A 56799-nucleotide genomic window follows, 5' to 3' on the forward strand; every position below is an offset into this window, starting at 1 on the left:
CTTCGGTGGTACTGTTTCTTACTATTATTATACGCTATTTCTCGTCAAAAATCAACCATTTGTTGTGACAGAGCCTTACAAAAAAAACCGCATAAAGACGGCAAGGCGCCCGCCGTATCCGGCAAACGCGCCTTGTGATATGCGTTCTGAAAACAGATAAGGGGACGACCAGGTCTGTAAGCCGGGTTCTGTCTTGAACAGCCATCTATCTTGGCCGCAGGTCGCCCTGCGGCTCCAGCCACCATGGGGGCATCCGCCGGGCCGGCGTTGGCATCCCCGCAGCGGTGTTGCTCCGGATAGGGTTTACATGGCCGCGCAGTCCCCTGCGCGCCGGTGAGCTCTTACCTCGCCTTTCCACCCTTACCGCGCAAAAAGCGCGGCGGTATCTCTCTGTTGCACTTTCCCTAAGGTCGCCCTCGGCGGTCGTTAGCCGCTATCCCGCCCTGTGAAGCCCGGACTTTCCTCAGGATACAGGCTTTCGCCCCGCGTATCCCGCGGCTGCTCGGCCTGCTCGTCCCTTATCAGGAGTCTGATTATACCACATTCTTTGCACCATGACAAACCATTTGCGCAAAGGCCAGCCTGTTTTCTTTGTGTTTCGTCCTTCAACTATCCGGGGTTTTCCGCAAGGGCCCTACAATTCCACTGTGACGATAAACCCGTCCACATTATTGCCCGAAAGGGTGTAGGCCCGGCCGGTGGGAACGGGCACCCGGGTGTCGCCGTCTTCTGCCTTTACATAGTAGATTTCATACCGCTTGCCGTCAAAATCCTCGATTTGCAGGTGCTGCCGGCCGAAAGGGAACTGCTTGAGATAGTCAATGTATTCTTCCATGCAGATGCCCTGCTGGGTCATAATGTAAGCGTGGGGCTTTCCTACGAAGCGGAAATGCCACGGCTCGTAGGAAACGCCGGTCAGGTCGCTTTTTGCCTCGTCGTAACGCACGATAAAGCCGTACTTGTAGCAGCTTTGATTGATCCAGGAGTAGACCCCTTCGCCGGTGTAGTCTTCGAGCCGCCCGAACTGGTTAAAGACTCCCAAATCCATGGCATAGCCGGTGTGGTGTTCGCTGCCGCCGGGAGGCGCCACCCATTTGGATGCTTCTACTGCCCCTACCTCGCTGACCTTGTTGGCGAGAAGGGTCTTCTGGTAGTCGTAGGTGCGAAAGCCGCTTAGGGCCAGCACGTTCCCGTTGCCGGTGGCTTCATGGAAATCATGGAGCATGGCGTCCAGAGGGCCCATCATGTCCTCGTCCACCTGGACATTGCGGTCCTTGACCTTGTAGCCGTCGGACTTATGGTCGTATACGCCGATGAGGCGGTTGGTCTCGGGAAACCGGTAGGGCACCTGGGCGTTGACCAGGATGAGATGCCCTTCATAAATCGCGTCGTGGGAAAGGATCTTTTCGGTATAGCCGCTGGGGTCCACCGCAGAGGCGATGGAAGGCTGGTTGGAAAGCGCTTCGCTGGGCATGGAGGGTTCCTTTCCCGCGTCGTCGGCCCAGTAAAAGGCGCAGCCCGCTACCACCGCCACGCACAGAAGAAGCACGGCCGAAATCAGCAGACCGTAGGAAATGTGATTATGTTTTTGTTTTGAAGTTGACACGATGGATTCCTCCTTGTTTGCCGCTTTGTGTTTAGTATACCCTTTGCAGGCGGCGTCTGTCTTTCGCGGGGCTTATGGCTTTCTTACGGATTTCTTAATATTGGGGCCCGGCAGGCCCTTGGAGCGGTTGCTTTTAAAAGGAAAAAACGATATAATGATTCTAATTTGAACCATTTTACGTCCTTATAGACGCATGGAGGGAAAAAACCATGGCATTGCTGACAAAAGCGCCCCGGGGCACCCAGGATCTCCTGCCCAAGGACAGCGGGAAGCTGCAGTTTGTGGAGGGAAGCCTCTTGGACACGGCCAAGCGGTATGGATTTCAGGAAATCCGCACCCCGGTGTTTGAGCATACCGAGCTGTTTTTGCGGTCGGTGGGGGAAACCACCGACGTGGTGCAAAAGGAAATGTACACCTTTCAGGACAAGGGCAACCGCTCCATCACCCTGCGCCCGGAGGGGACCGCGGGAGCGGCCCGGGCGGTGCTGGAGCACTCGCTGCACAACGACGCGCTGCCGGTGAAGGTGTCCTACCTGACCGGGTGCTACCGGTACGAAAAGCCCCAGGCCGGGCGGCTGAGGGAATTTCACCAGTTCGGCATTGAAATCTTCGGCGCCGAAAAGCCGGCGGCGGACGCGGAGATCATCTGCGTGGCAAACGAGGCGCTGGCCCACTTAGGGGTCAAGAACCTGCAATTGCAGTTAAATTCCATCGGCTGTCCCGCCTGCCGGGCGGAGTACCACAAGGCGCTGCGGGCCTACTTTGAGGCGAGACGGGAGGACCTGTGCGACACCTGCAAGGGCCGCCTGGAGCGAAACCCCATGCGCATCCTCGACTGCAAAAGTCCCGTCTGCCAGGACATTGCCAAGGACGCGCCCAACATGCTCGACTATCTGTGCGACGACTGCAAGGAGCACTTTGAAGGGGTCAAGGGCTTTCTGGACGCGGCGGGCCTCTCCTATGTGATCAATCCCCGCATCGTCAGAGGGCTGGACTATTATACGCGCACGGTCTTTGAGTTCGTATCGCAGGACATCGGTTCCCAGGGGACCGTCTGCGGCGGCGGCCGGTACGACGGCCTGATGGAAGAGCTGGGCGGGCCGCGCCTGCCCTCTCTGGGCTTCGGCATGGGGATCGAGCGGCTGATGCTGGTACTCAAAAACCAAGGCGCCGAGCTGCCCGAGGACCCGCCCTGCAACGTTTACATCGCCTCCATGGGGGATGCGGCGGCCAAGGAGGCCTTCCGCATCGCCGAGCTTCTCAGGGAAGAGGGCTTCTCCGCCCAGTGCGACCTGGTGGGCCGCAGCCTGAAGGCTCAGATGAAATACGCCGACAAGATCGGCGCCCAGCACACCATGGTGCTGGGGGACAATGAGCTTGCCGCGGGCAAGGCGAATTTAAAGGACATGGCCACCGGCGAGCAGGTGGAGGTGGACCTGGGCGAGGGGCTCATTGACGTGATCTACCGCACCCAGCTGGAAAAAGAGCTTGCGAACATTTCCCAGGCGGGCGGCGAGGCGGACATTGCCGCGCTGCTGTCCGGGATTCAGAATAGGGAAGAATAATCGAGTGGAAATGGAGCCGATTGCTATGAACGATACCCTTCAGGGAATCAAACGCACCGACTACTGCGGCACGCTGCGGGAGACGGACATTGGAAGAGAAGTGACGGTTTGCGGCTGGGTGCAGCGGCAGAGAGACTTGGGAGGCCTCATTTTTGTGGACCTGCGGGACCGCACGGGCCTTTTGCAGCTGGCCTTTGACGACAATACCGACCGGGCTGTCTTTGAGAAGGCGGGGGAGCTGCGCTCGGAGTTTGTGGCGGCGGCCCGGGGCGTCATCCGCCGCCGGGCGGCGGTCAACAAGGACATTCCCACCGGTCTTGTGGAGGTGGAAGTCCAGGAGCTTCGCATTCTGTCCCGCGCCCAGACCCCGCCCTTTGAAATTTCCGACGACTGCAACGCCAGGGAAGAGCTGCGGCTCAAGTACCGCTATCTGGACCTGCGCCGCCCGCAGCTGCAGCGAAACCTGATGCTGCGCCACCGGGTGGTCAAGGCCACCAGGGACTATTTTGATTCCAAGGGGTTTTTGGAAATCGAAACCCCGGTGCTCATCAAGTCCACCCCGGAGGGGGCCAGAGACTATTTAGTTCCCAGCCGGCTGCACCATGGGGAGTTTTACGCCCTGCCCCAGTCTCCCCAGATCTATAAGCAACTGCTGATGGTGTCCGGGTACGACCGGTACATGCAGATCGCCCGGTGCTTTCGGGACGAGGATTTACGGGCCGACCGGCAGCCGGAGTTTACCCAGATTGACTGCGAGCTGTCCTTTGTGGACATGGAGGACATTTTAGAAATCGGGGAAGGCTTCGTCCAGTATCTCTTCAAGGAAACCCTGGGCGTGGACGTGCCCCTGTCTCTCCCCCGCATCACCTATGCGGACGCCATGAGCCGGTTCGGCTCGGATAAGCCGGACACCCGCTTTGGCATGGAAATCTGCGACGTGTCCGAACTTGTGAAGGATTCCGCCTTCTCGGTGTTCTCCTCTCCCGTCAAGGAGGGGGGCAGCGTGCGGGGAATCGTCGCCAAGGACGCGGCCAAAGCCCTCACCCGCAAGGAGATCGACAAGCTGACCGAATACGTCCGGGGCATCGGCGCGAAGGGCCTTGCCTGGGTGCGCTGGGTGGAGGAAAAGCCGGCCTGCTCCTTCGGCAAGTTCATGGCCGAGGGCGAACTGGAGGCGATCCTTTCCCATATGGGCGCCAAACAGGGGGACGTAGTACTGCTGGTGGCGGACAAGGACAAGGTGGTCCTCCCCACCCTGGGCGCCCTGCGCCTGGAGGTGGCCCGGAAGCTGGATATCATCCCCGACCAGTTCAATTTTCTCTGGGTCACGGAGTTTCCCTTCTTCGAATGGGACGAGGACGCCAACACTTGGGTGGCCATGCACCATCCCTTCACCGCCCCCATGGACGAATGCATCCAGTATCTGGATGCGGATAAGGGCAAGGTCCGGGCCAAGGCCTACGACCTGGTGCTAAACGGCGTGGAACTCTCGTCCGGTTCTATCCGGATCACCGACCCGAGCTTGCAGGCGCGGATGTTTGCGGCTCTGGGCCTGTCCGACGAGGAAGCGGCGCGCAAGTTCGGCTTCCTGACGGGCGCCTTCCAGTACGGCGCGCCGCCCCACGGGGGCTTCGGCATCGGGCTCGACCGGCTGGTGATGCTCATGGCCGGGGCGGACTCCATCCGGGAGGTCATCGCCTTCCCGAAGGTGCAAAATGCCAGCGAGCTCATGAGCGAGTGCCCCTCCCCGGTGGACGAGGCGCAGCTCAAGGAGCTGGGGATTCAAACCATCGCGGAAGAATAAAGATCCCTTTATTCTCACAGAAAAGCCCTCTGGCAGCGCCGGAGGGCTTTTTTAGTCATCCTATCTTTTGGCCTCGGCATCCTCGCCGATGGAAAACAGGTCGTTCGGAGTACATGACAGAATCAGACAAAGCACCTCGATGTTTTCCTTGCTGATGGACTTCGTTTCGTTGTCGAGCATTCTGCGAAAGCTCTGGTAGCTCATATTGAGCTGTTGAAAAAGCCAGTACCTGGATTTCCCCTTCTGGGTTAGGATTTCTTGCACGCGAAGCATCATGTCATCATCATCTCCCGGATTTGAGTCGATTGATTATACCGCTTTTTATCTGCTTTGTGTGGGAGGCGGGCTCATAATATAGCCAAAGTATATCCATTTTACCGGAGGAATACGCAGGGCCCGCCGCCCCTTTCGGGAACCGGCGGGCCCTGCGCTTTATGAGAAATGGATAGAGGAATTGGCTTATCTGCGTTCGCGGATCATGGTCTTGCAGCCGAAGTAGGTGGCCAGGAAATAGCCGCCGTAAATGAGGATGATGATGCCGGCGGTGAAGATGGTGTTGGCCACCATATCCAGGTTCCCGAATTGCCGGACAATCTGGTTGGCCACCGTCAGCCCCACCACCGAATGAACGATGGCCAAGGCCAGAGGCATCATGAAGTAGATGAAAATCTGGGTGAAGAGGGCGCGGTTGACCATCTTTTCCTCTGCGCCCAGCTTTTTGAGCAGGCGGTAGCGCTGGACGTTGTCAGCCGATTCGGAAAGCTGCTGCAAGGCCAGCACCGCGGCGGAGGTGATCAGGAAGACAATGCCGATATAGATCGCCAGATAGGAAATAATGGTTTTGAGGCCGGCGCCCGCGTCGAGCACTTCCTGACGGGAGTAATACATACTGTAGGGCCGGGCGATGGACTCGTCGGTCCCTACCTTATAGGCTTCGTCCACCGCTTCAAAGAAGGCGGCTTCCGCGTCGGGTGCATTGAAGTTCACATTGGTGATGGTGCGCCGGGGCAGAAAGCCTTCCGTCTCAAAGACCGCGTCGGGCAGGACCAGCGTGCCGGTGTCCATAAACATCTGGGTGGTTTCCACAATGTTTTCATACGCCTCTTTGGAAGCCGCCATGTAGGTGACGCCGCCGATGTGGATGGTCCCGTCCTTCTGGAGAAAATCCTCCACAATGGGGATCATGTTGGCATAATTGCAGTTGAGGATAAACTGGTTTTCAGACAACTCCACCGGCTCCTTGCCCTGCATGACCATCGCCGCATTATAGTCGGACAGGGGGATGGCTTCGATAAACGTCCCCTCCATAGATTCGAGGGTGTAGCCGTTGGGGACCATGTTCTCCCGGGAGGTAAGGATGGCTTTGTAGGTGATGGGAGAGTTGTAAATCTCCACCTCCTGCTCCTCTTTGGTATAATCGGACAGGTTGACCCCGTTCTTAAGAAGCTCCTCTTTGAACGGGGGTAGCTCATACTCCGGGTCGTTGGGATAATGGTACTGGGTGAAGGAGGCGTCGTAGGGGGTGGTCTTCTGCAGGTCCTTGGTGAGCACATCGGCAAGGCCAAGGCCGCTGGAAAGGGTGCCGATGGTGATGAGCAGCATGATGCAGATCAGGGTCATGGAGACGAAGGTGGTGTTGATCTTGGAGTTGATCTGCCGCAGCACGAACATGTTGAGGTTCTTCAGGTACAGGCGCTTATTGGACTTGACCACCCGCAGCAGAAAACCGGACAGGGATAGGAAGAAGAGAAGGGTGCCCAGCGCGCCGAAGACCAGGGCCGCGGTAAACTCCCAGTCCAGCGTCATCATGCCGTTGTCGAGAATGCAGTAGTAGGCAAAGGCCAGGCAGCCCACCGCGATGATAAACAGCACCACCGAAACCCAAAGCTTGCGGATTTTCAGGCTCTCGTTTTTCTTACCGGCGGTGAGCAGGTCGATGAGCTTATACTTAGAGATGGAGATGGTGTTGAAGATCATCACCAGTAGGAAAATAAAGCCGAAGTAAAGGACGGAGCGAATGAGCGCGTCCATGGAGAAGGTAAACTCGAACTGCTTGAGATTGACGGCGAACATTTTGGCTGTCAGCACCGCCAGGCCCTGGGAAGCGAAGATACCCACAATCAGGCCCACCACCAGGGAAAGGATGCCGATGAAGAAGGTTTCCAGGATAACGAGCCGGGAAATCTTCCCCTTGGGCATACCCAGGATCATGTAAAGGCCCAGTTCCTTTTTGCGCCGCTTGATAAGGAAGCGGTTGGCATAAATGATGAGGAAGGCCAGAATCACCGAAATGAACACAGAGACGTATCCCATCATCCGGGTGAGCAATACGAGCATATCCTCCTGGCGGGCGGACACGTCGAGCATAGCCTGCTGGGAGTCAATCGAATTAAAGACGTAGAAAAGGCAGACACCGAAGGTCAACGTCAGAAAATAGATGGTATAATCCTTCATGCTTTTCTTGACGTTTTGAAACGCAAGCTTAGAGAACATTGCTGTTGTCACCTCCAAGCAGGGTTACGACTTCGATGATTTTGTTGAAGAACTGCTTGCGGGTATCGCTTCCCCTCATGAGCTCGTTGAAAATCTTGCCGTCCTTGATGAAGAGGATGCGGTGGCAGTAGCTGGCGGTGAAGGCGTCGTGGGTGACCATGAGGATGGTGGCGCGCAGGTCCCGGTTGAGGGTCTCAAAGCTCTCTAAGAGCATCCGGGCCGACTTGGAATCCAGGTTGCCGGTGGGTTCGTCCGCCAGGATCAGGGAGGGGTTGGTAATGATGGCCCGCGCGCAGGCCACCCGCTGCTTCTGACCGCCGGACATCTGGTAGGGATACTTATTGAGCACGCCCCCAATCTCCAGCTTGGAGGCCACATTCTTGACCCGCTCAATGATTTCGGAGGAGGGGGTTTTGATGATGGTCAGGGCCAGGGCGATGTTCTCAAAGGCGGTCAGGGTATCCAGAAGGTTAAAGTCCTGGAAAATAAAGCCCAGCTGCTCCCGGCGAAAGCGGGAAAGGCTTTTGGAATTGAGGGCGGTGATGTCGCTTCCGCCGATATAGATGTGGCCGGATGTGACCGTATCAATGGTGGAAATGCAGTTTAAGAGGGTGGTCTTGCCGGAGCCCGAGGCGCCCATGATGCCCACGTACTCCCCTTCGCTCACGTCGAAGCTGATCTGGTCCACCGCCTTGGTGACGTTCCCTTTATTTCCGTAATATTTCTCGATGTTCTGAACCGATAAAATCGCACTCATCGTTTTTCCTCCTGTTTCTCGTGATGGCTTTATCTTACCACCCGCACGGGCCGGCAACCATCGTTTTTCCTTACGTTTGACTTACAGTTTTGTCAGTTTCCCCGGGCAAACTCCATGGATGCGCTTGTTTTGGGAAACGCTGTCCGGTCATTCAGACGCAGAAACCGCCCCATTCCCTGCACCTGATGTTTGTTTTTTGTTACCATAAAAGAGGAAGCCCCCGCGCGAATGAACGCGCGGGGGCAAAGAAACCAAGCTTTCTGCATTTGCCGGTCCTATTTTCGAGGCAAGGCCTGGGGGTAAACCAATGCGTTGCGGCAAAAGGGCCGCTTTGCGCCGAAGTATCGGAGAGGTTCTTCTCTCTGCAGCGGGCGGGGACGGCTCTCACAAAAAGGAGCCGCGGCTCAGAGCAGATGCATGGTCCCCTTGGGAAAGACGATCCGCACCGTCGTCCCGCTGCCCGGACAGGAGGTCAGGGTGATGGAAAGGCCCAGCTTATCACAGAGCTTTCTGCACAAATAGAGCCCCATGCCGGTGGACTTGGCGTAGCGCCGGCCGTTCTCCCCGGTAAATCCCTTTTCGAAGGCGCGGGCCGCGTCCGCTTCGCTCATGCCGATGCCGTTGTCCGCGATGTATAAAGCGATGCGGTTGTCCCACTCCTGGGCGTAGATACGAATGCGGGCCGGGTCCTGCTTATACTTAATGGAGTTGACAAACAGCTGGCCCAGAATAAAGTCCACCCATTTGACATCAGTGTACACGGTTAAATCCACATCTTCCACCGATACTGTGACCTTATTTTCAATCAATGCGGAGGCATGGCGGCGCACCGCCCCGTACACCATCTCCTTGAGAGAGGATTTTTTCACCAGATAGTCCTTTTCCACGCTGTTGGAGCGGGAATAGTAGAGCGCCTGCTCCACAAACCCGTCGATTTTCCCGATTTCCTCTCCGATGGAGCGGGTCACCTCATCCGGATGGTTTTCAATCAAAAGGAGGCTGGAGGCAATGGGGGTCTTCACCTCATGTACCCAGGTCTCGATAAACTCCCGGTACCCGGTGGACTGGCGCTTATAAAAAGCGATCTCATCGTTCATGGCCTTGCCGGTCTGGCGCAGGGTGTCGAAAAGGATCTCCCCTTCCGCAAAAGAGGGGCGCTCCAAAAGCTCCATAAGTAAAAACTTCTTGTCCAACGCCTCCAGATGCTTCTCCACCTGCCGGTAATAGGCCCGCTTGTACAGGTATTCCGCCAGAAGCCCCATCACCATGGCCAAAAGCAGCACCCCGGCAATAAACCCGATGGAATAACCGGGCACCCGCAGTACCGAAAGAAAGATCAGCACAAACACGAGCGCCAGGAAGCATGCCGTCAGCAGCACCGCCTTGTCCCGCAGAAAGGAACGAAATTTCATACCATATACCCCTGTCCCCGTTTGGTGATCAGATATTCGTGCACACCGATGGTTTCCAGCCGCTTGCGCAGACGGGTAATGTTCACCGTCAGCGTATTGTCGTCCACAAACTCGTTGGACTGCCACAGGTCGTTCATGATGGCGTCCCGGGAAAGAATGGTGGAGTGGTGTTTCATCAGAAGATGGAGGATGCGCACCTCGTTTTTGGAGAGCTCCACCTCCCGGCCTTCATGGCTGGCCACACTCCTGGAAAGGTCCAGGGTGACGCCTCCATGAGAGATGGTCTTCGATCCGCCGCCCTGGTAGGTCCTCTTGAGCACAGAAGAAATGCGCGCCAAAAGGATCTGGGTATTATAGGGCTTGGTAATAAAATCATCGGCGCCCAGGTTCATGCTCATCAGCTCGTCCACATCGCTGTCCCGGCTGGTGACCATAATGATAGGCATATCCGAGCGCTGACGGATTTCCCGGCAGATGTGGTAGCCATCGAGGACGGGCAGGTTGATGTCCAGCAAAAGAAGCTGCGCCTCATCGTCCAAAACCGCGTCCACGACCCCCTCAAAGCTGTCCGATGCCCGGCACTCATAGCCGTATTTGGCCAGCAGCAGGGAAAGCTCGGTGCGAATCTTGGGATCGTCCTCGATGATATAGATTTTCGCCATGTCCTTCATCCTTTCACGTTTTCGTATACAATCGTGGTTCCAGAAAAAGCAAGGGAAAAACCCTGCAGAAATATTCTGGTTATTCACAGATGCTACAAACCGGGAAAAAATTGTATAAAAATTGGGAAACCTCTTTACTTTTCTATAATAGTAAATTACAATTACATTGTCAATACAACTCTTTCACTGGTGTAGGATTATAGCTCGATATATTCGCTTTTCCGACGAAATCTAGAGCACTTTCTTCCATTTTTGTTCAATATTATTTACCAACTGAACCCCGGTTCCGTCAAAGAGACGTATCCGGCGGCAAAATCCCTGCACACATGGCTTTGAAAGGAGGGCTTTCGTATGAAGTGGTTGAAATCGGTTTCCCTGTGGGTGGCGGGGATCGTCTTGGCGGTTTCCCTGTCCGCCTGCGCAGCGGGGCTACCGGCTGACCCTCTCGACCGCACGGAGCTGGCCATCCAAAACCAGCAGGCGCTGGACGCGTATGCGTTCGCGGGGAACCTATCGGTTCATCCCTACAAGGAGGATGGGCAGGAGGGCAAAAGCGATTCTGTTCACATCAAGGGCAAGTGCAAACGGGAAGAGGGCGGCGAAGTCCAGTTGCTGGACGTATCCAGGTACGATATGGACACCGGGCGAACCCTGCACACCATTATGCGCCGGCAGGTTCCGGAAGAATCGTTTCCGAAGGAAGTGGACGTACTGGGATGGCTCCCCAACTTCTCTATACGGGACGATCCTCTTGACAGCCAGTTTCACGATGGGCTTGGCGGGTCCAGCTACGACATGACAGTAAAAGGGGACCGGATCAAAAACGCCTTGGTGGAGGAACTGTGCGAAGAAGAGGACCTGGTACTCGACGAGGCGAAAGTCACCTATGGCATGATTGACGACCGTTTGTCCAGCCAGCTTGTGCAATATTTCTTTTATGCGAAAAGTCCGGCTACCGGCCAATACGATTTGCTGGCGAAAAAAATAGCGGTGACGGTAGAATACGACCGGTCGCCGTATGGGTCGAGCAGCTCGTCGAAAATTGAGATTCCGGATCTGACCAGCGACGTAACCTATGAGTAAAGGACGGTAAACATCCCATACGTTAGAGATGCGCAGCGGCGAAACCCCTGGAGACACCAAGTTTCGGAAGGAGGTCTTTTGTATGAAAAAATTTCGGTGGTTTAGTCTTTGTGCTCTGGCATTGTGCTTGGTAGTTTCCCTGTCCGCTTGCCAAACAGGGCAGCCGGCCAGCCCCCTTGAGCAGGTGGAGCAGGCAATCCAAAGCCAGCAGGCGCTGGACGCGTACACGTTCGACGGAAATCTTTCTTTCGAAACGTATGATGAAGAAGGACAGAGGACGCATGTGGATTCGGCGGAGATCGACGGCAGCTGCGTGCGCAAGGAAGCCGGTTGGCTCTATTTGTGGAGCGTTACCACGCTCAATACCGATACCGGGAAAACGGTGCAGACCATTATGCGCCGGCAGTACCCGGAAGAAACCTTTCCGAAGGAAGTGGATGTGCTGGGATGGCTCCCCTCCTTCTCTCTACGGGAGGACGTGCTCGACAGCCATGGCGGAGAAAGTGTTCTCGGCACAGAATACGAGGTAACGGTGAAAGGGGACCGGATTAAAAACGCCATGATGGATGAACTGTGTGAGGAAGAAGATCTGGTGCTGGACCAAGCAAAGGTTCTCTATCGGATGGAAGATCATCGATTCAATGAGATTGTCGAATATACGTTAAATGGAAAGAATCCGTCCACCGGCCAGTACGACTTACTGGCAAAGAAAATACTCCTGAGAGTCACCTACGACGAGCCGTCAGAGGAATCCAGCATTGAAATTCCGGACATGAGCAGCGACGTGACCTATGAGTGAAACACGGAGGAGCTCCAGTGAGAAAAAAACAAACAACGGCAATTTTGGCGGTGCTGATGTTCGCGGTGTTTCTTTTGTCCTCCTGTGGGAGTACGTCCTCCCTTGCGGACATTTCCGCCGTTATCGACCGGATGAAGGCACTCGACAGCTATTCCCTGACCACACAGGTTTTCTATTCCAACGATCCGAAATACTGCGACGATCTTCCTTCAGAGGAATCTCCCTCCGGTTACGATACCAGCCGCTGGTCCTTCGAAGAGTCCTTTGAGCGGGAGGACGGAGCCCCGAAATACCGTTCCCATGTAGAAGGGGAGTTCGCCCTGCGCAAATCGCTGGAACAAAGCGCTCCCCTCTGGCGGGCGGCCGGGTCTTACCAGCTTTGCTACCGGGACGGGCTTGCGGGCATGCAGGGAGAGGTCACCCAGATTAACGCAGGAACCGGGGAAGAGCGCCATCAGAAGGTGCCGCCATTAAAACGGGAAGTCTCCTTTGAAGCCTTTCTGCGGCAAAACGGAGTCCAATGCTGGTTTCCTACCTATATCAGCGAATCTCTGTCCCAGTCCTGGCAGGTCAGCCGCCTTTCCGGCGGCAAGCTTCGCTATTGGATGGATCTTCCGGGAGCTAAGCTGAAAATGCCTTATTTAGACTCGTTGAAAGGCATCCGGATCGAAAACGCCAGACTGGAGCTTGTGGTAAAAGACGGGTATGTGGTGCAGGCGAGCGCCACCTATCTGTGTATGGAACAGGGGGAAACCGGGGAAACGCCGCATATCCTGCAGGTAGACGCCGCCTATTCCGATCTCAACAAGCCCATACATTTGCTGCTTCCGAACCTGGATGGATACGACCTGGCGACCGGGCCGGAAGCGACCGCCGTTTTGGGAAGGTTCTTTTGACCAAACGGGGAAAGGGGAGTTTGTGATGAAAAAGCATGTGACGTTCTGCGAGAAAAAGTGGGAGCGGTTCGGCCGCTGGGCCGCCTCGGTATTCGCCACCAGTCAATACCACAGCCCATGGACCTATCCGGGCGGAATTCAGGAAAAAGTGGACACCCGCCCTTCCCGCGACCTGGAAATGGACAAAATGCCGAAAAAGAAGAAAGCGCAGTTTGGCCAGGCAGAATAAAAGAACAACCGAAAAAAGCGGCGAGAGTATTCTCGCCGCTTTTTTATTCTGATCTATCGCCCGCTTCATTCCCGCTTTTCCTTTGCCCGGTAACTCCATTGTTTAGAAAACCGTGTTGCGGAAAGCCGTCGGCGTTAACTGCGTGCGTTTTTTAAAGGTGCTGACAAAGTGCGCCTCACTGTGAAACCCGGCGGCATAGGTGATTTCCTTGATGGAAAGCCCGGTGGTCTTCAATAGGGTTTTCGCCGCGTCGATGCGCACGGTCAGTACATATTCATGGGGTGAAAAACCGGTTTCCTGTTTGAACATCCGGCTGAAATGGTAGGGGCTCAGGCTGACCAGCGCCGCGATTCGTTCCAGCGACAGATCTTCTTTATAGTTTTCCTCAATGTATTCCATCGTCGTCTGCACCGGCGTGCGGCCGGCTCCTCCCGGCCCCTCGCAGGAAGCGGTCAGCAGGTCCGCCAGAAGGCAGTGGATGCGGCAGGAAACATTGGGCTCCGGGACAGGCGTGCGGTTTTGAAAGCCCGACAGAATCGGCAAAATCCGGGACAAAAACAGCCCTGTGTTCCTTGGGGCCACCACTGCGCCGTACCGGCTGAAAATTTCCTCAAACAGCCCCCGGCTTTCGTTTCCGTTAAAATGGATCCAGTATATTTCAGACGGTTCCACCGCCCGGTACTCGTGAGGACGGTGGCAGTCCAGCAAAAGCGCTTTTCCCGGCTCAATCGTGTAAGTACGCCCCTCATACCGTGCCATGCACTTTCCCGTGTGCACATAAAACAGCAGAAAGGATTGATGAGAGTCCCGGTGTACGTAATAACGGGTGTCACAATAGAAGTGGCCCGCACTGTCCAAATAGAATAAGAGAGACTGCGCAAAGCTACTCGCCGTATGAAAATAAAAAACCGATTTCTCCAGTATGCCGTCGCCGGTCGCTTTCATTTGCTTCTCTCCTTACCGGGGCCGATTGGTCGGGCGCCGTACTGTTTTTGATACTTACAATATACACAGAAAACGGAAGAAATTCAATGGAATTTATGAAATAAAATCAATTTTCCGAGTTTTATCAGTCAAATTGGAAAGCAGACGTAGAGAACCGTTCGCTTTCTTGCTATCGAAGGGGCTTTGTGTTATGATGGTTCTATCAAAACCCGCGTCAAATGCGGGGTGAAAACCCTTGAAAAAGAATCCAAATAGGGTGGCTACGAACGTGAAGAAGCAATATGACGTCATCATCGCCGGTGCCGGCGTGGCAGGGCTTTACGCGGCGCTCAACCTGCCTGGTTCCCTGCGGGTGCTTATGGTATGCAAGCGGGAGCTGACCTTGTCCAACAGCGCGCTGGCCCAGGGGGGCGTGGCCGCGGTGGTGGACACGACCCACGACAATTATAAGCTGCACATTGCCGACACGCTGATTGCGGGTGGCTATAAAAACAATCTGGCGGCGCTGGAGGTTCTCGTAAAGGAAGGCCCCGGCGACGTGCTCCATCTTTTGAGCCTGGGGGTGGACTTTGACGAGGATTCCTCCGGCAACATTCAGATGACCCTGGAAGGCGGCCACTCCCGCCGGCGCATCCTCCACCACAAGGATAACACCGGCTGGGAAATCGTCAACAAGCTCATCGAGCGGGTCAAGGCCCTGCCGAACGTGGACATTCACGAAAATGCCCAGCTTTGTTCTTTGCAAAAGGCGGCGGACGGGTTCTGGGGCTTTCTGTTTGAAAAAGGCGAAATGGCTCCGGTGTTCGCGCCCTATGTCATTCTGGCCACCGGCGGCATCGGCCGGGTGTACCAGTACACCACCAATTCCGCCATCGCCACCGGAGACGGCATCACCTTCGCAAGCGATATGGGCGCGCGGATCAAAAATCTGAGCCTGGTGCAGTTTCATCCCACTGTGTTTGCCACCGCGCCGGGAGGCGAACGGTTTCTCATCTCCGAGGCGGTGCGGGGCGAGGGCGCGGTGCTTCTCAACTGCGACGGAGAGCGGTTTATGCACCGCTACGACGAACGCGAGGAGCTGGCCCCCCGGGACGTGGTGTCCGGCGCCATCATGCAGGAGGCCAGACGCACCGGCAGCGACAAATTCTATCTGAACATTTCCTTTAAAGACACCGATTATTTGAAAAACCGGTTTCCGAACATCTACGCCCGCTGCCTGCAAGAAGGGGTAGACATCACCCGGGACAAAATTCCAATCTTCCCCTGCCAGCATTACCTGATGGGCGGCATCGACGTGGACCTGCATTCCAAGACCACCATCGACGGGCTGTACGCCTGCGGGGAGTGCTCCCACACGGGCGTACACGGGCTCAATCGGCTGGCGTCCAACTCCCTGCTGGAAGCGCTGGTCTTTTCCCGCCGGGCCGCGGCGGACATTGCCCGCCAGGCTAAACCCGGTTATCAGCCGATGTCCGAACCCTCCCCCATCCGCACCGAGGGCATCCCCATCCCTTCGGGGCTTCGCACCGAAATCCGGGACATTATGCAAAGCTGCCATTTTGTGGTCCCCAATCCGGCCGCCGCACGGGAGGGCTTGGGACGGGTAGAGCGCATCCGGGGTATGCTGTCCTCCGGCAGCTTTGCGGTGACGCCGGAATACGTAGAGGTCAAGAGTTTGGCGACGGTGGCCTCCATTATCCTGCGGGAGGCGAGCGGGCAAGAGGAGAACCGTTCGTAAATTCCCCTTTTCATCATCCTCTCAATCTCTCCGGCCGACCGCCGGTTTTCAACAAAGGAGCGATCAAGTTATGCGCCTGCCCCTCTTTTCGGTCGATGACGTGATCCAGCGCGCCTTGGCCGAGGACATTACGTATCTGGACACCACTACCGACTATCTGATTGAAGAAGACGAGAGAGGCGACGCCTATCTCCTTTCCAAAGCGGACGGGGTTTTATGCGGCCTTCCTGTAGCCATGCGGGTCTTTCAGTTTCTCGACCCCTATTTCTCCTACCAGGCAAACAAGACCGATGGAGAGCCTATCAAAAAAGGCGAACGGATCGCTTCCCTGTGTGGGCATACCCGTGCACTCCTAAAAGGCGAACGCACGGCGCTCAACCTGCTGCAGCATATGTCCGGCATTGCCACGGCCACGGCCCAGGCGGTGGCGCTGGTGGAAGGGACGAAGGCCACCATTGTGGATACCCGCAAGACCCTGCCGGGGCTTCGCAGCCTGCAAAAGTACGCGGTGACAGTGGGCGGCGGGCGCAACCATCGATATAACCTGTCCGACGGGGCCATGCTCAAGGACAACCACATCGACGCGGCAGGCGGGATTACGCCCGCCATCGAAAAGCTGCGCGGCAAGGTGGGGCACATGGTCAACATTGAGGTGGAAACCCGCAATCTCGACGAGGTGAAGGAAGCGCTAAAGGCCAAGGCCGACATCATCATGCTCGACAACATGGACTGCGACACCATGCGCCAGGCGGTGGCACTGGCCGCGGGGCGGGCGGTGCTGGAAGCGTCGGGCGGGATTACCGCCGCCACATTGCGGGCGGTGGCCGAGACCGGGGTGGACATCATTTCGATCGGAGCGCTGACCCATTCGGTGCAGGCGTTTGACATCTCGATGAAGTACGGCGCCTGATTTTTGGGAAACCTGACCGGACAAACCCGGTTTTTCTGTGAATTTTCTGTGAAATGGTTGAATAGCACGCGAGAATGGATTATAGTATACATAACCGGTATACAAAATCCGGCAATTGGCCGTATTTATGGGTACGGCCGGATTACGGGGGAACGCAATGGCAAAGGAAAAGCGGAAAAAGAAACAATATACCTCCATCGGCGGGCAGGCTCTGATTGAAGGAATTATGATGCGCGGCCCGGGGCATTCTTCCATCTCGGTGCGCCGCACCGATGGGGAAATCGTCACCGAATACCTGGAGGCGGCCTCCCTTCGGGACCGGCATCCGATTTTAAAAATCCCGCTGCTGCGCGGAGTAGCGGCTTTCATCGAGTCGCTGATGGTCGGGTTCAAGGCGCTGACCAAGTCCATGGAGCTTTCGGGCTTGGCGGACTTAGAGGACGACGACGAAGAGCCCTCTAAGTTTGAAGCTTGGATTACCAACACGTTTGGGGATAAACTGTTTGGTGTTTTGACGGGAATCGCCACCGTGCTGGCGGTGATCTTAGGGGTGGGCCTGTTCTTCTTTGTGCCCAGCCTGCTCTTTAACGGGCTGCAATCGCTGGTGGCGGCGGATCTTTCCGGATGGCGGGCGCTATTCGAAGGGGTCCTCAAGATTGTGATTTTCCTCACCTACGTGATTCTTATCTCTCAGATGAAGGAGATCCACCGGGTGTTCGAATACCACGGGGCGGAGCACAAGACCATCTTTTGTTTTGAAGCAAACGAGGAACTGACGGTGGAAAACGTGCGCAAGCAGCGCCGGTTCCATCCCCGCTGCGGCACCAGCTTCCTGCTGACCATGCTGCTGGTGGGTATTCTGGTGTCCTATATCCTGGCGGCCACCACCACCCTTGACGACAACATTTGGCTGTGGACGCCCATGAAAATCCTTCTGGTACCAGTGATTATGGCGCTGGGCTTTGAATGCATCAAGCTCGCGGGCAAGTACGACAACCTGTTTACCCGTATCATTGCCGCGCCCGGCCTTTGGATGCAGCGCATCACCACCAAGGAGCCCCACGACGATCAGATCGAAGTGGCGATCATGGCTTTAAAAGCGGTTCTTCCGGGCGGGGAAGTTTACCTGACCAAGAAGCCGGAGGAGGATACCGCGTCTGAAGAAGGCGGTTCGGCCCTGAAGGAAGAGGCGGCACCGGAACCCCCGGTTTCGCCCCAGGAGGAAGCGGTACAATGAGCAGTTACCGGCAGGAATATGCCTGGGCAAAAAAGCTGCTGACGAAGGCAGGGTGTGAAAGCCCTGCCTTCGATGCGCTTTGCCTGTTTTCCCACGCCTTCGGTATGGACCGGACAGGGCTTGCCCTTTCTGGGGATAAGGAGGCCGATGGGGAAAAAGTCCCTTCCTTTCGCGGTCAGGTACGCAGCCGGGCGGGCGGATACCCCCTGCAGTACCTGCTGGGGGAATGGGAGTTCATGGGTCTTCCCTTCTCGGTGGGAGAGGGGGTTCTCATCCCCCGGGCGGACACGGAGCTTCTCTGTGAAACCGGGCTCTCCTTTTTAAAGGGGCGGCGGACCAAGCGAGTGCTGGAGCTTTGCGCGGGTTCGGGCGCGGTGGCGGTTTCTTTGGCCCATTTTGACCGGGACGCCCAGGTAACGGCCGTGGAAAAATCTCCCCAGGCTCTTTCCTATCTCCGGCAAAACGTCGCTCGGCACGGAAGCCGGGTGACGGTGGCGGAAGGGGATGTGCTGGTAAAACCGGCGCAGGACGCGGTATACGACCTGATTTTGTCTAACCCCCCCTACATCCCGGCGGGGGAAATCGGGAGGCTAATGAAAGAAGTGTCCTTCGAGCCGCGCATGGCGCTCGACGGCGGGGAGGACGGCCTATTGTTCTATCGGGCCATTGTGACCCATTATCCGTCCCTTCTCTGCCCGGGCGGGATGCTGGCGGTGGAGATTGGTGCAGAGCAAGGTGAGCAGGTACGGCGTTTGTTCGAAGAGGCCGGGTTTTCCCAGGTTGCGGTGGGCCGGGATCTGGCCGGGCTCGACCGGCTCGTGAGCGGGATTTGGCCAGGCGGAAAACGGACGGCCCAGGTTTGCAATTTCGACCGGAATACAGTATAATAGAATTCGTATGGATAGGAATTGGCTTCGGCGGCATTCTGCCGTTTTGGGAGCCTGTAACGACAGCCGAAAGCCCCTTCTTTCTTCTGCGCAACCAAAAGGGGCGTTTTTACATTGGGATTATTTAGCCGGGCGCGCAGCGGCGGAATGGGGCGAAACATATGGCAGCAGAAAAAGGCAGCAAGAGTTCGGTCACCCCGGCGTCCGACCGGAAAAAGGCGCTGGAAACGGCCCTTTTGAGCATTGAACGGCAGTTCGGCAAGGGCGCGGTCATGAAGCTGGGACAGAACAGCGGCATGCAGGTAGAAAGCATTTCCACCGGCTCTTTGGGGCTGGACCTGGCCCTTGGCATCGGCGGCGTTCCGCGGGGACGGATCGTGGAAATTTACGGCCCGGAATCCTCGGGTAAAACCACCCTGGCGCTGCATGTGGTAGCCCAGGCCCAGAAAGCGGGGGGCGAAGCGGCGTTTATCGACGTGGAGCACGCGCTGGACCCGGTTTACGCCAAAGCTTTGGGGGTGGACATCGATTCCCTCCTGGTGTCCCAGCCGGATACGGGCGAGCAGGCTCTGGAAATCACGGAGGCGCTGGTGCGCTCGGGCGCTCTGGATGTGGTGGTGGTGGACTCGGTGGCGGCTCTGGTCCCCCGGGCGGAAATCGACGGGGAAATGGGCGACTCCCATGTGGGTCTCCAGGCCCGCCTGATGTCTCAGGCGCTGCGCAAGCTGGCGGGCGCCATCGCCAAGTCCAACTGTGTGGCTATTTTCATCAACCAGCTGCGGGAAAAGGTGGGCGTGGTATACGGAAACCCGGAGGTGACGCCGGGCGGACGGGCGCTCAAGTTCTATTCCAGCGTGCGCATCGACGTGCGCCGCATCGAAACGCTCAAAAGCGGCACGGAAATGATCGGTTCGCGCACCCGGGCGAAGGTGGTCAAGAATAAGGTGGCCCCTCCCTTCCGGGACGCGGAATTCGACGTGATGTACGGCCAGGGCATCTCCAAGGTGGGCGAAATTCTGGACTTGGGGGTCAAGCTGGACGTGTGCCAGAAAAGCGGTTCCTGGTTTTATTATAACGACATGCGTCTGGGTCAGGGCCGGGACAACGCGAAGGTTTTCTTAACCGACAACCCCGACCTTGCCGACGAAATCGAAGAAAAGATCCGTCAGAACGCGGATAAGCTTTCTCCTTCCCGCGCCAAGGCCAAGGCGGCGGAGGAAAAGAAAGCGGCGGCAGCCGCTTCCCCTGCGGCAAGCGCCCAGGCGCCTTCGGCCCCGTCCGCACCGGTTCCCACGCCGGCCCGGGCTTCCAAAAAGCCCAGCGTGGACATTCTGGTGGACGACGAGTAAGCAGAACAGACCATAAGGACCCACGCCCCTCTTGCGGGCGGGAAAAACGCGGGGGCCTTCAAAGCGTAAGGAATGACGATTCTCATGAAAATTACTTCCATCAAAAAACGAAAGAATCGGATGTACTCCATTTGGTCCTACCCGGACCTGGTGGCGATGCTCGACGCCGACACCATCGCAAAGGCCGGGCTGCGGGAGGGCGTGGAAATCAGCGAAGAGGAGCTTGACGACCTCAAAGAGAAATCCCTGTTTCACTGCGCGAAGGAACGTGCCCTGGGCCTTCTTTCCCGGCGGGAGCATTCCCGCTATGAGATCGTCAACAAATTGAAAAATTATTACGAGCCTGGACTTGCCCAGGCGGTGGCAGACCATCTGACTAATGCCGGCCTGCTCGACGACGGCCGCTTTGCCCAGCTGTATGCCCAGGAGCTCATCGAAAAGAAATACTATGCTCCCACCCGGGTGGAGCGGGAGCTTCGCAGCCGGGGCATTGACCGGGAAACAGCAGGAGTGGTGCTCGACGCCATTGAGGTAGACCCCCAGGAGCGCATCACCGCTTACTTAGACCGGCGGTGCTACGGGAAGCTGAACACCGACCGGGAGGTGAAGCATGCCTTTTCCACCCTTTATCGGCTAGGCTGGCGGTCGGACCAGCTCAAGCATGTTTTGCACGAGTATATGGAGAAAAACGGGATCGCGACCCATATAGGAGGAACGGATGAACCATAAGGTAGGAATGATTTCGCTGGGATGTCCAAAGAACTTAGTGGACGGAGAAATGATGCTGGCGAAGCTCAGGCAGGCGGGTTTTCAAATCGTCACCGATGTGGACGAGGCGGACGCCATCATTGTCAATACCTGCGGCTTTATTGAAGACGCCAAGAAGGAAGCCATCGACAACATCTTGGAAATGGCCCAGCTCAAGCAGGAGGGAACCATCCGCGCGGTAGTGGTGACCGGCTGCCTGGCCGAGCGCTACCGGGAGGAAGTCAAAAAGGAAATCCCGGAGGTGGACGCGGTCATCGGCATCGGTAAGAACGCGGACATCGCCCAGGTGGTGACGGACGCTTTGGCGGGAACCCAGACGGAAGCTTTCCCGCCTAAGGACCGCCTTTGCATGAACGGCGAACGGGTTTTAGCCACGCCGCCCTTCTGGGCTTACCTGCGCATTGCCGATGGGTGCGACAACCGCTGTTCCTACTGCGCGATTCCCATGATCCGGGGACGGTTTCGCAGCCGGCCTATGGAGGAAATTTTGGAAGAGGCCAAAACCCTTGTGAAAAACGGGGCGAAGGAGCTCATTCTCATCGCCCAGGACACCACCCGTTATGGGGAAGACCTGTATGGGGAACTCCGTTTGCCTCTGCTCCTTCGGGAACTGTGCAAAATCGACGGCCTTTCCTGGCTGCGTCTGCTATACTGTTATCCGGACCGGATCACCGACGAGCTTCTTTCGGTGATGGCGCAGGAGGAAAAGGTGCTTCCTTACCTGGACCTTCCTTTGCAGCACGCGGATTCGGCCATCCTGCGGGCGATGAACCGCACCGGCGACCGCCGATCTTTGACCAAGTTAATTCAGCACATCCGGGAAATGGTCCCGGATGTGACTTTGCGCACCACGCTGATCGTGGGATTTCCCGGCGAGGGCGGCAAGGAGTTCGCTACGCTAGCCCAGTTTATCAAGGACGTGCGCTTCGATCACCTGGGCTGCTTTACCTATTCGCCGGAAGAGGGAACCCCTGCCGCAGCGATGGGTTCCCAGGTTCCCGAGGACGTGAAGCAGCGCCGCCAGGAGATTATTATGGAAGAACAGTCCCGGATTGTGGAGCGGCGGCTAAAATCGAAAAAGGGAAAGACGATGCCGGTGCTGGTGGAAGGCTTCGATGCCTATGCCGAGTGCTGGTACGGCCGTACGGCGGCAGACGCGCCGGATATTGACGGCAAGGTGTTTTTCCACGTCAAGGCCCCAGTTTCTCCCGGCGATCTTCTGCCTGTAACCGTCACCGGGTACCTGGATTATGACCTGGTGGGCGAAGAAGCGGAGGACGGCCCGCGCAAATCGTAAGTAAAGGATGGCCAGCCGATGAATACACCCAACAAACTAACCATCGTGCGCATTGCTATGTCGCCGGTTTTTTTGTTTTTCCTGCTGATGCCTGCAATCCCTCACCATTTTCTGATCACCGCGGTGGTGTTTGCCCTGGCCTCGCTGACCGACATGATCGACGGAAAGCTGGCGCGGCGCAACAACCAGATTACCTCCTTCGGAAAGTTTCTAGACCCGCTGGCGGACAAGATCATGATCACCTGCGCGCTTATTGGGTTTGTATCGCTGGACCTGATCAGCCCCTGGTTTGCGGTGATCATCCTGGTACGGGAATTTTTGGTGACCTCCCTGCGGCTGGTGGCTTCCGGCCAGGGCAAGGTGATTGCGGCGAACTTTTGGGGAAAGATGAAGACCGTCAGCCAGATTACGGCGATCCTGGTGATTTTGCTGGTGGAAGAGGCCGCGTCTTTGCACCTGCTTGAGTCCGGCTTCCTGCCAACCCTGATCAACACCATCGCCATCTCCATCGCTACTCTCTTTACCATCGTCTCCGGTATTCAATACCTGATTCTCTACAAAGAGTACATCGATTATAAAAATTAACTTTGCTTTTCAAGGCCGCCCGGTAAAACGGGCGGCCCTTTTCCTCATCGGATTTCTTCCTGCTCATGGAGTTTCCCGGAGAAACCCCGCCTGCGGGATCCGTTAAGAGCGAGCTCTCACGGGCCAAAGCAGTCTGCCTGCTGTAATCACAAAAAGCACCCGGCTGCGAAACGGGTTTCGCAGCCGGGTGCTTTCTTATCCGAACATGTGAAGACGCGGCACCGATACGGATTTTTCATAGATCTTCTTCGTTCTTCCGCCTGGGAGGGCCGCGCTCTGCATATCTTCATGACTCTCCCCCTTTTCGGCTTCCTGGTTCAATACCTGGGCAAGGGACGCAAACTCTTCCGGCAGTTCGGTAAGCCACCCCACCGAATGGGCGGTAAAGTCCTCCACCCGGCGACTGTACAGGTTTGAGGAGATGGAGAGCATGATATCGTCTTCACATACGCTCTGGGCAAGCTCCTTGACGGCGGCGTTCTGGCCGTCCGGGTCGTAAAGGTCTTTGGCGCCGAACAGATGCAGAAGCTCGTGGGCATAGGCCGCCGGGCAGATGTAATAAGGATGGGAGGCGTCCTCGTTAAAGAACATCACCAAATGCTCGGCCTGGTACTTTTCCTCATTTCCTCTATGGAAAGGAAGCGCATAGCTGCGCCCCGGCTTATTGAGATGGACAATGGCCGCCACATTGTCGTACGCTTCTCCGGCCTGTTTGACGGCGTCCTCCAGCAACGCGGCAAAATCCGCAAACCCATTCTGGGGAAGCATCTGGTCGGTCCACTGGTAATACTCCAGATTGTCTTCCACCGCCTGGTCGAAGGTCAGGTAATAGGAGGCCAGCTTGTCGGTCTGCGTCAGCCGAATTTCCTGCCCATAGCGGGCGGCTTCCTCGGTCAAAAAGGCGAAGGCCTCTTCGAGCATCTCCATAGCGTCGGTGCGGGACTGGCTGTCCCACTGACTCTCCGCGTCGGACAGGAAAAGGTTGACCACCAGGGTGCTGCCGGTCAGAGTCTTAGCGCTGCCGGCTTCTCCCCAGGTTTCGGACAGGGAGATCTTGCTTTCCGGCGCCAAGGAGGAGGGCACCGAAGAGGAAGCTGCCGGCGGGGACGGCGCATGGTCCGGCGGGGCAGAGGAAGGGACGCATCCGCCCAGCACCAAAAGGCAGGCAAGAAGCAAGCCGGTCAGTTTTTGTCTTTTCACGGTATGTCCCCTCCATTCCGGAATTATATTCACAGAGATTTCAACAGCCTGTTGAAAACAGTCTCTTCTTTACGGCTCGTCCCCTTTTCTCTCCGGCGCTTCGTCTTTTGGTTCCTCCGGCCGGCCGTACGCCCGGTCTGCCGCCTCTCTGGCCACGTCCAGAATGATCTTCTGCTCGTCCGTCCGCTGGAGACCGTAGCCCAAGGGAAGCATCTGATAGGCCTCCACCACCTGGCCGCTCATCCACAGGCTGGGGGTTACCCGTAAACTGTAGCCGTGGCCGTTTTGGCACATCCAGTCGAAAAAGTTGGCCCGCGGAAGACCGAAGGCCGCCAGGATGGACATGATGGTTCCTCCGTGGGCCACCACCACCGCAGAAGTGGTGCCGGTTTTCATCAGCTCCTGCACCAGCTCAATGAAGGCGTTGCAGCAGCGGATCTGAAAGTCCACCCCGCTCTCCCCTTCAGGAGGCGCGCCGGTTCCCCCTTCCTCCATCCACTGAATAAACCGGGGATCCTGTTCCAGTTCCTGGGCGCTCTTCCCTTCAAACACCCCGAAGCTGCATTCGGAGAAGCCGGGCACCAGGGTGGGATCCGCTTCCGGGTAGAGCACCTTCATGGTCTGCTTGCAGCGCAGAAGAGGGCTGCAAAAATACCGCTGGGCCTGGGGGTACTGATAGCGCTCCTTTAGCTCCAAAAGCTGGCGCACCCCTTCGGGAGCCAGAGGCTGGTCGGTGACGCCGATATACTGGCCCTTTAAATTGCCGTCGATGACGCCGTGACGGATGAGATGAATCTGGTATGTTTTCATTCTATGCGGTTTCCTTTCGCAATGTGTCTTTTCGCCTGCATGTTGCCGGGATTTATGCGTATAACAACATTATATCTGAAAAGGACCGATTTGCAAGGGACGGGATTTATTCAATCCTTCTATTGTAACCGGGTGGGGATTGTGCTAGAATTTATAAGTTAAAGGCAAGAAAAAGAGAACGGCGTCCCCAGGGCGAAGCCATACGGCCCCAGCGCCCCTTTGAGGAAAACCGGACGCGTCTTGGAAACCGACGGAGGGAACAAAGAACATGGCAAAACGGGAAGACATTCGCAACGTGGCGATCATCGCCCACGTTGACCACGGAAAAACCACGCTGGTGGACCAGCTGCTCAAGCAGAGCGGTATTTTCCGGGAAAACGAAGCCGTGCAGGAGCGCGTGATGGACAACGGCGACCTGGAACGCGAGCGCGGCATTACGATTTTAAGTAAAAACACCGCCGTCAAGTACGGCGACGTGAAAATCAATATTGTGGACACCCCCGGCCACGCCGATTTCGGCGGCGAGGTAGAGCGCATCCTGATGATGGTGGACGGGGTTTTGTTGCTGGTGGACGCCTTCGAGGGCTGTATGCCCCAGACCCGGTTCGTGCTCAAAAAGGCGCTGGGGTTGGGCAAGAAGCCGGTAGTGGTAGTCAACAAGATCGACCGGCCGGGTGCACGGCCTCTGGAAGTGGTGGACGAGGTACTCGACCTGTTCATCGAGCTGGGAGCGGACGACGACCAGCTGGAATTCCCGGTGATCTACGCCTCTGGGCGGGACGGGTACGCCACTCTGGACCCGGCGGTGCCGGGCACGAACATGGTGCCGCTGTTCGAAGAAATCCTCAAGCACGTCCCGGCCCCGGAGGGGGACCCGGACGGCCCGCTGCAGATCCTGTTTTCCTCCATTGAGGCGGACGACTATGTGGGCCGCATCGGGGTGGGCCGCGTGGAGCGGGGCAAGGCGAAATACGGCCAGGCAGCGGTTTTGTGCCGGCAGGACGGGACCACCCAGGCCTGCAAGATCACCCGGCTTTACCAGTTCGAAGGGTTAAAGCGGGTGGAAGTGGAGGAGGCGAGCCTGGGCGACTTAGTGTGCGTGGCGGGCATCCCTACCCTCAACATCGGCGAAACCCTCTGCGCGCCCGACTGCCCGGAGGCTCTGCCCTTTGTAAAGATCGACGAGCCCACCGTCTCGATGAACTTTTTGGTGAACAACTCTCCCTTTGCCGGGCGGGAGGGCAAATACGTCACCTCCCGCAACCTGCGCGACCGGCTCTTTAAAGAGGTGGAGACCAACGTTTCCATGCGGGTGGAGGAGACCGACTCGGCGGACACCTTCAAGGTTTCCGGCCGGGGCGAGCTGCACCTGTCCATCCTCATCGAAACCATGCGCCGGCAGAATTTCGAGTTCGCGGTGTCGCCCCCGAAGGTCATCATGAAGGAGATTGACGGGCATCTGTGCGAGCCCATGGAGCTGCTGATGATCGAGGTGCCGGAAAACTATGTGGGCGCGGTGATGGAAAAGCTGGGCTCGCGCAAGGCGGAGCTTCTCAACATGGGCACCCGGGAAACCGGCGTGACCCACCTGGAATTCCGCATCCCTTCCCGGGGCCTGATGGGCTACCGGCAGCAGTTTTTGTCCGATACCAACGGAAACGGCATTTTAAACCACATCTTCGACGGGTATGAGCGATTCAAAGGGGAAATCCCCCGCCGCATGCAGGGCTCCCTCATCGCTCACGAATCGGGCACCTCTACCGGCTACGGCCTGTTTAATGCGCAGGACCGGGGTACGCTGTTCATCGGCCCGGGCGTGGAGGTGTACGAGGGGATGATCGTGGGCGAGTCCCCCAAGAACGAGGACATTGTGGTAAACGTGTGCAAGAAAAAGCACGTGACCAACATGCGCGCCGCCGGCTCGGACGACGCGCTCAAGCTGACCCCTCCCACCAACCTCAGTTTGGAGCAGTCGCTGGAGTTTATCAACGACGACGAACTGGTGGAGGTCACTCCCAAGAGCATCCGCCTGCGCAAGGCGATCTTGTCGAAAGAGCTGCGGATGAAATCCGCCAGCAAGGCGAAGTAAGGCGGAGGATGATGGAAAAGAAGTGGATCGCCCCTAACGGGGACATTGCCGACGCGCTGGCGGTGCGCTTCGCGGTCTTCTGCGACGAACAGGGTTACACCCGGGAGCAGGAGGTGGACGAGGCGGACAAGACCGCCTGGCATGTGGTCTTCTATGGAAAGGACGGGACGCCGGCGGCCACCGGCCGGGTGCTCGACGAAGGTGGCGGCGTTTTCTATATCGGGCGTATCTGCGTATCGCGCTCCCTGCGGGGAACCGGTGAAGGACGGGCGCTGGTGGAAGCGCTTATGGAAAAATGCCGGGCGCTGGGCGCAAAGGAAATCAAGCTGGACGCCCAGGTGCGGGTGAAGGGCTTTTACGAGAAGCTGGGTTTTTCGGTGTGCGGCGAAGAGCACATGGACGGGCACGTCCCACACATTTATATGAAGCAGCTCTTAGATTAATACAAAAGCGCCCGGGACGGCTTCATCCCGGGCGCTTTTCTTCGTCTTTCCCGCCAGGCTCTTCTTTGCGGGGCACAATGTCCTCATCGGTGAACTCAAAAATGTCCGCCGGGGTGCACTGGAAGATCTGGCAGAGGGCCTCGATGTTTTCCCTGCTGATGGACTTAACCTGATTGTCGATCATCCGGCGAAAGCTCTGGTAGCTCATGTTGAGCTGCTTGTAAAGCCAGTATTTGCTTTTGCCTTCCTTTTCTAAGAGTTCATGAACCCGAAGCTTGACCATATTTCGATTCCCCCCGCTTATCTGATGATAATAAAATTATACCAACCTGGTAATGCTTTCCTCTAGACGATTGCATTAGTTATTGCAATCGTCTTGGTTTTTTGTGGCAATTGGGGCGATGATAAGGAAAACAGGAAAAAGAGGAAGGATGCCCCATGCCAACGGATTTGTACACCGCAATCTGCGGCTGCTTTCCGGTTTTGGACGGCTGGCTGCCCGAGAAACAGCGCAAGCGGCTGGCGCAAATGAGCCCCAACGCCTTACAGGCGCAGTACAAGGGCCTGCTTAGGCGCATCCGCACGTCCCTGCTGGGCCCGCTTGGGCCGCTTTCCCGGGCCTTTATCGACGATGGGATTCGGGAGCCCGAGGACATGGCCCTGCTCGTCCTGCTGGAATACCACGCCTACCGGCTGGACCTGCTGGAGGCGGAGCAGCGGCGGGAAACCGACAGCGGCATGTGAATTTTATTCACATGCCAGAAAGCGAAGCTGTGGTGAGTGCGTGAATTATATTCACGCACTCACCACATATTTTTGCAACTACCTTTCTTTTTTGCTTCTTATAGCCATATTTCCATTGTGTTGGGTGATAATATATGAAAACTAGCATTTTTGAAGGCAAATATATTAACAGGTTATCGCTTAACGCTATTATATCGTTTATCAATTCAAAAAGCAATAGCTAAAAGCTATAAATTACATTATTGCTCTAAATCGTTTATACTCTTATTGGGTGATAAATTATGGAGAACTATAGACTTATAATTAGAAAAAAGCGTAAGCAGTTGGGTCTTAGCCAAAATCAGCTTGCAAGAGCGGTTGGAATATCTCAGCCGTTTATGAACGAAATAGAATTAGGAAAGAAAAGCCCTTCTGTTGAGGTTTTGATTAAAATCTGTGAAGCCTTGGATATTCCTTTTCTTGGGCAGGAAAAAGAGGACCTTTAATATGTAAGGAAGCGCTTGGGTTTCCCTATCTATCTTTTTTCTTTGTGTATATTCCCGCCTTTTTCGCGCATACTACATCCGCCCCATTGCGCGCCGGCGGCGCAGCGGGGCGGACAAACCACTTTTCGCCGGGGAAATGGCGGCGAAGCAAATGGACACCAATATCGAATTCTTAAACACTCTCTACCAGACCGCGAAGATGGGCGAGGACAACATCAAAACCATTCTCAAAACCGTAAACGCCCAGGAAATCAAAAGCGACCTGCAGACCCAGATGAACGGCTACAACACCTTCGGTTACCGGGCCCAGCAGTTGATGACCAAGTACGACGACGTTCCCAAGGAAAACGGTCCCATGCAAAAGATGATGGCTTACGCGGGCGTGCGCATGAACACCATGAAAGACGCGTCGCCCTCCCATATCGCGGAAATGATGATCCAGGGCAGCACCATGGGGATCATTGAAGAAACCGAATCCCTCAAAAAGCACCCCGAGGCGGACGAACCCATTCAGCAAATCGCCCGGGACATGATCCAGTTCGAGCAAGACAGCATCGAGCGGCTCAAGCAATACCTGTAACCCTAGGTGCTCCAAATGCGGGCGCGGCGGCCCGGTTCTTTTTACGCCGAAAAAAGGACGGCAATTTGGAATTGCCGTCCTTTTTCCTATGCCTTTCGTTTTTTTATTCTCGGCGCGGTCCGGTCAAAGCTGACGTCCAGCGCCATCTTGACCATTTCTTCCTTTGCGCTGCCGTCCAACGAAATGGAGACCCAGTTGGCCTTGTTCATGTGGTACGCCGGATAGACGCCGGGCTCCGCCCGCAGGGACCCCATCAAAAGAGGATCGCATTTGACGTTTACAATGTCCAGCGTTCCCTCCTCCCTAAGGCCCAGCTTTTCTTTGGAAACCGTCATCAGCAGCGCGAACCACTTGCGGTTGCCCGGATGGCGAAACACCACATTGGCAGGATACCTCTCCCATGGGTGCTCCCCATCCACGCCATAGGTTTGCGCCATGTATTCTTCCCATTCTTCCCGATTCATCCTTTTCATCCTCCAAAGCGTTCGAGCCCGTTTTCCTTCCGTATCATCAGGGCCCCTCCTCGTTTCCACCGTTTGCCGGCGGCCCGCTCCAGCCAAACAGGCCCGGCGGCGAACCTGAGTGGGTTCGCCGCCGGGCTTTCCGTCAGGCCGGGCATTGGCCCAGCCTTTGCTTATTTACTTTGGCCGCGGATCTCCACCCGGCGGATCTTGCCGCTGATGGTCTTAGGCAGCTCGTCAACGAACTCCACCACCCGCGGGTACTTATAAGGCGCGGTGTGGTCCTTGACATAGGTCTGGATTTCCTTTTTCAGCTCCTCCGAGGGCACGTTGCCCTTCGTCAGCACAATGGTAGCCTTGACCACCTGGCCGCGGATGGGGTCGGGCACGCCGGTGATGGCGCACTCGAGCACATAGGGCAGCTCCATGATGACGCTTTCGATCTCGAACGGGCCGATGCGGTAGCCGGAGGATTTGATCAGGTCGTCGGTGCGGCCTACATACCAGAAGTAGCCGTCCTCATCCCGCCAGGCCATGTCTCCGGTGTGGTAGGCCCCGTCGTGCCAGGCGGCCTTGGTCAGGCCCTCGTCCCGGTAATAGCCCTTATAGAGCCCGCAGGGGACTTCCTTGTCGGTGCGCACCACGATCTCCCCTACCTCGCCGGGCTTGGCGAAAGACCCGTCGCCGGTGACTAGGTCAATGTGGTACTGGGGATTGGGCTTGCCCATAGAACCGGGCTTGGGCTCCATGCCGATGAGGTTTGCGATGGCGAGGGTGGTTTCCGTCTGGCCGAAGCCCTCCATGAGCTTGAGACCGGTGGCGCTCAGCCACTGCTGGTACACCTCGGGGTTGAGCGCCTCACCTGCGATGGTGCAGTAGGTCAGGGAGCTCAGATCGTACTTCGACAGATCCTCCTTGATGAAGAACCGGTACATGGTGGGAGGCGCACAGAAGGTGGTGATGTGGTACTTGGCGAACATGGGGAGAATATCCTCCGCATGGAACCGGTCAAAGTCATAGGTAAAGACCGCCGCCTCGCACAGCCACTGGCCGTAGAGCTTGCCCCAGACCGCCTTGCCCCAGCCGGTGTCGGAGATGGTAAAGTGCAGCCCGTCGGGCTTGACGTTGTGCCACCAGCGGGCGGTGACAATGTGGCCGATGGCATAGGTGTAGGCGTGGGTGGCGATTTTCGGATAGCCGGTGGTGCCGGAGGTAAAATACATGAGCATGGGATCGGTGGCAAGGGTGGCGGCATCGCCGGTGGGACGCTCAAACACGTCCGAGCTGCCTTCCAGGCCCTCGTCGAAGTTGAGCCAGCCCTCCCTCGTGCCGTTGACCACGCACTTGATTTCCAGCGTGGGGGATTCGGCCTGGGCTTCGTCCACATAATGGGTCACGTCCCCGTCGCTGGTGCACACCACCGCTTTGACGCCGGCGGCGTTGAACCGGTAGGAAAAATCATGGGTGACCAGCTGGTTGGTGGCGGGAATGGCGATGGCGCCCAGCTTATGCAGGCCTACGATGGCGAACCAGAACTGGTAATGCCGTTTGAGCACCAGCATAACCCGATCGCCCTTCTTGATCCCCAGAGAACGGAAGTAATTGGCGGCCTTGGCGGAATACCGAGCCATATCGCCAAAGGTAAAGTCCCGCTCCTGCTTGTCGTTGGAAACCCAGAGCATGGCCCGCTTATGAGGGCATTTTTTACCCAGCGCATCTACCACGTCGAAGCCGAAGTTGAAGTTCTCCGGGATTTTGAAGCGGATGTCCTTTAAGTAGCCGTTTTCATCGAGGGTTTCGTCCACAAACTGCTTGTAAAGAAGCTCCTTGGGCGCCGCAGGCGTAACCGCCTTCTCCTGCTCGGCGACTACCTCCACCGGCTGGGTGTCCGCTCCCTCTCTGCCTTTCATCACAAAGGCCAGGAATTCGCAGTCTTCCCCGCCGACCGCCACCATGCCGTGGTGATGGCTCGCGTCGTAGAAGATGCAGTCGCCCTCCTTGAGGACCTCCACATGGCCGTTTACCTGCACCTTCAACTGGCCCTTGAGCACATAGTCCATCTCCTGGCCCTCGTGGAAGGACAGATGGATGGGTCCCTCCTCCTCTTCCTTCGAATACTTGGCCTTGACCACAAAGGGTTCGGCCAGGCGGTCCTTAAAGAGATAGGCCAGATGCTGGTAGTCGAACTCCCGGCGGCGGCGGATGGGCATGCCCTCTCCTTTGCGCGCCATGGAGTACACCTGCAAATGGGGCTCCTCACCGGAGACGATGGCGGAAATGTCAATCCCGAACCGGGTGGCGCATTTGAACAGGAAGGTAAAGGAAAAATCCTGCTCCCCGTTCTCCTTGGCCAGGTATTCGTCCAAAGTTACGTCGGTGACCTGCGCCATTTCCTCCGGCGTGATGTCCATCATCTGCCGCAGGCCCTTGAGGCGTTCTGCGATTTTCTTGACCTGTGTTTCCATCTGGAAAACCTCCTTATTGCATTGGTTCAACGCTTCTTTACAAAAGAAAAAGCCCCATCTCCACTGAAGAGATGAAGCTCAATACACTCCACGTTACCACTCTACTTGCCGGTCTCTCTCCGGCCACCTTTGCCGTATCCAATAATACGCTCTCCTGTAACGGGAAGAACCCGGTCTCGCTTACTTCACGCCTGACGGTGGGTTGGGCGGACTGCTTGGGGGTGATAAACAGCTGCCACACGTTACCGCCTTGCACCAACCGGCGGCTCTCTGAAAACAGAGATGGCCCTGCCCGTGTCCCCTTCATCGCATTGAACCTATAAATTTCTTACAGAATACACCCAAGCGACTCCCTTGTCAAGAGGGATTTTGTTTTTTCTTTTTGGGGTCGCCTTTGCTGCCGTACCGTTCCTCTCGACTGACGCTTTCTTACACCGGCATCAGGCGGCGCACCGCTTCGATGTGGACAAAACGCACGGCGGTAAACGAATAGCTGGAAAGAGGGCGGCAGTCCGCGTCGCCGGTGTGGGCGGCTAGCAGGATGTGGTCGAGCGTGGGTTTTCCGCGAATCATGACGATAAAGAGGGTGTGGACAAAGTCGCGCCCTTCAAAGGCCAGCTGGACCAGATCCCCTGCAAGCACTCCCTGCCGGTCAGTGGAATAGCCGTAGGGACCGGCCCCGTCGTTGGACACGAGGAAGTGATACAGGCCGGTCGCTCCCGCCCAGGAGGCGGAGCGGTCGCTGGGAGAAATGTAAAACCATCCGTAGGCGGAGCTATAGTTCATAACGTCGCTGCCCGCATAGACGCACTGGGAGGCAAAATTGGTACTGTCGCCCCCGGCTCCCCGGCAAACACAATAATCGGGATTGCGAAAATAGGCCCAGCGGTGGGCATAGGCTACCGCCTTGCTGCGGCTGTAAGGCAATTCCTGCAAAGCCATGGCGAATCCGCCGCCTCCCTTTCCTAGAAAACATATGTCTCTTTTTATTCTATGAATTCGGGTCCGGCTGGTGCCTGGCCAGAAAATTTTTGAAGTCCCGCTCTTGACAAAAGGGAACAAAATGGGTATAATAGCACTCGCACCAAACAAATGCGGACTTAGCTCATCTGGTAGAGCGCCACCTTGCCAAGGTGGAGGTAGCGAGTTCGAGCCTCGTAGTCCGCTCCAAAAAAACCACCCCGGCCGTTTTGTCCGGGGTGGTTTTCGTTTATCCGCCAAATTCCAGCTCATGTAAAACGGCGTTTCCCTCTTTGTCTGGCAAAGGCCATCGGAAACGCCGTCTTTTCGAACATCAAAAAGGGGCTGTGCGCAACTCGTTGCGCACAGCCCCTTTTTTTCGGCCCGCTTTATTCGATTTCCTGTGCGCCGGCCTCCGCCGCTTCCCGGACTGGTTTTCTCTCATCCTGCACCAGCGATTTATTCGCCCACTTGCCCGAGCGGTACCGCAGAAAAGAAATGGTCAGGCCCACGCCCCAGCCCATGGGGATGGACCACCAGATGGAACTCGCTCCCATGAGACTTGCAAACGCATAGGCGCAGGTCACCCGGCAGACGAAGTTGCACAGGGTGCTGGTCATAAAGGCCTTCACGTCCCCCGACCCTCTGAGCAGGCCGTTGGTGCTGAACATGCCGCCCATAAGGATGTAGAACACGGACACCACCCGCAGGTACTCCACGCCTACGTCGATGACGCCCTGGCTCAGGTTCGCATCCACAAACAGGCTCATAAAGTTGGCGCCGAACAGATAAAGGCATCCGGTGATCACAAGGGCGATGACCGCCGTCATCACCAGCGCCGCCCGGTATCCCTTGCGGACCCGCTCCGGCTTACCGGCGCCGATGTTCTGAGCGGTAAAGCTGGAAACGGCGTTGGAAATGTTGAGCATGGGCAGCATGGCGATGGAGTCGATCTTGGTGGCGGCGGTGTACCCCGCGACCACGACACTACCGAAGCTGTTGACCAGCGCCTGGACAAAGAGCATGCCCATGGAAACGATGGACTGCTGAATCATGGAGGGCACCGCAATGCGAAGCATCCGGGTAAGCATGTGCACGTCATACAGGCGGTGAGAATCCGTGGTTTCCATCCGGCGAAGCCGGCGCAGCAGAAAAATCAAGGACAGCACGGAGGACAACCCCTGGGCGATCAAAGTCGCCCAGGCGACCCCTGCCACCCCCATCTGGAACTGGATGACAAAGAGCAGGTCCAGCCCGATGTTGACCACCGACGCGATGGCCAAAAACACCAGCGGCGACTTGGAGTCGCCCAGGGCGTTGAAGATGGCGGTCAGGGTGTTGTACAAAAACAAAAAGCCCGCGCCTAAAAAATAAATGTTCAGATAGGCGGCGGAATCGGCAAAGATGTTCTCCGGCGTGCCCAGCAGGTGCAGGATGGGCGTGCTGATGAGCAGGCCTACGGCCATGAGCACCAGCCCCAGCCCGCCGATGGAGAACAGGGAGGTATAAATGGCCGTCTTCATTTCCCCGTACCGCCTCGCTCCGAAGAGCTGGGAGATGACCACCGAACAGCCTGTACTCGCCCCAATGGCGATGGCCACAAACAGGAAGGTAATCGGGTAGGACGCGCCTACGGCCGCCAGGGCGTCTGCGCCCACAAAGTTCCCCACTACCACCGAGTCTACAATATTATAAAGCTGCTGAAACAGGTTGCCGAGAATCATCGGCATCGCGAAGAAAAACAGGATTCTTGACGGCGAGCCCACCGTCATGTCCTTTACCATAAGCCTTCTCTCCCTTTCCTGCCCTTCCAAAGGCAAGAAGGACAGTTGGCGGCGAAGGCAGAACCCTTCGCTCCCAACTGTCCTACCCGGTTCACCTGGCCGGGACCGTTCTTTCCTTGGCTTTCCGCCCGGCCCGCGCCGCAGGCGGATGGAAAACCTTTGTTATTCTTATTGTAACACGCTCGCTTCAAATGTCAACCGGATTGCCTTTTTGGCGGATCCATCTCTTTTTAGGATAAAATAAGCCACATTCCGCAGTGTTTTTTCTTCTTCGGCGTTCTTTCCCCTTCGCTTCTCTTGTTTTCCTTGCGGGCATTGCTTGTGAAAAAGCGATGCTTGGCAGAAAGAACGCCGCCCGAAGCCAGAACCATGGGTTGACAAGGAGAGCGCAAGAAGCTACACTAAAACTGTGGATATTCCGTTCCCCCTGCGGGAACCGCGATCCATAGAACACGTTCAGACAAAGGAGTTAGAACCAATGGCACTTCGTGAAATCGTATTATACGACGACCCGGTACTGCGCAAGAAAAGCCGCCCGGTCGCCGAGGTCAACGATAAAATCCGTCAATTGCTCGACGATATGGCCCAAACCATGTACCATTCTCAGATCGGCGCCGGGCTGGCCGCTCCCCAGGTAGGCATTCTCAAGCGGCTGGTAGTCATCGACATGGGGGACGGTTTGATCAAGCTGGTTAACCCCGAAATCGTGGAAGCCGAGGGGGAGCAGGAGGTCATCGAAGGCTGTCTGAGCTTTCCAAACCGCTGGGGCAAGCTCAAGCGCCCTTACCGGGTGAAGGTGAGCGCCCTCAACGAAAAGGGCGAACCGGTTACCTTCCACGTAGCCGGGGAAAAGGCGAAATGCTTCTGCCATGAAGTCGACCATTTGGATGGCATTTTGTTCGTCGATAAGGTGACCGAATTCGTGGAGCTGTAAAAATTGCATTCAAAAGGCCGGACGGCATCATGCCGCCCGGCCTCTTTTTTTATCCCGCTACGGTGTCCTCTGCTTCCGGCTGCCCTAAGCGTAGCGCCGCGTAATGGCGGATGAGCTCCCGTTCGCAGAAGGGAACCCGTTGCCCATGAATCAGCTGATAGTCCTCATGCCCTTTGCCGGCAAAGAGAAGGATGTCCCCTTCCTCGGCCATGTCCACCGCGTACTTGACGGCCGCCGCCCGGTCGGGGATGGTCACGTACCGCCCCTTGGCCTCCCCCATCCCCTTCTCCATGTCGGACAGGATGGACATAGGATCTTCGTTGCCGGGGTTGTCGCTGGTGAGGATGCAGTAGTCGCACAAGCGGGCCGCCGTCTGGGCCATAGCCGCCCGGCGCAACTGGGACCGGTCCCCCACCGACCCGAACAGGCAGATGAGCCGTTTGGGGTGATATTCCCGCAGGGTCTCCAGGATGGCGTGCATACTCACCTCGTTGTGGGCAAAGTCCAGCACCACGGTGCAAAAAGGCAGCGCGTCCACCAGCTCCACCCGCCCGGGGATGGCCGCCTTCGAAAGCGCCCGGGCCGCCGTGGGCAGGGATATCCCCAGGTGCTGGCCCACCGCCACGGCCACCAGCGCGTTGTACACCGAGAACCGCCCCGGCTGGTTTAACCGGAAACCCTGGGTGCCCAGCGGGGTTTCGCCCGCAAAGTCCACCCCCAGAAAGCCCGGCTCCCGGACGAGCCGGATGTCCCGCCCCCGGTAGGCGCAGCCCTCTGAAAGGCCGTAGCCGATGAGCTCACAGGTGGCGGAAGCTGTGATTTCCTTTACATGGGGGTCGTCGAAGTTCACAAGCCCCAGGTCGCACTGCCTGAAAAGCTGGGCCTTCCAATGCATGTAGTCGGCAAAGTCCTTGTGTTCGGTGGGGCCGATGTGGTCGGGGGACAGGTTGGTAAACACCCCGATCTGAAACTGGATGCCGGCCACACGCCCGGTCATCAGCCCCTGGCTGGACACCTCCATGCACACACACTCGCATCCGGCCTTCACCATCTCCCGGAAGGTCTTCTGGATTTCGTAGGACTCAGGGGTGGTGTTGACAGTCTTATAATGGATTTCCCCGAAATGCACCCCGTTGGTGCCGATGATGCCGGTCTTGACCCCGCCCGCCTCCAGCACGCTCTTGATGAGGTGGGTAACGGTGGTCTTGCCCTTGGTGCCGGTGACGCCGATGACGGTCAGCTCCTTGGCCGGGTCCCCGAACAGGTTGCGGGACATGACGGCCAGAGCCGCCCGGCTGTTTTTTACCAGGGCCACCGCCGCGTCTTCGGGCAGGGACAGGGGCCGCTCGGCCACGAATAGGCGGCAGCCCCGGTCATAGGCGGCCTTGGCGTAGGCGTGGCCGTCCGCCGCCGCGCCGGGCAGGCAGACGAACACGTCCCCGGGCTCGGCGATGCGCGAGTCGTACACCAGGTCCTGGGCAACTAGGTCGGAAGAAAGGTCGCCGGCGTAGCCGGTGCCCTGTAACAGTTCGCAAAACAGCATGGGGCAACACTCCTATCGGGGAATTCCCTTGTAGTTTTAGTATACCGCGCGCAGGCGGCGAAGAGGGGTCGCATTCGGTCGAAGGCGGGAATGATGCAAATATTCTGAAACTTCACATCCGCTCCCGCTTGTCCGACAGGCCCAAAAGGTAATCGGTAGAAACGGAAAAGAATCGTGCCAGCAGAATCAGCTTTTCGATGGAGGTGGAACGCTGGCCGCCCTCGATGGTGCTGATGGCCTTATGAGAAAGGCCCACCACCTGGCCCAACTCCTTCTGGCTCATGTCCTTCTCCTGGCGCAGCTGCCGAACTCTTTCTCCAAATAAAATTTCTTCCGTCACACAATTTCCTCCTTGACATTTACCTCAAAGTAGATTATACTATTCGTGCAATCTACTTTGAGGTAAGCACATGCTCCTATAACGAATTTGTATTATAGCAGATAAAAGCGATTTTTCTCCTTAAAATGTACTTTTCCAAAGCTCTTTTGTTGTTCCTTTCTTTTGCGCTGCCGAAAGAAAGGAACACGAAATCAGGTTGAAATCTCGGACGGCAGGGACCGACTGCGACAAAGCTGAAAACGGATTTTTTGCAAAACCCGGTATAAGAAAGGCTGGCAAATCATAGGGCTGGCTTTTTCCCTTGAAACCCTCTTTTCAAATGGCCTTTTAGAGTGCCCCTTTCTTTTGCTCCGCCAAAAGAAAGAGGCGAAAGAAAAGGCGGCGGGAGGGGGAAAAAGACGCTAGAATCCGGGACACAAGTTTTTCCCCCTTGAAAATCCCCCTCTCATCGGAGGAGGGCAAGGGGAAGAAAACAAGATTTGGTGAAATACAGTCACAGAATCCCGTCAACCGGCAACTTCGGTTGTGACTCCCTTTCACAAGCCCGGCCGAGCGGACAGAGGGATTCTTAAGGGAGAAAAACCTTGCCCCCGAACTTTACGCCGTTTTTCTCCCTTAAGTTGCCCTTTCTTTGGTTCGTTTCTTTCGGCAACGCGAAAGAAATGAACACGAAATCAGGTTGAAATCGGACGGCAGGGACCGACTGCGACAAAGCTGAAAACGGATTTTTTGCAAAACCCGGTATAAGAAAGGCTGGCAAATCATAGGGCTGGCTTTTCTCCTTGAAACCCTCTTTTCAAATGGCCTTTTAGAGTGCCCCTTTCTTTTGCTCCGCCAAAAGAAAGGGGCGAAAGAAAAGGCGGCGGGAGGGGGAAAAAGACGCTAGGGACGGGGACACTTGTTTTTCCCCCTTGAAAATCCCCCTCTTATAGGAGGAGGGCAGGGGGATAATACGGCAGTTATTGTGAAATATAATCACAAAGCCCAGCGCATATTTGTGAAAGATCAGAATATTCTGATCTTTCACATTCTCTCCCGCTTGTCCGACAAACCCAAAAGGTAATCGGCGGAGACGCCATAGAACTCCGCGATTCTGGCGAGCATTTCAAGGGAGGGCTGGCGCTCGCCATTTTCCCAACGGCAAACTGCCTGTTTTGTTACCTCCATCGCAATGCCGAAGCGTTCCATCGTAAGATTTTGTTCTTTTCGCAACGTGTAGAGCCGCTCACAAAATTTTTTAGGTGAAAACACGGAATACCCCCTTGACTGTTGTCACATTGTCAACTATAATAAGAGTTGTCAATATGACTACTTTTAAAATCTCACATAGTTTTACAAATTCATATATAATATCCTTCATTATATCATAAATCAGGGGGAATTCCTATGAAAAACATTCTCGAGGACCTGTTCGAAGGGGACTTGGCGGGACGAAAGGAAACCTTTTCCGACGACCCCGCTTACCAGGAAGCCATCGACTGGGTGGTGCGCACCGAGGACGCCCTGCGCGCCGCCCTTCCCGCGCCCAAGCTTTCCTTGGCCGCCGCTTTTGCCGACGCGCAAATGGAGCTCACGTGTCTCACCGAGCGGCGGGCTTTTGTGACCGGCGTGAGACTCGGCGTGCGGCTTCTACGGGCCATGGAGGAGGACCCCTGGGCCATCGCCGAACCCAAAAACGCCTGCGGGTAGAATCCGCAGGCGTTTTTCCATTCTGTTAACCCTTTTTCCCCACCGAACGCAGCTTTTTCATGGCCGACCGGGCAGCAGGCAGCCCCTTGTCAAACAGCTTGTATTTGACAGGGCTCACCACCAGGTCGAACTCCCCGATAAACTCCAGCACTTCCGGGGCGAACTTCTGCTTGAATTCCGACAGCGCGTCGTCCAGCGTTCCTTCCACGCCGCCCAGGTTTAAATAGTCCACCCGGTCCTCCATGCAGTCGAGCATGACCTGGTAAAGCATTCCGTTGGGCGTGGAAAGGTTGGGGAGCAGGCTTAAGTCCGACCCGCCGTAGAGATACTCCGCCACCCGGATGCCCTCCCCCTTGGGCGGCATCACGAACAGCCCGCCGCACAGGGAAACCACGTCCCCCCGTTCCTTTCGAGCCTCCTGGGCTTGGTCTCGATTGCGGGTGTTGCTTTCCACGTTCTGCCCCTTGTCGATGCAGCCCTGGGTGTAGGCGATGAACTGAGGCAGGTTCACTTTGCCGTAGTACACCACCGTGTCTTCCCCAAACGCGTCCCGGATGGAACGAAAATAGTCCGCGCTGCGCAAAAGCACGTTCTGGCGCTTTTCGGTGCAGCCGATGAGGCGGGCAAACTCGCTCAAATCGTCCTCCGGCCCGGCCTTTTCGAAGAATACGCCCCGGTTTTTGTGGTAATTGCCGATGTAGCTGCGGGCCCCTTTTTTGAAGGACTTGAGGAGGGCCTTGGGGTCTAAGGGATTGTGCTCCTCGTCGGTCAGGCGCACTGCCATATTGAACCGGGGGTTAAAATAATCGTGCAGGCTTTTGCCGAAGCCCTTGTGGACAAAGCCGGCGGCTTGCAGGTTTGACAAGACCGCCTGGGGGTCCGTCCCCCACCGGTCGGAGTTTAACACAAAGGGGTCCAGCTTCACCGCGAAGGCGCCTTGGCTTTTTGCGTAGTCCTTCATCCCCTGGGCAAACTGCGCCACCGCTTCCCGGTCCTCATAGTCGAGCAGGAAGCCCCGGGGGGAATAGCAGAGCTTTAAGCCCATAGGCATGGTCCTTGTGAGGATGAGGGCGGCGGCAATTACCGTATCGTCCCGGTACAGGCCGCAGAAGGCGTGGCCCCAGTTGCTTTTTACCGTTTCCCAGCCGGGGCGCTGGGTCAGAGGGACCAGGGAGGCTTTTTGCAAATAGGCCTCGTATTCTTTCCGGGGCAGGTTTGTGACAAACCGGTATGCCATGATTTACCCCTCCTGGTGGTCTTTTTGTTTGGCGCGGCTGAGCTTGCGGGAGGTGCGGCGCACCTTCTGCATCACCTTGCGCATGGCGGGCAGGTACTTGGTGAACAGGTGGTACTGCACAGGGCGGACCACCAAATCGAATTCCCCGATGAGCTCGAGCATTTCCGGGGAAAATTTCTGCTTGAATTCGTAGAGGGGCGTGTCCATACTGCCCTCCACGCCGCCTAAGTTGCAGTAATCGTACCCGGCCTCAATAAAGTCGCACATGGCGGCGTAGAGCATGCCGTTGGAGGTGGAGAGCCGGGGGAACAAGGACAGGTCGTTGCCAGCATAGAGGTATTCGGCGAACCGGTACCCTTCTCCCTTGGGCGGCAGCAGGAAGAGGCCGCCGCACAGGGTGACGATTTGCCCCCGCTCTTCCTTGGCCTTCTTCGCTTCCTCCAGATTGGCGGTGTTCTTCTCCACGTTCTGGCCCTTGTCGATGGCGGCCTGGGTGAAGGCGATGTATTTGTCTAAATCGAGCCGGCCGTAATAGACGTCCATCTTGTCCCCGAACGCCTTCTTGATGCCCCTAAAGTATTCCGCGTTTCGCAGCACCACGTTCTGGCGCTCCTCGGTGCAGGCCACCATGCGGGCAAACTCGCTCAAGTCGTCCTCCGGCCCGGCCTTTTCGAAGAACACGCCCCGGTTTTTCTGATAGTTGCCAATGGTGGCGCGGGCGTCCTTGCGAAAACTCTTTAAGAGGGCCTTGGGGTCTAAAGGCTGGCGGTTTTCATCGGTCAGGCGCACCGCCATCTGAAAGCGAGGCATGAAGTAGTCGTACAGCGTGACGCCGAAGCCCTGGTGAAGGTACCCTTCCGCTTTGAGGTTTTCGAAGATGGGGGCGGGGTCCACGCCCCAGTGGTCGTTGTTGAGGATAAAGGGGTCGATCTTGATGCAGAAGGCTTTCTGGCTTTTGGCGTATTCCCGGGCGCCCTCGGTGAAGCGGTGGAGCACCTCTTTGTCGGTATAGTCGAGCAAAAAGCCGCGGGTGGCGTAGATAATTTGAAAGCCCATGGGCAGATCTCTGGTCAGAAGCTGGGACGCGGCCACCAGCTTATCGTCCCGGTACAGGCCGCACAGGGCCGGACGCCAGAAGCTCTTGGCCACGCCCCATTCCGGGCGCTGACCGTAGGGCACCATGGGTACGTGCATCAGAAACTCGTCGTATTCTTCCTTGGGAACCTTGGTGGAAAATCGGTAGTTCATCATTGCCTCCCTATACGATTCCGGCCGGTTCTGGCCGGTTCTTTTCACATTTGGGCAGACTTTGCCGCAGTTATTTCTATATTCTTCTTTATTATACCGGCTGCCAAACGGGAACGCAATGGATGTTCTGAGACAAATTCGCCCCATTTCTCCCGTCTTTTTGTTTTGATTGCGGTCAGCCGCCTTTTCCGACCGGTTGAGCCTTTGGGGAAGTTGCCGCGATTCCCTTGACCCAACCGCCTTTTTTGCGGTAGAATATGAATATCGGAACGCATTTCTTTGTCCGCCGATATGCGGGCAAATTCATTGAATTTTGGAGGTCGTCAACATGAAAATAGGCGTCAGAGCGCACGACTACGGCTGCCATACCCCCAAGGAGCTGGCCCGGATTCTCAAGGAAGCCGGGTTCGAATGCCTGCAGCTGGCCCTCAACAAGGCCCTGACCGGTATGCAGCCGGTGCCCGGGCAGTTAAACCCCGGCCTTTGCTACGACATCCGCCGCGCCTTCGAGCGGGAGGATTTGCAGATCGCGGTGGTGGGCTGTTACATTGAACCGTCCCTTTCCGACCCCGAAGAACGGGAGCGCCAGTTGGCCCGGTACCTGGAGTGCCTCGCCTACTGCCGGCAGCTGGGCAGCTTCGTGGTGGCCACGGAGACCACCTGCTATTCGGGCAGCCTGGAGGGGCGGATGAAGCAGTTCGACATTCTCACCGACAGTGTCTGCCGTCTGGCCGAGCAGGCGGAGAAGTTCGGCGTTTTCGCGGCGGTAGAGCCGGTGCATGTGCACACTATGAATTCCCCGGAGCTGACCTATGAGCTCATCCGCCGGGTGGCCTCCCCCAACCTGAAGATCATCTACGATCCGGTCAACCTCCTCACCCCGGAGAACATCTCCCGGCAGGAGCAGGTGATGGATGCCTGCTTCGACGCGTTCGGCGACCGGATCGTGGGCATTCACGCCAAGGACGTGGTGATTGAGGATGGGCAGTTTAAACCCATTGTAATTGGAGAAGGTCTTGTCAACGTTCAGTATTATCTCAACTGGCTGGCCATTCACAAGCCGGGCATTTCGGTGCTGCGCGAAGAGGCCAACCCCGCCACCGGCCACAAGGACATTGCGAACCTGCGCCGGATGATCGACCTGGCTGAGGCAAACGCGCCGGTTAAGCTCTAACCGATAGTTTGCCCTGTTTTGCACGCGGTCACACAAACGCCGCCGGAGAAAGATCTTTCTCCGGCGGCGTTTTTTTGGTACGGGTAAACGGACGCATTTCGCTTGGACGTAGGACGGGAATTCCTTATAAAGTCCCTGCTTTTATGGACGGTGCAAAACAGAAGGAGACGGCCGTTCACATTCTGATTTTTTACGCTGGTTTTCGTCACAATCGGACGGCAGATTCGTTTGGTAGATGGAGAGAGGAGGGAGGCCATGGAGAAGGAGGACTTGGAGGATGTATACGAACGGTATTACACGGAGGTGTATCTGTACGCCCTATCCCTTTGCCGAAACCGGACGGATGCGGAGGATCTAACGGGAGAATCCTTTTTAAGAGCGTTGATCTGCTTAGAGAAGAGTGGAGGAAGCATAAAATTTTGGCTGATGAAAGTCTGCCGCAACCTGTGGCTGGACCGGTTGCGAAAAGAGCGGCGGCTCACCTCCCTTCTTGATGAGGAGATAGAGCGGCTGCCGGACAGTCAGGACCTGTTGGGGGAACTGGTAGAAAACGAACGAAATCGACAGCTTTACGACGCGGTTCTAAGGTTGCCACCCGGATATCGAGAACCTGTGATTCTCTTTTATTATGGGGGCTTGCCCACAAGGGACGTGGCGAAGGTGCTTGGAATTACAGATACTGCAGTACGCACCCGACTTTACCGGGCACGGATGTATCTCGGCAAACAATTGGAAAAGGAGGATTTGTAATGAGTTTCAGAGAGATATTTGAGCGCTATCTGAAAAATGAGGCAACTGCGGAGGAAATCACCCTTGTAGAGGATGAGTTGGAACGAGCGCAGGTGCTGAATGACTACTTTCTGGATAAAGCAGATGAGGCCACTTCGCTACAGCTGAAAATTCCCGAAGAAACGATAAAAAGGGAAACCAAAAAGATAAAAAAGAAAATTAATAAGAAGTTTCGTCGGACGGTCTTGAAAGTACTTGCATCCATTCTTGGGCTGGTGCTTTGCACTATCCTCATCATATCCCCGATTCTTGACGCCTGTTTTTATAGTCCTTATGCGCCAAGCGAATACCAAAACGACAAGGGAGAAAACTATACCATAAATGATACCAATCTATTTAGTGAAAATTTACGTGCCCTGTCGGAACTTCTTCTTCCTGGTATCGATGGTATTTATGCAGAGAACGTCAAGAAAATCGGCGCATCTTACTATTCTATGCAAATAAGTCAATATTTTTTTGATGATTCTTCCAATATTTTTGATGCCTCTCTCTTCTTGGACCAATTTTCGTCGCTCAGTTCTTTCAACCGCTATCCCAGTAGAGGAACCCGCTATATGCTTTCGGATGGGAGTTGGAACCAAGAAAAGATCGTCTACTATACTCTGAGCGAAAGATATCCGTATGACGGCGCCCATAACCCGGACCCACATGCCGTCGATTTTGAGACGGTTCCCGATTTACCTGCTACTGCCCAGCTCACCGGCTATCTCACCTTTCGAGAACCTCTGAGTATGGATGCACTGATGGACAAAATGATTCAGTATAATTCTACAGAGCACAATGTAACCTTTCAATGGATCGAAGTCGTCACCAGTGATCCGACGTTACGCCTGGGTGAACCAAGAGCATATTCCTACACCAATTTCGGCTTTACGTATCAAAAGTTCCGCGTGTATTCCCTTATCAATGCTGATGCAGGGCCTCAGTATTTTTCAATGGGATCTCCATGGCCTCTGTACTATGAAGACGGTCCAATATTGATGGATTTTCACAGTGGTGAGGCTATGGAGCACCATTTTACATCTTTGCTCAATCAAATGATCGAAAACCCCGAATTTTGCAACGTGTTTACCGGCGGAACGGCAAAGTTTCAAGAGGCGCTTTCCTATGTGCAGCAAAACGGTATAAAATCACCCTGTGTTTTAATTACCGCCTCCAGAGACGACGTTCTCGCCCTGCGCGATGACCCGGATGTGGACCGGTTTGCCATCGACAATGTAACCCTTTCCGAATATTCCAAATAGTTTTTCGTCTTGCGGATGCTTCCTCACAATTAGTACACAAATTTGATACAAAAATGAAATCGAAATTTTAGGTTTCTGCCATTGTTAAAAAAATAATTATGCGGTATACTGACGACAGTGGTTTGATAATTAAATAACAATACCAAACATACAGGAGGTAACCACAGTCATGGCAAACAGAATCATTCTCAACGAAACGTCCTATTTCGGCGCGGGCGCCATCTCCGTCATCGCGGACGAGGCGAAGAAGCGCGGCTACAAGAAGGCCCTCGTTGTGACCGACAAGAGCCTGATGAAGTTTGAAGTCGCCACCAAGGTGCTCAAGGTGCTCGACGACGCCGGTCTTGCCTATGAAGTGTTCGACGACTGTAAGCCCAACCCCACCATCCAGAACGTACAGGATGGCGTGGCTGCCTGCAAGAAGGCGGGTGCGGATTACCTGGTTGCCATCGGCGGCGGTTCCTCCATGGACACCGCGAAGGCCATCGGCATCATCATGAATAACCCGGAGCATGCCGACGTCAGAAGCCTGGAAGGCGCAGTTGACACCAAGAACAAGTGCATGCCGATCATCGCTGTCCCCACCACTGCCGGTACTGCCGCGGAGGTCACCATCAACTACGTCATCACCGACGTGGAGAAGAGCCGCAAGTTCGTCTGCGTCGACCCGCATGACATTCCGCTGGTCGCCGTCATTGATTCGGATATGATGTCCAGCATGCCCAAGGGCCTGACGGCCGCCACCGGTATGGACGCGCTGACCCACGCCATCGAAGGTTACATCACCAAGGGTGCCTGGGAAATGACCGACATGTTCCACCTCAAGGCCATCGAGCTGATCTCCCGCTCGCTGCGCAAGGCCTGCGAGAACGACCCGCAGGGCAGAGAAGACATGGCTCTGGGCCAGTACATCGCCGGCATGGGCTTCTCCAATGTGGGTCTTGGCATCGTTCACTCCATGGCGCACCCGCTGGGCGCTGTGTATGACACCCCTCACGGCGTAGCCAACGCCATCATCCTGCCCACTGTTATGGAGTATAACGCCGAAGCGACCGGTGAGAAGTACCGCGACATCGCTAAGGCTATGGGCGTTCCCGGAACGGAGAACATGACTCAGGAAGAGTACCGCAAGGCCGCCATCGACGCGGTCAAGAAGCTCTCTGAGGATGTGGGAATTCCGAAGAAGGTTTCCGAGGTCGGCGTGAAGGAAGAGGACATCCCGATGCTCGCGCAGCAGGCTATGGACGATGCCTGCCGTCCCGGCAACCCGAAGGATCCGACCAAGGAAGACATTATCGCGCTTTATAAATCCATGATGTAATCATCGGTTTTGTTGCTCATCAAAAAGCAAGGACCTGGAGTCCAAATGGACTCCAGGTCCTTTTTGTTTGCTACTGCAGAATTACAGGCCGTTAATGAATCCAATCTCGTGCTTGTGCAGGGCGGTGACTACCTTGCGGATGCGCATTTTGACTTCGTCGCCGGTCTTCGGCGTCTGGATATACTGGATAATCCGTTCCTTCCCTTCCCGGGGCAGCTTTCCGAACTCGGACATGGCGTCCATGTCCAGGGCCAGCTCCATCCCCAGCCCCAGGGGCATATCCGGTGTATTGTCCGGGTGGCGGGTTCCTTCTCCTACAAAGGGGTTTTGCTCCATACCGATTCCTCCTTTTTTAAGACGGGATTAGTATTTGTGCATACGCCCGCAGCTATGCATTCTCTGGGCAAATATTAAAAAATCTTGAGGTTATTCAGCATATTTATTCAGGGGGGACATAGAATTAGGTAACCAGATTACCTGTTTTTTCTATTACGTCAATTCAGGTAAAAATGCAGCAGATTTTCATCAAAAATCGTCGATTTTCGTCTTTTTTTCCTTGACTTTTGTTTCAGAAAAGTGTATGATTTTATTAACAAATTAGACGTATTTTCGGTAAATAATGGATATTATTTTCTATTTTTGCGGTCTGTTGGTACGCTATACTTACAGGAGAGGAGCGCGTACTGCAAATATAAACTGAAAAGGAGCCAGATCATGAAGTTATTTCTCAAAAAGCGCGGCAAGAAAGGCTTTACCCTGGTAGAACTGGTCATCGTCATCGCCATCCTGGCCATCCTGGCGGCTGTCGCCATCCCCACTGTCATCGGCGTCATCAGCAGCGCCAACGAAAGCACCGACGCGGCTAACGCCCGCGCCATCGAAGCGGCGGTCAAGCTGTACGTGGCCGACCAGGAAAAGAAGGGCAATGAAATCACGGATTTTGCCACTCTCACGGCCGATCAGTACAAGACAGCGCTCAACGACTCCGGCATTACCTCTATGGAAATCAAACAAGGCGGCAAGGAGTTCTATTTCAACACCACCACCGAACGCTGCACCGTGGAAGACGCGAATACCCTTACCGGCACTGCCGTAACGGATTTTGCAAGCATCAAATTCGGCGCCGGCGGAAGTACGACTTCCTCCACCTAAGTCAAATCCAGTTTCTCATACAACAAAAGCCCGATTACATCGGGCTTTTGTTGTATGGCTCCCTATTCGAACTCCCTCCCTGTTCCATTTGGTGAAACGAGGTGAACCATCGTCTTGAGAATCCTGCTAATTGAACTGACCCAAAAATACCTGCGCCTGATGGAGGGAACCACCGGCCTCGGAAAATTCAAGCTGACCCAGTCCGGGGTCTTTTATCTTCCCGAGCAGCTGCGCAAGGAGGGCCTGTTCGCGGACATTTCCATCCTGGTCCATTTTATCCACGACTGCATTGCCGAGCAACATTTCCACAAATTCCGGGCAGTCCTTGTTTTAGAGGATGAAATCGTCGTCTCCAAAGAATTCATGCATCAGACTCCCAAGAAAAAAGCCGCCGAATCTCTTCACGCGCTGGCAACTCTGGAAGCGGAATCGGTATTTCACGGCAACCCCACTGAGATGACGGTGGAAACCTACCGCTACGGCGACCGGGACTTTTTGGGCGGCGAACATAAAAGCGTTCTCTACTCCATCCCTACCCGCCTGTGCAACCGGCTTTCCCACGAACTCTCCACAAAAGGCATTCATCTGATCAAGATCACCCCCAAGGCCCATGCTTTTATACAGGCGGTTTCCACGGCCTGCAAAAAGCCGGACTTTCTGCACCAGCTAAAGCCGGGCGCAACGGCTTTCCTGGACTTCAGTACCACGAAAACCACTCTCGCGATTTTCGAAAACGGCACGCCGGTGTACGAGCGCGAGTTTCTTGGAATATATAAGGACATTGTGGATAATCTGCGGCGCACCCTGCGCGTCACGCGGGACATTGCCCTGGATCTTCTGACAAAAAACGGATTCCAGGCGGAAAACCCGGAATACGAGGCCTATCCGGACGCGTACCGCCGCATCTGCCTGGTGATCGATACGCTGATGGACGAAATCATGCGTTCCATCCGTATCGTGCTCTCCTCCCAAAGGCTGGAGCTGGGGCAGATTGTGGTTTCCGGAAAGCTTTCCTCTTTCCCCCACCTGGACGGGTACATCGCCCACTCCACTGAAATTCCTTGCACCTCCATCGGCTCCCTGGCCGGATTTCTGACACCGGAATTTACCATTGATCCCCACTTGGACAGCGGGGCCGGCCTGGCGGCGGACTGTTTCGCCACGGCGGGCGCTGTCTATGAAACCAAAGGCAACGACGTAAACTTCTTGCGCGGCTCCATGGAGCACCAACGCAACCTTGCCTTCAATACCATCGCCTTTTCGGCCATTTCCCTGGTGACGCTGCTGCTCTTTTGTATTGAGCCCATCCTTCACGGAGTGGTGCAGGGACAGGTGGAGCAGGACAACCGCACGCTGGCCACCCTCCCCTATGTGCAGACCCAGAAGAAGCTCGACGAGATCGAGCGGCTGGGCCGCCAAATTGCCGCCTGCGAAAAGGATAAGCAAACCCTGCCCTTCCATCAGTCGTCGGCCAACGAGGCGGTGACCAAGCTGCTGGGCCAGTTTTCCGCCAAGTCCACCATCACCAGCTTTCATCTCAACAACCAGCAGGGCACCATCGCCCTCTATTTTGAGACTCCCACCTTCAACGATTACATTACCTTAAAGGATGAGGTATATCAAAACAATGAATTCGACATCGCCATCCCCTTCTCCTGTACGGTAAACGACAAAACCGGGGCCGCCACCTGCCAGGTCACACTGGCCATTGTGGATTTCGTCCCCTATGAGGCGGCGGGAGGTGGCAAGTCATGAAGAAGTCGAAGCTTCTTTCTCCGTTTATCATTTTCTTCCTGATTTACGCCGCCGTCTGCGCGCTGTACATCAATTTTGCCTTTCTTCCCCTGCTTGACCAGACGGCCGAGCTGACCGCCCAGCACCAAACCCTCCAGCAGAAGATCGCCGATCTGGACCGCCAGATGCAGGACGCAAAAGGGCTAGACCGAAAAATCGAGGATTTGAAAAATCAGCTGGTGGAAAAAATGGGGCAAAACGTGATCGTCAGCGGCATCATGGTCAGCAACGACGTTTACGACGCGGTAGAGGCCTACGGCATCACCCTCAAGAGCATCCACGTGGGGACGCCTTCCCCCACCAAGGTGGCGTCCAGCATGGAGAACGGCGACGTGATGCATTCCCTGCCCATTCAGGTTACCTTCTCGGCCAGCTACGACGAGGCGGTGGGGTTTCTGCGGTATTTTGAAAACCATGAGGACGGGGCTTATTACGTCCAGTCCTTTGAAGCGGCGGCGGAGAAAAACCAGGAAAATTCCACCGGAGAGCATAATTTCAGCCTTTCTCTGTCCCTGTACTATTTTGCGCCGGACACCTCCTCCAGCGCCCCTGGGGGCTCCAAGTAACCATGAGGACGGATGCGGTCACGATGGGGCTTATATGCGCGGGGCTGGCGGCTTTTGGCGTTGGCTTGGGCCTTCTCCTCGCCCCGCTTTTCGACCGGATTCCGGCCAGGTGGCTGTGCGATTACGGGGAAGCGCCGGGGGATGAACTGCTCTCCTTCCCCCGGCTTCCCAGGAAACGGTACGGGTTTTTGTTCGCCCTGCTTCTGGGCGCTTCTTATCCCCTTTTGTTTTTGCAGTACGGATTTTCCCCGCCGGGCGCATTCTTTTTCTTTGGGGCGGCCCTGCCGGTTTTGCTTTTGCTGGCGGCGGCGGACGCGAAATATACCATCCTGCCCGACCAGCTGACGGGGCTTCTCGCCCTGCTGGGCGTATTCTACGGCATCGCCGGCGGCGTGTACATGGCTTTGACCGGGCCCTTTACGGTACTCGGCTGCCTTTCACCCCTGTTTGGAGCGCTGGCGGCGGGCGGCGCGCCGGCGATTTTGCTGGTGGTCGGGGCTCTTTTGTTCAAGCGGGAAATCATGGGCTTTGGCGACGTGAAGCTGCTGGCGGCCATCGGACTTTTCTGCGGTCTGAAAGGAAGCGTGCTGGTTTTGCTCTTGACGGTGCTCCTTTCCGGGCTGACCTTTGCGCTGCTGATGGCGGCGGGCCGTCTTAAACGGGGCGACATGCGCCCGCTGGGGCCCTTTATCGCGGCTGCGGCGTTCGCATATTTGCTTTTCTCTCCTCAGCTTCACGCTCTCGCGGACCTTTACCTGTCCCTGTTTTCCTAAATTCGACTTCTTTGACTTTCGGGGGAGGATACAATGAAATATACAACCATGAAACTGGGTCAGATCCTGGTCAATTCCGGCGTTCTCTCCCAACAGACGCTGGAAAAAGCCCTGTCCGAACAAAAGGGCACCACCAAGCGCCTGGGCGAAATTCTCATTGAGAATAAGCACATCACCGAGCGCCAGCTTATTGATTCCCTCTCCCATCAGCTGGACATTCCCTATCTGGACCTGGATGGGGTGACGGTGGACGAGACCATCGCCGCCATCATTCCGGAAACCATGGCCCGCATCAACAGCCTGATCCCGGTCAGGCTGGAGGGAAATGTCCTCACGGTAGCCATCGCCGACCCTCTCGACTACAACGTCATCCGCAACGTAGAAGTGTACACCGGGCATATGGTCAACGTAGTGATTGCGGAGAAAAAGAAAATCCTCGATCAGATCCATCAGGCCTATACCTCCCAAAAAGCCTTCGACGCGGCCAGGGAGCTGAGCAAGGACGCAGAGGAGGATGAATTGGAGGAGCTTCCCGAGGAGTCGGACGAGCCGATCATCCGCTTTGTCAACAATATGATCGACCAGGCGGTCATCCTCAAAGCCAGCGACATCCACATCGAACCCCAGGAAAAGGCGCTGCGCATCCGCTTTCGCATCGACGGCAAGCTGACCGTTTACATGGAAACTGGGGCGGACCTGATCGCGCCGGTGGTTTCCCGCATCAAGTTCATCAGCAACATGAACATTGCGGAAAAGCGAGTGCCTCAGGACGGACGCATTTCTTATAAAAGCGCGGGCAAGGACGTGGACCTGCGTATTTCCGTTTTGCCGTCGGTCTTTGGAGAAAAGGTGGTCATCCGGATCACCACCGCCCTGGGGCTGGAGATGACCAAGGAGGGCATCGGTTTTCTGCCGGAGAACTTGGAAAAGTTCAACTCCCTCATCAAAAATCCCCACGGGATTATTTTGGTCTGCGGGCCCACCGGTTCGGGCAAAACCACCACCCTGTATACGGCGCTGCGGGAAATCAAACGGGAGGACATCAACATCGTCACCGTGGAAAACCCGGTGGAAATGATTATCGAAGGCATCACGCAGGTGGAGGTCAACGCCAAAGCGGGGCTTACCTTCGCGGCGGCCTTGCGCTCCATTCTGCGCCAGGACCCGGACGTGGTCATGGTAGGGGAAATCCGGGACCCGGAAACGGCGGAAATCGCCATTTCCGCCGCCATCACCGGCCATTTGGTGTTTTCCACGCTCCACACCTTCGACGCGCCCAGCGCCATCATCCGCCTGCTGGACATGGGAGTGGTTCCCTATATGGTCTCTTCCTCGGTGGCGGGAGTCATTTCCCAGCGGCTGGTGCGCAAGCTTTGCCCCGTCTGCAAAGAAGCCTACGAGGCAATGGAAAGCGACCGCAAGCTTCTGGGGCTTTCCGAGGGGCAAACCGTTACCCTTTACCAGCCGGCCGGGTGTGAGAAGTGCCATTTTACCGGCTACCAGGGCCGCACGGCGGTGCACGAAGTGATGATGATCAATCACGGGATCCGCCATATCATCAACCAAAGCAAAGGCGCGGATGAAATCCGCGAGGAGGCCCTGAAAGGCGGCATGCAGACGCTGGAGGACAATGTGCGGCGGCTGGTGCTCGAAGGGAATACCTCCATATCCGAATACGTGGAGCTGCTGTCCTTCAACGCGTAAGGAAGGCGGTATCCAAAAAAGCGAGGTCGTTTCATGCGGGAATACTTTGAAACCTTGGTGCGGCAGGGCGTTTTTGGCCGCGCTTCCGACATCCATTTGTCCGCCGGGAATCCGCCCGCCTACCGCATCGACGGGGTGGTGGAGCCTGTTTCGGGGGAACCGGTCCTGACCCACGAGGCGGTGGAGCAGATGATGGCCGAATGCATGCCGAAGGACAAATACGAGGAATACCGGAAAACCGGCGACGCCGACTGCGCCCTGCAGATTGAGGGGTGCGGGCGGTTTCGTGTAAACCTATTCCGCCAGATCCGGGGCGCCTGCATCGTCATGCGTATCGTCAACGAAGCCATTCCAAAGATGGAGGACCTGGGGCTTCCTTCCTCCCTGCAGCGGATTCTGGACTTAAAGGACGGCCTGGTGCTTGTGACTGGCCCCACTGGGAGCGGCAAGTCCACCACCCTGGCCGCCATCATCCACGAGCTCAACAAATCCCGGTCTTCTCACATCATCACCATTGAGGACCCGGTTGAATACGTTCATCAGCCCATCCGGTGCTTGGTCAACCAGCGGGAAGTGGGGAGCGACTCGGTGAGCTACGAAAAGGCCCTGCGCGCCACCCTGCGGGAGGACCCGGACATCATCCTGGTGGGCGAAATGCGGGACCTGGAATCCATGCGCGCCGCCATCACCGCGGCGGAAACTGGCCATCTGGTTTTCTCCACCCTGCACACCATCGGCGCGGCCAACACCATCAACCGGCTTTTGGATGTGTTTCCCCCCGAACAGCAGCAGCAAATCCGCATGCAGCTTTCCACTGCGCTCAAAGCGGTCATCTCCCAGCGGCTTCTGCCGCGGGCGGGCGGAAAAGGGCGCATCGGCGCTTTCGAGGTCATGTTCGTCAACTCCGCCATCTCCAACCTGATCCGGGAAAACAAGGTGGCTAACATCAACCAGATGATCGAGACCGGGCGAAACGATGGGATGATTACTCTGGACAAATACATTGCCGAGCTGTTGCAGGCGGGAAGCATTACTCCCGAAACGGCTCAGGAGTACAGCCCCATCCCTTTGAAAAGCCATCCCCAGCCGGGCGGCGGCACCTCCCGGCGGTATGACTTTTAACCGATCTTTCGCACCCTAAGCCTGAATGGAGGGAGTTTTCTTGACCTATACGTATACGGCTGCCGGCGCGAACGGCAAACCGGTGACCGGCGAGCTGTCCGCCGCCGACAAGGCGGCCGCCATCGCCCGGCTCAAAGAACGGGACCTGATTCCCATTTCCCTGACCGCCAAGGACAGGGGGAATGCGGGCAACGAGAGCATCTGGGAGAAGGAACTGTTCGAAGGGGATATTTATAAGGCAAAGATCAAGAAAAAACGCATCATGGTCATGGCCCATCAGATGGCCATCATGATGCGTTCCGGCGTTTCCCTGTCGCTGGCTATGGAAGTGCTCATCGACGGGGAAAAGGACAAAAAATTCAAGAAGATTCTCAAGGAAATCGATGAGAACCTGTATCTTGGCGTGCCCATCTCGGAATCCATGGGGAGGTTTTCCGCCTTTTCCAGCGTAGTAGTGAGTTTGGTGGCGGTGGGCGAAGTCAACGGCCGGCTGGACGAAGCTTTCGAAAGCGTGGCGCTGATTTTGGAGAAGGAAGTGACGCTTTCTTCCAAAATCCGGGGCGCGCTGGTGTATCCCGGCTTTCTTCTCTTTTTGACGCTGCTGCTCCTTATTGTGATGAACGTCATGGTGGTCCCCAATTTCAAAACCCTTTTTGAGAGCTTTCACGCCGAGCTTCCGATGATTACCCAGGTGGTCATGGGGGTTTCCGATTTCATCATGTATCAATGGTACTACATTGTAGGCGTGGTGGTGGTGCTCTTGCTTACTTACACACTGCTCAAGCGGTTCTCCCCAGCCTTCTGCATGGGGGTGGACGCGGCGAAATTCAAGGTGCCGGTGATCGGGAAGCTGCTGCTGCAGTCTTATCTGGCGCGGTTTTGCCGGGTCATGTCCACCCTAGTGAGCGCCGGTGTGGAAATCGTCAATTCCCTGGAAATTTCCCGGGACGTGCTCCCCAACCGCAAACTCAAAAAGCACATCACCGACATTGTTGCGGATGTGAAACTGGGCATCCCCATCCACCAGTCCATGCAGAAATCTCCCCTTTTTGAACCGCTGATCGTTTCCATGTTCCGAGTGGGCGAAGAATCGGGTATGCTCAGCGATACCATCAGCAAGCTGGCTGAACTCTATGAATCAAAAACCGACGATACCACCAAGCAGCTAACTGCCATGATGGAGCCGGCCATGACCATCCTGATCGCGGTGATCGTGGGCACGGTGGTGATCTCGATTGTGGTACCCATGTTTGGAATTTACAGCGTGATCGGATGACCGAAAGACAAAAGGGGGATCGCCAATGAACGAATATACCTTAAGCGATGGGCTGCGCGCCGTCCAAAGGGCCTTCGATCTGGTGGATCCGCGCCTAAAGGGCCATGGGGAGCAGGCCGCCTTTTTGATGTGGCGGCTGCTCGACCGAATGGGCTGCTCCCGGGCGCGGATGGTTTCACTGACCACGGCGGCCCTTTTTCACGACATGGGCGCTTACAAAACGGACGCCGACCATTCCCTTTCGGAGTTTGAACTTCTCCACACTGCAAGCCACTGTGTCTACGGTTATCTCTACGCCCGGTTTTATTCCCCGTTTCCTTCTTTTGCTCCGGTGATTCTCTATCATCACATGGGATACTTATACAAACGGTATATTGATCCCAGCTTTTTAACCGATTCCCTGCTTCTGAACCTGTCCGACCGGATCTCCTTTGTGTTTCTCACCCAGCAAAACCCAGATTTCTCCTTTCTGGGGGCCTTGTCGGGCATTGAGTTTGACCCGAAGCATGTGGCCGCCTTCCTGGAGGCGGACCGGGAGGAAGGGCTGCTGCAGGCCTTGAAAGACGGCAGCTATCACGAAAAGCTGCACGCTTTCTGGCGGGAAACCACCCTGTCCCGCTCAGAGGTCATGAATTATGCGCAGATGCTGATGTATTCCATTGACTTTCGCAGCGAACAGACGGTTACCCACTCCATTTCGGTCATGAGCCTGAGCAAGCTCTTGTGCGGTCTGTTGGGGCTCGACCATGTGGACACCTCCATCGTGACGGCTTCCGCCATGCTCCATGATATAGGGAAAATCACCACGCCGGTGCAGATTCTCGAAAAGAAAGGGCCGCTGACCGAAGAGGAAATGGCCATTATGAAAAGACATGCCAGCGCTACCTACGAGATTCTTACGGAACTGGGCTTTGATAACATTGCGCTCATTGCCTCTTCTCACCACGAGAAGCTGGATGGATCCGGATACCCCAGAGGGCTCAAGGGGGATGAGATTCCCTTCTATTCCCGCGTTTTGGCGGTAGCGGACATTTTAAGTGCGCTCATCGGCGAACGCAGCTACAAAGGTCCCATGCCCAAAGGCCAGGTGACCGCCATTCTGGGTGCAATGGCCAACCGCAACCAGCTCGACCCTATCGTCACTTCGGTGGCGCTGGAGCATTATGACGAGCTGATTACCTTTTCCGCGGAAGACTGTGCCCAGACCATGGAGGACTATCTTTCCATCAAGTCGGAGTACCTCCGGCTGATGCAGCAGTTTGAAGCCATCGAGGAAGCGCAGCGGGAGGCTCCTATTCCCGTATAACCGAGGAGGCAGCGATTATGCTTTTCCTCTCTGTGGGTATGGAATTCTTCCTCGGCCGCACAAAAAAAGAGACAGGCTTTCTTTGAAAGCCTGTCTCTTTTTTTTGCCGATTTTTACTGAAACCGGCAAAAACCATTAACCAATTCGGATTCTATAACTACGATTCTCCAAAACTCAGTATCGTTTTGGATTGACAATGTTGCGCCAATCCAGATCGCCACGTTCCAAACCGTGAATGAGAACCTCTGCCGTGGCAATGTTGGTCGCCAGGGGAATGTTGTGCATATCGCACAGCCGCAGCAGGTTCATCTCATTGGGCTCATGGGGCTTGGGCGTGAGCGGGTCCCGGAAAAACAGCAGCAGGTCGATTTCATTGTACGAGATGCGGGAAGCAATCTGCTGGTCGCCTCCTTGCGATCCGCTCAGAAATTTCTGGATGGACAAACCCGTCGCCTCCGAAACCATCTTTCCCGTTGTGCCGGTGGCACACAGGGAATGGCGGCTCAAAATGCCGCAATATGCAATACAAAACTGCACCATGAGT

At 56.1% G+C, this 56799-nt stretch carries 55 protein-coding genes, 1 tRNA gene and 1 other RNA gene (1 of these 57 only partly in view); 34 read left to right on the plus strand and 23 right to left on the minus strand.

What is annotated here, in order from left to right; genetic code table 11:
• Positions 1–161 precede the first annotated feature (161 nt).
• Both rnpB and WMO26_RS02940 read right to left on the minus strand, forming a co-directional pair.
• Positions 162–514: RNase P RNA component class A (gene rnpB / locus WMO26_RS02935), an RNA gene on the minus strand.
• A 120-nt stretch (positions 515–634) separates the two neighbouring features.
• Complete coding sequence (locus tag WMO26_RS02940) at positions 635–1606, minus strand: M15 family metallopeptidase (RefSeq protein ID WP_349218044.1); 972 nt, start codon at positions 1604–1606, stop codon at positions 635–637.
• A 209-nt stretch (positions 1607–1815) separates the two neighbouring features.
• Between WMO26_RS02940 and hisS the strand changes: the two genes are divergently transcribed.
• Both hisS and aspS read left to right on the plus strand, forming a co-directional pair.
• A complete protein-coding gene (gene hisS / locus WMO26_RS02945) occupies positions 1816–3171 on the plus strand; it encodes a histidine--tRNA ligase (protein ID WP_349218045.1) in 1356 nt (451 codons plus the stop codon).
• Between the two features lie 25 nt (positions 3172–3196).
• Positions 3197–4975 carry an aspartate--tRNA ligase gene (gene aspS / locus WMO26_RS02950; protein WP_349218046.1) on the plus strand — a complete coding sequence of 593 codons (1779 nt, stop codon included), beginning with the start codon at positions 3197–3199 and terminating at the stop codon, positions 4973–4975.
• Positions 4976–5035: 60 nt separating this feature from the next.
• On the opposite strand, the gene WMO26_RS02955 is transcribed toward aspS, so the two are convergent.
• The 5 genes from WMO26_RS02955 to WMO26_RS02975 all read right to left on the minus strand — a co-directional run bounded on the left by WMO26_RS02955 (position 5036) and on the right by WMO26_RS02975 (position 10299).
• Complete coding sequence (locus WMO26_RS02955; protein ID WP_349218047.1) at positions 5036–5251, minus strand: helix-turn-helix domain-containing protein; 216 nt, start codon at positions 5249–5251, stop codon at positions 5036–5038.
• Positions 5252–5434: 183 nt separating this feature from the next.
• Positions 5435–7468, minus strand: a complete 2034-nt coding sequence (locus WMO26_RS02960) for an FtsX-like permease family protein (RefSeq protein WP_349218048.1) — start codon at positions 7466–7468, stop codon at positions 5435–5437.
• Complete coding sequence (locus WMO26_RS02965; protein ID WP_349218049.1) at positions 7458–8225, minus strand: ABC transporter ATP-binding protein; 768 nt, start codon at positions 8223–8225, stop codon at positions 7458–7460. Before WMO26_RS02965 ends, WMO26_RS02960 begins: the two co-directional genes overlap by 11 nt.
• 404 nt (positions 8226–8629) lie before the next feature.
• Entirely contained in the window at positions 8630–9637 is a 1008-nt protein-coding gene (locus WMO26_RS02970; RefSeq protein ID WP_349218050.1) for a sensor histidine kinase, read from the minus strand.
• A complete protein-coding gene (locus WMO26_RS02975; protein WP_349218051.1) occupies positions 9634–10299 on the minus strand; it encodes a response regulator transcription factor in 666 nt (221 codons plus the stop codon). Before WMO26_RS02975 ends, WMO26_RS02970 begins: the two co-directional genes overlap by 4 nt.
• Before the next feature lie 351 nt (positions 10300–10650).
• Between WMO26_RS02975 and WMO26_RS02980 the strand changes: the two genes are divergently transcribed.
• The 4 genes from WMO26_RS02980 (at position 10651) to WMO26_RS02995 (ending at position 13306) form a co-directional block, all read left to right on the plus strand.
• Positions 10651–11382, plus strand: coding sequence for a hypothetical protein (locus WMO26_RS02980; protein WP_349218052.1), 732 nt, complete (start codon positions 10651–10653; stop codon positions 11380–11382).
• An 82-nt stretch (positions 11383–11464) separates the two neighbouring features.
• The gene (locus tag WMO26_RS02985; protein ID WP_349218053.1) at positions 11465–12181 is read left to right on the plus strand and encodes a hypothetical protein; all 717 of its coding nucleotides are present in this window, start codon (positions 11465–11467) and stop codon (positions 12179–12181) included.
• Positions 12182–12198: 17 nt separating this feature from the next.
• Positions 12199–13077 carry a hypothetical protein gene (locus tag WMO26_RS02990; protein ID WP_349218054.1) on the plus strand — a complete coding sequence of 293 codons (879 nt, stop codon included), beginning with the start codon at positions 12199–12201 and terminating at the stop codon, positions 13075–13077.
• A 25-nt stretch (positions 13078–13102) separates the two neighbouring features.
• Positions 13103–13306, plus strand: a complete 204-nt coding sequence (locus WMO26_RS02995; protein ID WP_349218055.1) for a hypothetical protein — start codon at positions 13103–13105, stop codon at positions 13304–13306.
• A 102-nt stretch (positions 13307–13408) separates the two neighbouring features.
• Here the strand turns inward: WMO26_RS02995 and WMO26_RS03000 are convergent, their stop codons facing one another.
• On the minus strand, positions 13409–14251 hold the full coding sequence (locus WMO26_RS03000) for a helix-turn-helix domain-containing protein (protein WP_349218056.1): 843 nt from the start codon (positions 14249–14251) through the stop codon (positions 13409–13411).
• A 268-nt stretch (positions 14252–14519) separates the two neighbouring features.
• Between WMO26_RS03000 and WMO26_RS03005 the strand changes: the two genes are divergently transcribed.
• From WMO26_RS03005 to pgsA, 8 genes are all read left to right on the plus strand, one after another.
• Positions 14520–15989: an L-aspartate oxidase gene (locus WMO26_RS03005; protein ID WP_349218057.1), complete on the plus strand. Its 1470-nt coding sequence runs from the start codon at positions 14520–14522 to the stop codon at positions 15987–15989.
• A 70-nt stretch (positions 15990–16059) separates the two neighbouring features.
• Entirely contained in the window at positions 16060–16899 is an 840-nt protein-coding gene (gene nadC / locus WMO26_RS03010) for a carboxylating nicotinate-nucleotide diphosphorylase (protein WP_349218058.1), read from the plus strand.
• A 157-nt stretch (positions 16900–17056) separates the two neighbouring features.
• Positions 17057–18136, plus strand: a complete 1080-nt coding sequence (locus tag WMO26_RS03015) for a DUF1385 domain-containing protein (RefSeq protein WP_349218059.1) — start codon at positions 17057–17059, stop codon at positions 18134–18136.
• Positions 18133–19023 carry a peptide chain release factor N(5)-glutamine methyltransferase gene (prmC, locus tag WMO26_RS03020; RefSeq protein ID WP_349218060.1) on the plus strand — a complete coding sequence of 297 codons (891 nt, stop codon included), beginning with the start codon at positions 18133–18135 and terminating at the stop codon, positions 19021–19023. Before WMO26_RS03015 ends, prmC begins: the two co-directional genes overlap by 4 nt.
• 161 nt (positions 19024–19184) lie before the next feature.
• On the plus strand, positions 19185–20372 hold the full coding sequence (gene recA / locus WMO26_RS03025) for a recombinase RecA (protein WP_349218061.1): 1188 nt from the start codon (positions 19185–19187) through the stop codon (positions 20370–20372).
• Between the two features lie 84 nt (positions 20373–20456).
• Positions 20457–21101 (plus strand): regulatory protein RecX, encoded by a 645-nt coding sequence (locus WMO26_RS03030; protein ID WP_349218062.1) that lies wholly within the window; start codon positions 20457–20459, stop codon positions 21099–21101.
• On the plus strand, positions 21091–22437 hold the full coding sequence (gene rimO / locus WMO26_RS03035; protein ID WP_349218063.1) for a 30S ribosomal protein S12 methylthiotransferase RimO: 1347 nt from the start codon (positions 21091–21093) through the stop codon (positions 22435–22437). Before WMO26_RS03030 ends, rimO begins: the two co-directional genes overlap by 11 nt.
• 18 nt (positions 22438–22455) lie before the next feature.
• Positions 22456–23022, plus strand: a complete 567-nt coding sequence (gene pgsA / locus WMO26_RS03040) for a CDP-diacylglycerol--glycerol-3-phosphate 3-phosphatidyltransferase (protein ID WP_349218064.1) — start codon at positions 22456–22458, stop codon at positions 23020–23022.
• Positions 23023–23217: 195 nt separating this feature from the next.
• Here pgsA and WMO26_RS03045 read toward each other — a convergent pair whose 3' ends face one another.
• Complete coding sequence (locus tag WMO26_RS03045) at positions 23218–24222, minus strand: hypothetical protein (RefSeq protein WP_349218065.1); 1005 nt, start codon at positions 24220–24222, stop codon at positions 23218–23220.
• 69 nt (positions 24223–24291) lie between these two features.
• Entirely contained in the window at positions 24292–25032 is a 741-nt protein-coding gene (locus WMO26_RS03050) for a histidine phosphatase family protein (RefSeq protein ID WP_349218066.1), read from the minus strand.
• Between the two features lie 268 nt (positions 25033–25300).
• On the opposite strand from WMO26_RS03050, the gene typA reads away from it, so the two are divergent.
• Together typA and WMO26_RS03060 are read left to right on the plus strand one after the other, a co-directional pair.
• A complete protein-coding gene (gene typA, locus WMO26_RS03055; RefSeq protein WP_349218067.1) occupies positions 25301–27121 on the plus strand; it encodes a translational GTPase TypA in 1821 nt (606 codons plus the stop codon).
• A gap of 11 nt (positions 27122–27132) precedes the next feature.
• The gene (locus WMO26_RS03060; protein ID WP_349218068.1) at positions 27133–27564 is read left to right on the plus strand and encodes a GNAT family N-acetyltransferase; all 432 of its coding nucleotides are present in this window, start codon (positions 27133–27135) and stop codon (positions 27562–27564) included.
• A 22-nt stretch (positions 27565–27586) separates the two neighbouring features.
• On the opposite strand, the gene WMO26_RS03065 is transcribed toward WMO26_RS03060, so the two are convergent.
• Positions 27587–27847: a helix-turn-helix domain-containing protein gene (locus tag WMO26_RS03065; RefSeq protein ID WP_349218069.1), complete on the minus strand. Its 261-nt coding sequence runs from the start codon at positions 27845–27847 to the stop codon at positions 27587–27589.
• A gap of 155 nt (positions 27848–28002) precedes the next feature.
• Between WMO26_RS03065 and WMO26_RS03070 the strand changes: the two genes are divergently transcribed.
• The 3 genes from WMO26_RS03070 (at position 28003) to WMO26_RS03080 (ending at position 29373) form a co-directional block, all read left to right on the plus strand.
• Positions 28003–28308, plus strand: a complete 306-nt coding sequence (locus WMO26_RS03070; protein ID WP_349218070.1) for a DUF6794 domain-containing protein — start codon at positions 28003–28005, stop codon at positions 28306–28308.
• Between the two features lie 281 nt (positions 28309–28589).
• Positions 28590–28793 carry a helix-turn-helix domain-containing protein gene (locus WMO26_RS03075; protein WP_349218071.1) on the plus strand — a complete coding sequence of 68 codons (204 nt, stop codon included), beginning with the start codon at positions 28590–28592 and terminating at the stop codon, positions 28791–28793.
• 151 nt (positions 28794–28944) lie between these two features.
• A complete protein-coding gene (locus WMO26_RS03080) occupies positions 28945–29373 on the plus strand; it encodes a hypothetical protein (RefSeq protein ID WP_349218072.1) in 429 nt (142 codons plus the stop codon).
• An 86-nt stretch (positions 29374–29459) separates the two neighbouring features.
• Here the strand turns inward: WMO26_RS03080 and WMO26_RS03085 are convergent, their stop codons facing one another.
• The 4 genes from WMO26_RS03085 to WMO26_RS03100 form a co-directional block, all read right to left on the minus strand.
• Positions 29460–29837, minus strand: a complete 378-nt coding sequence (locus tag WMO26_RS03085; RefSeq protein ID WP_349218073.1) for an MmcQ/YjbR family DNA-binding protein — start codon at positions 29835–29837, stop codon at positions 29460–29462.
• 170 nt (positions 29838–30007) lie between these two features.
• A complete protein-coding gene (locus tag WMO26_RS03090) occupies positions 30008–32299 on the minus strand; it encodes an AMP-binding protein (protein ID WP_349218074.1) in 2292 nt (763 codons plus the stop codon).
• A gap of 37 nt (positions 32300–32336) precedes the next feature.
• The gene (locus WMO26_RS03095) at positions 32337–32540 is read right to left on the minus strand and encodes a hypothetical protein (RefSeq protein ID WP_349218075.1); all 204 of its coding nucleotides are present in this window, start codon (positions 32538–32540) and stop codon (positions 32337–32339) included.
• A gap of 188 nt (positions 32541–32728) precedes the next feature.
• A complete protein-coding gene (locus WMO26_RS03100) occupies positions 32729–33241 on the minus strand; it encodes an amidase domain-containing protein (RefSeq protein WP_349218076.1) in 513 nt (170 codons plus the stop codon).
• A 152-nt stretch (positions 33242–33393) separates the two neighbouring features.
• Here WMO26_RS03100 and WMO26_RS03105 point away from each other — a divergent pair.
• A tRNA-Gly gene (locus WMO26_RS03105) sits at positions 33394–33469 on the plus strand.
• 179 nt (positions 33470–33648) lie between these two features.
• Here the strand turns inward: WMO26_RS03105 and WMO26_RS03110 are convergent.
• Positions 33649–35043 carry an MATE family efflux transporter gene (locus WMO26_RS03110; protein ID WP_349218077.1) on the minus strand — a complete coding sequence of 465 codons (1395 nt, stop codon included), beginning with the start codon at positions 35041–35043 and terminating at the stop codon, positions 33649–33651.
• Positions 35044–35521: 478 nt separating this feature from the next.
• Between WMO26_RS03110 and def the strand changes: the two genes are divergently transcribed.
• Positions 35522–35977 (plus strand): peptide deformylase, encoded by a 456-nt coding sequence (def, locus tag WMO26_RS03115; RefSeq protein ID WP_349218078.1) that lies wholly within the window; start codon positions 35522–35524, stop codon positions 35975–35977.
• A 49-nt stretch (positions 35978–36026) separates the two neighbouring features.
• On the opposite strand, the gene WMO26_RS03120 is transcribed toward def, so the two are convergent.
• From WMO26_RS03120 to WMO26_RS03130, 3 genes are all read right to left on the minus strand, one after another.
• Positions 36027–37520 carry a UDP-N-acetylmuramoyl-L-alanyl-D-glutamate--2,6-diaminopimelate ligase gene (locus WMO26_RS03120; protein WP_349218079.1) on the minus strand — a complete coding sequence of 498 codons (1494 nt, stop codon included), beginning with the start codon at positions 37518–37520 and terminating at the stop codon, positions 36027–36029.
• A gap of 112 nt (positions 37521–37632) precedes the next feature.
• The gene (locus WMO26_RS03125) at positions 37633–37860 is read right to left on the minus strand and encodes a helix-turn-helix domain-containing protein (RefSeq protein ID WP_349218080.1); all 228 of its coding nucleotides are present in this window, start codon (positions 37858–37860) and stop codon (positions 37633–37635) included.
• Positions 37861–38883: 1023 nt separating this feature from the next.
• Positions 38884–39111, minus strand: coding sequence for a helix-turn-helix domain-containing protein (locus tag WMO26_RS03130; protein WP_349218081.1), 228 nt, complete (start codon positions 39109–39111; stop codon positions 38884–38886).
• Between the two features lie 135 nt (positions 39112–39246).
• Between WMO26_RS03130 and WMO26_RS03135 the strand changes: the two genes are divergently transcribed.
• A complete protein-coding gene (locus WMO26_RS03135) occupies positions 39247–39549 on the plus strand; it encodes a DUF6809 family protein (RefSeq protein ID WP_349218082.1) in 303 nt (100 codons plus the stop codon).
• Positions 39550–39574: 25 nt separating this feature from the next.
• Here the strand turns inward: WMO26_RS03135 and WMO26_RS03140 are convergent, their stop codons facing one another.
• Positions 39575–40786, minus strand: coding sequence for a lipid II:glycine glycyltransferase FemX (locus tag WMO26_RS03140; RefSeq protein ID WP_349218083.1), 1212 nt, complete (start codon positions 40784–40786; stop codon positions 39575–39577).
• A gap of 3 nt (positions 40787–40789) precedes the next feature.
• Complete coding sequence (locus WMO26_RS03145) at positions 40790–42034, minus strand: lipid II:glycine glycyltransferase FemX (RefSeq protein WP_349218084.1); 1245 nt, start codon at positions 42032–42034, stop codon at positions 40790–40792.
• A 328-nt stretch (positions 42035–42362) separates the two neighbouring features.
• Here WMO26_RS03145 and WMO26_RS03150 point away from each other — a divergent pair, with 328 nt between their 5' ends.
• The 4 genes from WMO26_RS03150 (at position 42363) to fucO (ending at position 46562) form a co-directional block, all read left to right on the plus strand.
• Complete coding sequence (locus WMO26_RS03150; RefSeq protein ID WP_349218085.1) at positions 42363–43208, plus strand: sugar phosphate isomerase/epimerase family protein; 846 nt, start codon at positions 42363–42365, stop codon at positions 43206–43208.
• Positions 43209–43463: 255 nt separating this feature from the next.
• Positions 43464–43958 (plus strand): RNA polymerase sigma factor, encoded by a 495-nt coding sequence (locus WMO26_RS03155; protein ID WP_349218086.1) that lies wholly within the window; start codon positions 43464–43466, stop codon positions 43956–43958.
• Positions 43958–45241, plus strand: a complete 1284-nt coding sequence (locus WMO26_RS03160) for an anti sigma factor C-terminal domain-containing protein (protein ID WP_349218087.1) — start codon at positions 43958–43960, stop codon at positions 45239–45241. The genes WMO26_RS03155 and WMO26_RS03160 overlap by 1 nt, the downstream gene beginning before the upstream one ends.
• Before the next feature lie 169 nt (positions 45242–45410).
• A complete protein-coding gene (gene fucO, locus WMO26_RS03165; RefSeq protein WP_349218088.1) occupies positions 45411–46562 on the plus strand; it encodes a lactaldehyde reductase in 1152 nt (383 codons plus the stop codon).
• 81 nt (positions 46563–46643) lie between these two features.
• On the opposite strand, the gene WMO26_RS03170 is transcribed toward fucO, so the two are convergent.
• The gene (locus WMO26_RS03170; protein ID WP_349218089.1) at positions 46644–46898 is read right to left on the minus strand and encodes a hypothetical protein; all 255 of its coding nucleotides are present in this window, start codon (positions 46896–46898) and stop codon (positions 46644–46646) included.
• A gap of 378 nt (positions 46899–47276) precedes the next feature.
• On the opposite strand from WMO26_RS03170, the gene WMO26_RS03175 reads away from it, so the two are divergent.
• The 8 genes from WMO26_RS03175 to WMO26_RS03210 all read left to right on the plus strand — a co-directional run bounded on the left by WMO26_RS03175 (position 47277) and on the right by WMO26_RS03210 (position 56255).
• Positions 47277–47714 carry a prepilin-type N-terminal cleavage/methylation domain-containing protein gene (locus tag WMO26_RS03175; protein WP_349218090.1) on the plus strand — a complete coding sequence of 146 codons (438 nt, stop codon included), beginning with the start codon at positions 47277–47279 and terminating at the stop codon, positions 47712–47714.
• Positions 47715–47828: 114 nt separating this feature from the next.
• Positions 47829–49469, plus strand: a complete 1641-nt coding sequence (locus tag WMO26_RS03180) for a hypothetical protein (RefSeq protein ID WP_349218091.1) — start codon at positions 47829–47831, stop codon at positions 49467–49469.
• Positions 49466–50074, plus strand: a complete 609-nt coding sequence (locus WMO26_RS03185) for a hypothetical protein (RefSeq protein ID WP_349218092.1) — start codon at positions 49466–49468, stop codon at positions 50072–50074. Before WMO26_RS03180 ends, WMO26_RS03185 begins: the two co-directional genes overlap by 4 nt.
• A gap of 2 nt (positions 50075–50076) precedes the next feature.
• The gene (locus tag WMO26_RS03190) at positions 50077–50847 is read left to right on the plus strand and encodes a prepilin peptidase (protein WP_349218093.1); all 771 of its coding nucleotides are present in this window, start codon (positions 50077–50079) and stop codon (positions 50845–50847) included.
• 33 nt (positions 50848–50880) lie between these two features.
• Positions 50881–52551 (plus strand): GspE/PulE family protein, encoded by a 1671-nt coding sequence (locus WMO26_RS03195; protein ID WP_349218094.1) that lies wholly within the window; start codon positions 50881–50883, stop codon positions 52549–52551.
• A gap of 33 nt (positions 52552–52584) precedes the next feature.
• On the plus strand, positions 52585–53673 hold the full coding sequence (locus WMO26_RS03200) for a type IV pilus twitching motility protein PilT (RefSeq protein ID WP_349218095.1): 1089 nt from the start codon (positions 52585–52587) through the stop codon (positions 53671–53673).
• A 40-nt stretch (positions 53674–53713) separates the two neighbouring features.
• Positions 53714–54949, plus strand: a complete 1236-nt coding sequence (locus WMO26_RS03205; protein ID WP_349218096.1) for a type II secretion system F family protein — start codon at positions 53714–53716, stop codon at positions 54947–54949.
• A 25-nt stretch (positions 54950–54974) separates the two neighbouring features.
• Complete coding sequence (locus WMO26_RS03210) at positions 54975–56255, plus strand: HD domain-containing phosphohydrolase (RefSeq protein WP_349218097.1); 1281 nt, start codon at positions 54975–54977, stop codon at positions 56253–56255.
• A 174-nt stretch (positions 56256–56429) separates the two neighbouring features.
• Here the strand turns inward: WMO26_RS03210 and mgsA are convergent, their stop codons facing one another.
• A protein-coding gene (mgsA, locus tag WMO26_RS03215) for a methylglyoxal synthase (protein WP_349218098.1) crosses the window boundary here: on the minus strand, positions 56430–56799 show its 3' portion. Its footprint extends 38 nt past the window's final position; only the last 370 of its 408 coding nucleotides appear in the window; its start codon lies beyond the right edge, outside the window; its stop codon occupies positions 56430–56432.

The sequence above is a fragment of the Solibaculum intestinale genome, assembly GCF_040096205.1.
GTDB classification, from domain to species: domain Bacteria; phylum Bacillota; class Clostridia; order Oscillospirales; family Acutalibacteraceae; genus Solibaculum_A; species Solibaculum_A intestinale.

Coding starts and splice junctions, on each gene's coding strand:
- hisS (WP_349218045.1), top strand. CDS start 1,816: ATGGCATTGCTGACAAAAGCGCCCCGGGGCACCCAGGATCTCCTGCCC.
- aspS (WP_349218046.1), top strand. CDS start 3,197: ATGAACGATACCCTTCAGGGAATCAAACGCACCGACTACTGCGGCACG.
- WMO26_RS02955 (WP_349218047.1), bottom strand. CDS start 5,251: ATGATGCTTCGCGTGCAAGAAATCCTAACCCAGAAGGGGAAATCCAGG.
- WMO26_RS02960 (WP_349218048.1), bottom strand. CDS start 7,468: ATGTTCTCTAAGCTTGCGTTTCAAAACGTCAAGAAAAGCATGAAGGAT.
- WMO26_RS02965 (WP_349218049.1), bottom strand. CDS start 8,225: ATGAGTGCGATTTTATCGGTTCAGAACATCGAGAAATATTACGGAAAT.
- WMO26_RS02970 (WP_349218050.1), bottom strand. CDS start 9,637: ATGAAATTTCGTTCCTTTCTGCGGGACAAGGCGGTGCTGCTGACGGCA.
- WMO26_RS02975 (WP_349218051.1), bottom strand. CDS start 10,299: ATGGCGAAAATCTATATCATCGAGGACGATCCCAAGATTCGCACCGAG.
- WMO26_RS02980 (WP_349218052.1), top strand. CDS start 10,651: ATGAAGTGGTTGAAATCGGTTTCCCTGTGGGTGGCGGGGATCGTCTTG.
- WMO26_RS02985 (WP_349218053.1), top strand. CDS start 11,465: ATGAAAAAATTTCGGTGGTTTAGTCTTTGTGCTCTGGCATTGTGCTTG.
- WMO26_RS02995 (WP_349218055.1), top strand. CDS start 13,103: ATGAAAAAGCATGTGACGTTCTGCGAGAAAAAGTGGGAGCGGTTCGGC.
- WMO26_RS03000 (WP_349218056.1), bottom strand. CDS start 14,251: ATGAAAGCGACCGGCGACGGCATACTGGAGAAATCGGTTTTTTATTTT.
- nadC (WP_349218058.1), top strand. CDS start 16,060: ATGCGCCTGCCCCTCTTTTCGGTCGATGACGTGATCCAGCGCGCCTTG.
- WMO26_RS03015 (WP_349218059.1), top strand. CDS start 17,057: ATGGCAAAGGAAAAGCGGAAAAAGAAACAATATACCTCCATCGGCGGG.
- prmC (WP_349218060.1), top strand. CDS start 18,133: ATGAGCAGTTACCGGCAGGAATATGCCTGGGCAAAAAAGCTGCTGACG.
- recA (WP_349218061.1), top strand. CDS start 19,185: ATGGCAGCAGAAAAAGGCAGCAAGAGTTCGGTCACCCCGGCGTCCGAC.
- WMO26_RS03030 (WP_349218062.1), top strand. CDS start 20,457: ATGAAAATTACTTCCATCAAAAAACGAAAGAATCGGATGTACTCCATT.
- rimO (WP_349218063.1), top strand. CDS start 21,091: ATGAACCATAAGGTAGGAATGATTTCGCTGGGATGTCCAAAGAACTTA.
- pgsA (WP_349218064.1), top strand. CDS start 22,456: ATGAATACACCCAACAAACTAACCATCGTGCGCATTGCTATGTCGCCG.
- WMO26_RS03050 (WP_349218066.1), bottom strand. CDS start 25,032: ATGAAAACATACCAGATTCATCTCATCCGTCACGGCGTCATCGACGGC.
- typA (WP_349218067.1), top strand. CDS start 25,301: ATGGCAAAACGGGAAGACATTCGCAACGTGGCGATCATCGCCCACGTT.
- WMO26_RS03060 (WP_349218068.1), top strand. CDS start 27,133: ATGGAAAAGAAGTGGATCGCCCCTAACGGGGACATTGCCGACGCGCTG.
- WMO26_RS03065 (WP_349218069.1), bottom strand. CDS start 27,847: ATGGTCAAGCTTCGGGTTCATGAACTCTTAGAAAAGGAAGGCAAAAGC.
- WMO26_RS03070 (WP_349218070.1), top strand. CDS start 28,003: ATGCCAACGGATTTGTACACCGCAATCTGCGGCTGCTTTCCGGTTTTG.
- WMO26_RS03075 (WP_349218071.1), top strand. CDS start 28,590: ATGGAGAACTATAGACTTATAATTAGAAAAAAGCGTAAGCAGTTGGGT.
- WMO26_RS03080 (WP_349218072.1), top strand. CDS start 28,945: ATGGACACCAATATCGAATTCTTAAACACTCTCTACCAGACCGCGAAG.
- WMO26_RS03085 (WP_349218073.1), bottom strand. CDS start 29,837: ATGAATCGGGAAGAATGGGAAGAATACATGGCGCAAACCTATGGCGTG.
- WMO26_RS03090 (WP_349218074.1), bottom strand. CDS start 32,299: ATGGAAACACAGGTCAAGAAAATCGCAGAACGCCTCAAGGGCCTGCGG.
- WMO26_RS03100 (WP_349218076.1), bottom strand. CDS start 33,241: ATGGCTTTGCAGGAATTGCCTTACAGCCGCAGCAAGGCGGTAGCCTAT.
- WMO26_RS03110 (WP_349218077.1), bottom strand. CDS start 35,043: ATGGTAAAGGACATGACGGTGGGCTCGCCGTCAAGAATCCTGTTTTTC.
- def (WP_349218078.1), top strand. CDS start 35,522: ATGGCACTTCGTGAAATCGTATTATACGACGACCCGGTACTGCGCAAG.
- WMO26_RS03120 (WP_349218079.1), bottom strand. CDS start 37,520: ATGCTGTTTTGCGAACTGTTACAGGGCACCGGCTACGCCGGCGACCTT.
- WMO26_RS03135 (WP_349218082.1), top strand. CDS start 39,247: ATGAAAAACATTCTCGAGGACCTGTTCGAAGGGGACTTGGCGGGACGA.
- WMO26_RS03140 (WP_349218083.1), bottom strand. CDS start 40,786: ATGGCATACCGGTTTGTCACAAACCTGCCCCGGAAAGAATACGAGGCC.
- WMO26_RS03145 (WP_349218084.1), bottom strand. CDS start 42,034: ATGAACTACCGATTTTCCACCAAGGTTCCCAAGGAAGAATACGACGAG.
- WMO26_RS03150 (WP_349218085.1), top strand. CDS start 42,363: ATGAAAATAGGCGTCAGAGCGCACGACTACGGCTGCCATACCCCCAAG.
- WMO26_RS03155 (WP_349218086.1), top strand. CDS start 43,464: ATGGAGAAGGAGGACTTGGAGGATGTATACGAACGGTATTACACGGAG.
- WMO26_RS03160 (WP_349218087.1), top strand. CDS start 43,958: ATGAGTTTCAGAGAGATATTTGAGCGCTATCTGAAAAATGAGGCAACT.
- fucO (WP_349218088.1), top strand. CDS start 45,411: ATGGCAAACAGAATCATTCTCAACGAAACGTCCTATTTCGGCGCGGGC.
- WMO26_RS03170 (WP_349218089.1), bottom strand. CDS start 46,898: ATGGAGCAAAACCCCTTTGTAGGAGAAGGAACCCGCCACCCGGACAAT.
- WMO26_RS03175 (WP_349218090.1), top strand. CDS start 47,277: ATGAAGTTATTTCTCAAAAAGCGCGGCAAGAAAGGCTTTACCCTGGTA.
- WMO26_RS03185 (WP_349218092.1), top strand. CDS start 49,466: ATGAAGAAGTCGAAGCTTCTTTCTCCGTTTATCATTTTCTTCCTGATT.
- WMO26_RS03190 (WP_349218093.1), top strand. CDS start 50,077: ATGAGGACGGATGCGGTCACGATGGGGCTTATATGCGCGGGGCTGGCG.
- WMO26_RS03195 (WP_349218094.1), top strand. CDS start 50,881: ATGAAATATACAACCATGAAACTGGGTCAGATCCTGGTCAATTCCGGC.
- WMO26_RS03200 (WP_349218095.1), top strand. CDS start 52,585: ATGCGGGAATACTTTGAAACCTTGGTGCGGCAGGGCGTTTTTGGCCGC.
- WMO26_RS03210 (WP_349218097.1), top strand. CDS start 54,975: ATGAACGAATATACCTTAAGCGATGGGCTGCGCGCCGTCCAAAGGGCC.